At 31.6% G+C, this 57,671-nt stretch carries 54 protein-coding genes and 1 pseudogene (1 of these 55 running past the window's edge); 49 read left to right on the forward strand and 6 right to left on the reverse strand.

Annotated elements, in window-relative coordinates:
* The first annotated feature begins 78 nt into the window (after positions 1-78).
* The 29 genes and pseudogenes from B5E92_RS06690 to B5E92_RS06825 all read left to right on the forward strand — a co-directional run bounded on the left by B5E92_RS06690 (position 79) and on the right by B5E92_RS06825 (position 26,143).
* A complete protein-coding gene (locus B5E92_RS06690) occupies positions 79-1,128 on the forward strand; it encodes a glycosyltransferase family 2 protein (RefSeq protein ID WP_087300459.1) in 1,050 nt (349 codons plus the stop codon).
* On the forward strand, positions 1,125-2,042 hold the full coding sequence (locus B5E92_RS06695) for a GT-D fold domain-containing glycosyltransferase (protein ID WP_158095202.1): 918 nt from the start codon (positions 1,125-1,127) through the stop codon (positions 2,040-2,042). The genes B5E92_RS06690 and B5E92_RS06695 overlap by 4 nt, the downstream gene beginning before the upstream one ends.
* 20 nt (positions 2,043-2,062) lie before the next feature.
* Positions 2,063-3,085 (forward strand): glycosyltransferase, encoded by a 1,023-nt coding sequence (locus B5E92_RS06700; RefSeq protein ID WP_087300463.1) that lies wholly within the window; start codon positions 2,063-2,065, stop codon positions 3,083-3,085.
* Between the two features lie 11 nt (positions 3,086-3,096).
* A complete protein-coding gene (locus tag B5E92_RS06705) occupies positions 3,097-3,834 on the forward strand; it encodes a 3-deoxy-manno-octulosonate cytidylyltransferase (protein WP_087300465.1) in 738 nt (245 codons plus the stop codon).
* Positions 3,827-4,630, forward strand: coding sequence for a 3-deoxy-8-phosphooctulonate synthase (gene kdsA, locus B5E92_RS06710; RefSeq protein ID WP_394337372.1), 804 nt, complete (start codon positions 3,827-3,829; stop codon positions 4,628-4,630). The genes B5E92_RS06705 and kdsA overlap by 8 nt, the downstream gene beginning before the upstream one ends.
* Before the next feature lie 2 nt (positions 4,631-4,632).
* Positions 4,633-5,598 (forward strand): SIS domain-containing protein, encoded by a 966-nt coding sequence (locus tag B5E92_RS06715; RefSeq protein ID WP_087300469.1) that lies wholly within the window; start codon positions 4,633-4,635, stop codon positions 5,596-5,598.
* Positions 5,595-6,059, forward strand: a complete 465-nt coding sequence (locus B5E92_RS06720; RefSeq protein WP_087300471.1) for an HAD family hydrolase — start codon at positions 5,595-5,597, stop codon at positions 6,057-6,059. Before B5E92_RS06715 ends, B5E92_RS06720 begins: the two co-directional genes overlap by 4 nt.
* Before the next feature lie 64 nt (positions 6,060-6,123).
* A complete protein-coding gene (locus B5E92_RS06725) occupies positions 6,124-6,966 on the forward strand; it encodes an ABC transporter permease (protein ID WP_087300473.1) in 843 nt (280 codons plus the stop codon).
* Between the two features lie 10 nt (positions 6,967-6,976).
* Positions 6,977-8,260 (forward strand): polysaccharide ABC transporter ATP-binding protein, encoded by a 1,284-nt coding sequence (locus tag B5E92_RS06730; protein ID WP_087300475.1) that lies wholly within the window; start codon positions 6,977-6,979, stop codon positions 8,258-8,260.
* On the forward strand, positions 8,232-9,308 hold the full coding sequence (locus tag B5E92_RS06735; RefSeq protein ID WP_158095203.1) for a polysaccharide pyruvyl transferase family protein: 1,077 nt from the start codon (positions 8,232-8,234) through the stop codon (positions 9,306-9,308). Before B5E92_RS06730 ends, B5E92_RS06735 begins: the two co-directional genes overlap by 29 nt.
* Positions 9,309-9,474: 166 nt before the next feature.
* A complete protein-coding gene (locus tag B5E92_RS06740) occupies positions 9,475-10,479 on the forward strand; it encodes a hypothetical protein (protein WP_087300478.1) in 1,005 nt (334 codons plus the stop codon).
* A gap of 40 nt (positions 10,480-10,519) precedes the next feature.
* A complete protein-coding gene (locus B5E92_RS06745) occupies positions 10,520-11,383 on the forward strand; it encodes a metallophosphoesterase (protein WP_087300480.1) in 864 nt (287 codons plus the stop codon).
* A 1-nt stretch (position 11,384) separates the two neighbouring features.
* On the forward strand, positions 11,385-12,554 hold the full coding sequence (locus tag B5E92_RS06750; protein ID WP_087300482.1) for a nucleotidyltransferase family protein: 1,170 nt from the start codon (positions 11,385-11,387) through the stop codon (positions 12,552-12,554).
* A 9-nt stretch (positions 12,555-12,563) separates the two neighbouring features.
* Positions 12,564-13,427, forward strand: a complete 864-nt coding sequence (locus tag B5E92_RS06755) for a hypothetical protein (RefSeq protein ID WP_087300484.1) — start codon at positions 12,564-12,566, stop codon at positions 13,425-13,427.
* A gap of 77 nt (positions 13,428-13,504) precedes the next feature.
* A complete protein-coding gene (locus B5E92_RS06760; RefSeq protein ID WP_087300486.1) occupies positions 13,505-13,846 on the forward strand; it encodes a PqqD family protein in 342 nt (113 codons plus the stop codon).
* Positions 13,843-14,250, forward strand: a complete 408-nt coding sequence (locus B5E92_RS06765; RefSeq protein ID WP_087300488.1) for a hypothetical protein — start codon at positions 13,843-13,845, stop codon at positions 14,248-14,250. Before B5E92_RS06760 ends, B5E92_RS06765 begins: the two co-directional genes overlap by 4 nt.
* A gap of 70 nt (positions 14,251-14,320) precedes the next feature.
* The gene (locus tag B5E92_RS06770) at positions 14,321-15,442 is read left to right on the forward strand and encodes a radical SAM protein (protein WP_087300490.1); all 1,122 of its coding nucleotides are present in this window, start codon (positions 14,321-14,323) and stop codon (positions 15,440-15,442) included.
* Positions 15,435-15,887, forward strand: coding sequence for a S24/S26 family peptidase (locus tag B5E92_RS06775; protein ID WP_087300492.1), 453 nt, complete (start codon positions 15,435-15,437; stop codon positions 15,885-15,887). Before B5E92_RS06770 ends, B5E92_RS06775 begins: the two co-directional genes overlap by 8 nt.
* A gap of 2 nt (positions 15,888-15,889) precedes the next feature.
* Positions 15,890-17,644, forward strand: coding sequence for an ABC transporter ATP-binding protein (locus B5E92_RS06780; RefSeq protein ID WP_087300494.1), 1,755 nt, complete (start codon positions 15,890-15,892; stop codon positions 17,642-17,644).
* Positions 17,645-17,655: 11 nt separating this feature from the next.
* Entirely contained in the window at positions 17,656-18,390 is a 735-nt protein-coding gene (locus tag B5E92_RS06785) for a tyrosine-protein phosphatase (protein ID WP_087300496.1), read from the forward strand.
* Positions 18,387-19,199 carry a hypothetical protein gene (locus tag B5E92_RS06790; RefSeq protein WP_087300498.1) on the forward strand — a complete coding sequence of 271 codons (813 nt, stop codon included), beginning with the start codon at positions 18,387-18,389 and terminating at the stop codon, positions 19,197-19,199. The genes B5E92_RS06785 and B5E92_RS06790 overlap by 4 nt, the downstream gene beginning before the upstream one ends.
* Before the next feature lie 10 nt (positions 19,200-19,209).
* Positions 19,210-20,580, forward strand: coding sequence for a polysaccharide biosynthesis tyrosine autokinase (locus tag B5E92_RS06795; protein WP_087300500.1), 1,371 nt, complete (start codon positions 19,210-19,212; stop codon positions 20,578-20,580).
* Between the two features lie 5 nt (positions 20,581-20,585).
* A complete protein-coding gene (locus tag B5E92_RS06800) occupies positions 20,586-21,983 on the forward strand; it encodes a polysaccharide biosynthesis tyrosine autokinase (protein WP_158095204.1) in 1,398 nt (465 codons plus the stop codon).
* 29 nt (positions 21,984-22,012) lie between these two features.
* Positions 22,013-23,182 (forward strand): BTAD domain-containing putative transcriptional regulator, encoded by a 1,170-nt coding sequence (locus B5E92_RS06805; RefSeq protein WP_087300504.1) that lies wholly within the window; start codon positions 22,013-22,015, stop codon positions 23,180-23,182.
* Positions 23,183-23,266: 84 nt separating this feature from the next.
* A complete protein-coding gene (locus B5E92_RS06810; RefSeq protein WP_204245246.1) occupies positions 23,267-23,419 on the forward strand; it encodes a LysR family transcriptional regulator in 153 nt (50 codons plus the stop codon).
* Positions 23,420-23,521: 102 nt separating this feature from the next.
* On the forward strand, positions 23,522-24,169 hold the full coding sequence (locus tag B5E92_RS06815; RefSeq protein WP_087300506.1) for a LysR family transcriptional regulator substrate-binding protein: 648 nt from the start codon (positions 23,522-23,524) through the stop codon (positions 24,167-24,169).
* A 77-nt stretch (positions 24,170-24,246) separates the two neighbouring features.
* Positions 24,247-24,387 carry a hypothetical protein gene (locus B5E92_RS15805; protein ID WP_239406416.1) on the forward strand — a complete coding sequence of 47 codons (141 nt, stop codon included), beginning with the start codon at positions 24,247-24,249 and terminating at the stop codon, positions 24,385-24,387.
* Positions 24,388-24,414: 27 nt separating this feature from the next.
* Positions 24,415-25,188 (forward strand): annotated as a pseudogene (locus B5E92_RS06820) (NAD(P)H-binding protein); the annotation flags it as partial.
* Positions 25,189-25,204: 16 nt separating this feature from the next.
* Complete coding sequence (locus tag B5E92_RS06825; RefSeq protein WP_087300508.1) at positions 25,205-26,143, forward strand: NAD(P)H-binding protein; 939 nt, start codon at positions 25,205-25,207, stop codon at positions 26,141-26,143.
* 21 nt (positions 26,144-26,164) lie between these two features.
* On the opposite strand, the gene B5E92_RS06830 is transcribed toward B5E92_RS06825, so the two are convergent.
* Both B5E92_RS06830 and B5E92_RS06835 read right to left on the reverse strand, forming a co-directional pair.
* The gene (locus tag B5E92_RS06830) at positions 26,165-26,959 is read right to left on the reverse strand and encodes an HAD family hydrolase (protein WP_087300510.1); all 795 of its coding nucleotides are present in this window, start codon (positions 26,957-26,959) and stop codon (positions 26,165-26,167) included.
* A 17-nt stretch (positions 26,960-26,976) separates the two neighbouring features.
* A complete protein-coding gene (locus tag B5E92_RS06835) occupies positions 26,977-27,837 on the reverse strand; it encodes a glycosyltransferase (RefSeq protein WP_087300512.1) in 861 nt (286 codons plus the stop codon).
* A gap of 130 nt (positions 27,838-27,967) precedes the next feature.
* Between B5E92_RS06835 and B5E92_RS06840 the strand changes: the two genes are divergently transcribed.
* The 4 genes from B5E92_RS06840 to B5E92_RS06855 all read left to right on the forward strand — a co-directional run bounded on the left by B5E92_RS06840 (position 27,968) and on the right by B5E92_RS06855 (position 31,957).
* On the forward strand, positions 27,968-28,687 hold the full coding sequence (locus B5E92_RS06840; RefSeq protein ID WP_087300514.1) for an A24 family peptidase: 720 nt from the start codon (positions 27,968-27,970) through the stop codon (positions 28,685-28,687).
* A 123-nt stretch (positions 28,688-28,810) separates the two neighbouring features.
* Positions 28,811-29,998: an ATP-grasp domain-containing protein gene (locus tag B5E92_RS06845; protein ID WP_087300516.1), complete on the forward strand. Its 1,188-nt coding sequence runs from the start codon at positions 28,811-28,813 to the stop codon at positions 29,996-29,998.
* 2 nt (positions 29,999-30,000) lie between these two features.
* Positions 30,001-30,738, forward strand: coding sequence for an esterase family protein (locus B5E92_RS06850; RefSeq protein WP_087300518.1), 738 nt, complete (start codon positions 30,001-30,003; stop codon positions 30,736-30,738).
* Positions 30,739-30,751: 13 nt separating this feature from the next.
* On the forward strand, positions 30,752-31,957 hold the full coding sequence (locus B5E92_RS06855) for an acetyl-CoA carboxylase biotin carboxylase subunit family protein (protein ID WP_087300519.1): 1,206 nt from the start codon (positions 30,752-30,754) through the stop codon (positions 31,955-31,957).
* Positions 31,958-32,134: 177 nt separating this feature from the next.
* Here B5E92_RS06855 and B5E92_RS06860 read toward each other — a convergent pair whose 3' ends face one another.
* Entirely contained in the window at positions 32,135-32,524 is a 390-nt protein-coding gene (locus B5E92_RS06860; protein ID WP_087300521.1) for a DUF3592 domain-containing protein, read from the reverse strand.
* 158 nt (positions 32,525-32,682) lie between these two features.
* On the opposite strand from B5E92_RS06860, the gene B5E92_RS06865 reads away from it, so the two are divergent.
* The 4 genes from B5E92_RS06865 (at position 32,683) to glpK (ending at position 37,554) form a co-directional block, all read left to right on the forward strand.
* Positions 32,683-33,342, forward strand: coding sequence for an HAD family phosphatase (locus tag B5E92_RS06865; protein ID WP_239406417.1), 660 nt, complete (start codon positions 32,683-32,685; stop codon positions 33,340-33,342).
* 241 nt (positions 33,343-33,583) lie between these two features.
* On the forward strand, positions 33,584-35,026 hold the full coding sequence (locus B5E92_RS06870) for a glycoside hydrolase family 1 protein (protein WP_087300523.1): 1,443 nt from the start codon (positions 33,584-33,586) through the stop codon (positions 35,024-35,026).
* A gap of 39 nt (positions 35,027-35,065) precedes the next feature.
* Positions 35,066-35,938, forward strand: coding sequence for a DMT family transporter (locus B5E92_RS06875; protein WP_087300525.1), 873 nt, complete (start codon positions 35,066-35,068; stop codon positions 35,936-35,938).
* A gap of 122 nt (positions 35,939-36,060) precedes the next feature.
* A complete protein-coding gene (gene glpK, locus B5E92_RS06880; protein ID WP_087300527.1) occupies positions 36,061-37,554 on the forward strand; it encodes a glycerol kinase GlpK in 1,494 nt (497 codons plus the stop codon).
* A gap of 10 nt (positions 37,555-37,564) precedes the next feature.
* Here glpK and B5E92_RS06885 read toward each other — a convergent pair whose 3' ends face one another.
* A complete protein-coding gene (locus tag B5E92_RS06885; protein ID WP_087300529.1) occupies positions 37,565-38,902 on the reverse strand; it encodes an aspartate kinase in 1,338 nt (445 codons plus the stop codon).
* Positions 38,903-39,261: 359 nt separating this feature from the next.
* On the opposite strand from B5E92_RS06885, the gene B5E92_RS06890 reads away from it, so the two are divergent.
* The 5 genes from B5E92_RS06890 to B5E92_RS06910 all read left to right on the forward strand — a co-directional run bounded on the left by B5E92_RS06890 (position 39,262) and on the right by B5E92_RS06910 (position 46,847).
* On the forward strand, positions 39,262-40,332 hold the full coding sequence (locus tag B5E92_RS06890) for a site-specific integrase (protein ID WP_087300531.1): 1,071 nt from the start codon (positions 39,262-39,264) through the stop codon (positions 40,330-40,332).
* Positions 40,333-40,422: 90 nt separating this feature from the next.
* Entirely contained in the window at positions 40,423-41,421 is a 999-nt protein-coding gene (locus tag B5E92_RS06895; RefSeq protein WP_087300533.1) for a LacI family DNA-binding transcriptional regulator, read from the forward strand.
* Between the two features lie 144 nt (positions 41,422-41,565).
* Complete coding sequence (locus B5E92_RS06900) at positions 41,566-43,467, forward strand: sucrose-specific PTS transporter subunit IIBC (protein ID WP_087300535.1); 1,902 nt, start codon at positions 41,566-41,568, stop codon at positions 43,465-43,467.
* A 10-nt stretch (positions 43,468-43,477) separates the two neighbouring features.
* The gene (locus B5E92_RS06905) at positions 43,478-44,878 is read left to right on the forward strand and encodes a glycoside hydrolase family 32 protein (protein ID WP_087300537.1); all 1,401 of its coding nucleotides are present in this window, start codon (positions 43,478-43,480) and stop codon (positions 44,876-44,878) included.
* Positions 44,879-45,287: 409 nt separating this feature from the next.
* Positions 45,288-46,847: an AAA family ATPase gene (locus tag B5E92_RS06910; protein ID WP_087300539.1), complete on the forward strand. Its 1,560-nt coding sequence runs from the start codon at positions 45,288-45,290 to the stop codon at positions 46,845-46,847.
* 70 nt (positions 46,848-46,917) lie between these two features.
* Here the strand turns inward: B5E92_RS06910 and ald are convergent, their stop codons facing one another.
* Positions 46,918-48,024 carry an alanine dehydrogenase gene (gene ald / locus B5E92_RS06915; protein WP_087300541.1) on the reverse strand — a complete coding sequence of 369 codons (1,107 nt, stop codon included), beginning with the start codon at positions 48,022-48,024 and terminating at the stop codon, positions 46,918-46,920.
* Positions 48,025-48,216: 192 nt separating this feature from the next.
* On the opposite strand from ald, the gene B5E92_RS06920 reads away from it, so the two are divergent.
* From B5E92_RS06920 to B5E92_RS06950, 7 genes are all read left to right on the forward strand, one after another.
* On the forward strand, positions 48,217-50,019 hold the full coding sequence (locus B5E92_RS06920; protein WP_087300543.1) for an ABC transporter ATP-binding protein/permease: 1,803 nt from the start codon (positions 48,217-48,219) through the stop codon (positions 50,017-50,019).
* On the forward strand, positions 50,012-51,694 hold the full coding sequence (locus tag B5E92_RS06925; RefSeq protein ID WP_087300545.1) for an ABC transporter ATP-binding protein: 1,683 nt from the start codon (positions 50,012-50,014) through the stop codon (positions 51,692-51,694). Before B5E92_RS06920 ends, B5E92_RS06925 begins: the two co-directional genes overlap by 8 nt.
* A 99-nt stretch (positions 51,695-51,793) precedes the next feature.
* Positions 51,794-52,453, forward strand: coding sequence for a GDSL-type esterase/lipase family protein (locus tag B5E92_RS06930; RefSeq protein WP_087300547.1), 660 nt, complete (start codon positions 51,794-51,796; stop codon positions 52,451-52,453).
* Positions 52,454-52,458: 5 nt separating this feature from the next.
* Positions 52,459-53,124: a response regulator transcription factor gene (locus B5E92_RS06935; RefSeq protein ID WP_087300549.1), complete on the forward strand. Its 666-nt coding sequence runs from the start codon at positions 52,459-52,461 to the stop codon at positions 53,122-53,124.
* Positions 53,121-54,128 (forward strand): HAMP domain-containing sensor histidine kinase, encoded by a 1,008-nt coding sequence (locus B5E92_RS06940; RefSeq protein WP_087300551.1) that lies wholly within the window; start codon positions 53,121-53,123, stop codon positions 54,126-54,128. Before B5E92_RS06935 ends, B5E92_RS06940 begins: the two co-directional genes overlap by 4 nt.
* Positions 54,129-54,201: 73 nt before the next feature.
* On the forward strand, positions 54,202-54,969 hold the full coding sequence (locus B5E92_RS06945) for an ABC transporter ATP-binding protein (protein ID WP_087300553.1): 768 nt from the start codon (positions 54,202-54,204) through the stop codon (positions 54,967-54,969).
* On the forward strand, positions 54,956-56,935 hold the full coding sequence (locus tag B5E92_RS06950) for an ABC transporter permease (RefSeq protein ID WP_087300555.1): 1,980 nt from the start codon (positions 54,956-54,958) through the stop codon (positions 56,933-56,935). The genes B5E92_RS06945 and B5E92_RS06950 overlap by 14 nt, the downstream gene beginning before the upstream one ends.
* A gap of 16 nt (positions 56,936-56,951) precedes the next feature.
* Here B5E92_RS06950 and B5E92_RS06955 read toward each other — a convergent pair whose 3' ends face one another.
* On the reverse strand, positions 56,952-57,671 hold the 3' portion of the coding sequence (locus tag B5E92_RS06955; RefSeq protein ID WP_087300557.1) for a hypothetical protein. The gene runs 762 nt beyond the window's last position; the window shows 720 of its 1,482 coding nt (coding positions 763-1,482); its start codon lies off the right edge, out of view; its stop codon occupies positions 56,952-56,954.

Raw genomic sequence — 57,671 nt, forward strand, 5'->3', positions numbered from 1 at the left:
TTTTAATACTGTTTAACTAAAAATGATGAAAGTTTATTGAATGGCAATTAATGCATTGAGGAGGTGAAATTTAAAATAATGAAATTATTATCGATAATAATTCCGGCATATAACGTTGAATGTAGTATAAAAAACTGTTTAGATAAGATTATTTCTATTTTAAATGACAATTATGAAATTATAGTAATTAATGATGGGAGTAGAGATTTAACATTAGATATTTGTAATAAATATGCGAAAAAATATAAACATGTTAAAATAGTTTCTATTAATAATGTTGGTGCTGGTGCAGCGAGAAATATCGGCATTAATATTTCATCAGGAAAGTACCTCATGTTTTGTGATGCAGATGATTCGTATGATGAAGTAGAGTTAAATATGTTAGTTAATAAACTTGAAAAATATATGATGAAATGTGATTTATTATGTTTTGATTATAGAAATGTTTGGAACGGTGAAGTAGAAGCTAAAGAAAACTATTATTCTAACAAAATAATTTTTAAAGATAGTAATGATAAAATAGATTATATCTCAAGCAAAGATGCTCACATATTTTCTGGATACTCGGTTTGGAATAAAGTTTATAAAAAAAGTATAATTATTAGCAATCAAATATATTTTCCTGAGAGAGATATGTTAGGGAATAAAGATGATTGGGCAGAAGATTTAGTTTTTAATTTACAATATTATTCGTGTATAAAAAATATTTTGGTAATTAATGATCCTGTATATTTATTGACAAAACATGGAATAAAGAGTGAGCAAAATGATAACAAATGTTTAAATAGAATTGAACATATGAGTAAATTGTTGCTTTATTTTGAAAATAGCAAAGCATTTATAAATAATATTAATAAGTGTATGTGGATAATAGCAATTTGGCATATTAAAAGATATTTATATTTGGATATTAATAATACTAAGCCAAAAGTGGTATATAATATTTTGTCTTTTAATGATAGAACTGTTGAGTGGTTAAAGTCTTCTTTAAAAAATTGGAATATGATTAAAAATAGATGGTCGGAAAAAGAAGCTTTAGATTACAAATATTTAATACAATATTTAATTAATGGAAATAATTTTTTATATAAATTGAAAAATTATTATTTATGGAGAATAAGAAGATGAGTAATTTCAATATAAAAAAAATACTTATATTATTTTATGAGTTTTGTTATGAAAAAAAAAGAATATATATTTTAAGATTACGTTATAGACTTAGGATTATGTCACCTGATAGGACGATTAAATATATAAAAAAAAATAATTGCTCTATAGCTAGATTTGGCGATGGTGAATTTGATTTGATTTTTAAAAAAAGAGATTTACATTTTCAAAATCAATCAAATAATATTTCTACAGGATTAAAAAATGTATTGCAAAATAAAAATAAAAATTTATTAATTTGTATTCCTAGATGTATGAATACTACATTAGGATGTAATAATCATTCTAAAACATTTTGGATAGAGTGGGGAAAAAATAATCATCATCAAGAAATTGTTGATATGTTAAGAAACTATGTTGGAAAAAACTATTTATTTGGAGATTCACAAATTAGCCGACCATATATTGATTGGAAAAATAGTAAAAGAGCAAAAAGAACTTTCCCCAAATTGAAAAAACTATGGAGCAACAAGAACATAATTATTGTAGAAGGAGAGCAAACAAGACTTGGGGTAGGAAATGATTTGTTTGATAATGCAACATCAATAAAAAGAATATTGACTCCTGCAATTAATGCTTTTGACTATTACGATAACATATTTGAAGAAATAATAAAAAATCGATTAAATGAAGAATTGATAATAATGGCTATTGGACCAACTGCTACAGTTCTTGCATCTGATTTATCAAAACTAAATATTCAAGCGATTGACATAGGAAATATTGATATTGAATATGAGTGGTATATTAGGAGGGCAAAAAAAAGAGAGGCTATACCTGGTAAATTTACAAATGAGGCTAATGATGGTAGGGTTTATACAAGCTGTAATAACAAAAAGTATCTTTGTGAAATTATTTGCAAAATTGGTTGTTAAAATGGGAGGAGGGTGATTAGATGGAGCTTGTTTCAATTATAGTACCAGTATATAACGTTGAAAAATACTTATCTGAATGTATCGAAAGTTTAATTAATCAAACTTATAAAGAAATTGAGATTATATTAATTGATGATGGATCTACAGATTTTTCTGGAAAAATATGTGATGATTATTCAAAAAAGGATCAGAGAATAAAAGTAATACATAAGAATAATGAAGGTCTATCTCAAACTAGAAATATGGGTATTGAAATTGCAATAGGAAATTATATATGTTTTGTAGATAGTGATGATATAGTATCTCCCAGATATTGTGAGATATTATACAATCTATTAAATGATACAAATTATGATTTTAGTGTTTGTAATACATACAGATTTATAGATGGAGAAAAAATTGAATTATTAAATAATAAGAATTTGACTACAGTTATATCAAATAGAGATTATTTTTCTAATCAAATTAATAAAAAAACAGAATTTGGTGTTTGGAATAAATTATTTAAAAAACAGTCATTGAACAATATAAGGTTTAAAAAAAATAAATTGCATGAAGATGTTATATTCTCTGCAGATTTATTTATTAATTTGTCAAATGGTGTTATAATTACTGATTCACAATTGTATTATTATCGTCAAAGAGAAAATAGTATTGTTCATAGTAAATCACAAAAATCGTGTATAGATTTTATTTATGCAGGACGATATTTAATAAAGACATCAACTGATTATTGTCCGGAATTAAATAAAGAATGCCTTTTTTACGCTATAAATTATCCCTGGAGTTTTGTAGATAATATTTATTTGCAAAGATCTTTTTTTTTAAATAAGAATTTTTTAGAGGATTTACAAAAATTAATAAAAGATTATAAAAAAGAATATTCTAGTTTAGTATATATAGACAAAATAAAGAAAAATAGAATTATGTTATTTGGTAGCAGTAAGTTTTTATATTTTTTTAATGTCTATTTACGTTTGTTAAGAGTATATATATATAGAATTTTGCATATTGATCCATATAAAGATGGACATGGAGTATAGGAGGAAGAAAAATGAAAATTATAGGAATGATACCTGCTCGTGGAGGGTCAACGAGATTTAATAATAAACCATTAGCAAAAATTTGTGATAAGCCAATGGTTTACTGGGTTTGGAAACATAGTAAAGAAGTAGAATGTTTTGATGAAGTTTATGTTGCAACTGACAGTGAAGAGATAAAACAAACAGTAGAAAGTTTTGGAGGAAAGGTAATCATGACTTCTTCTGATTGTGAAACAGCAACAGAAAGATTATATGAAGTTTCAAAAAAAATAGATGCTGATTTATATGTTATGGTCAATGGTGATGAACCATTAGTTATGGCTGAAGATATAGTTAAATGTATACCGGAAAAAATTCCTGAAGATGGATTTTATGTATCAAATTTGATGACGGATTTTTCAAATCCAGTTGAAGTAGTAGATCCTACAAATTTAAAGATTGTTACTAATAAAGATGGGATCTGTTTATTTATTTCAAGAGCACCTATTCCTTTTCCAAAAGGTGAGATGAACTATGTTTATCAAAAATTTGTTGGTGTTGGAGCTTTTACTAACAAAGCATTAGAGTATTATCATAATACACCTAGAGGTCCTATTGAAAAAATAGAAGAAAATGATTCTTTTAGATTTATTGAAAACAGAAAAGATTGCTACTATATCAATGCTCACTGTAAAACACTATCTGTAGATACTCCAAAAGATAGAGTACAGGTAGAAAGATATATGAGAGAAAATAATTTAGATAAATAAATTAAGGGGGGAGATTGATATGTTTACGTTATATGCAGGACCATGTGTCATTGAATCAGAAGAATTAGTATTGAATGTAGCAAAAGAAATTTCAGATATTTGTAAAAGACTAGAAATACCATATGTATTTAAAGCTTCTTTTGATAAAGCTAACAGAACATCTATTAACAGTTTTAGAGGACCAGGATTAGAGGAAGGATTAAGAATTCTAAAAAAAGTAAAGGATGAATATGGATTGCCAATCATTACTGATATTCATGAATCATGGCAGGCAGAACCAGTAGCAAAAGTTGCTGATGTATTACAAATACCGGCTTTTTTATGTCGACAAACAGATTTGTTAGTAGCAGCTGCTAAAACAGGAAAAAAAATCAATGTAAAAAAAGCACAGTTTCTTGCTCCATGGGATATGAAAAATGTTGTAAACAAGCTTAAAGAAGCTGGATGTAACGACATTATGCTATGTGAACGAGGAAGCTGTTTTGGGTATAATAATCTGGTTGTTGATATGACTGGAATCATTGAAATGAAAAAATTAGGAGTACCAGTTGTTTTTGATGCTACTCATAGTGTTCAAAAACCAGGTGGGAAAGGTAATGCAACTGGAGGAAATAGGGAATATGTTGAATATTTAGCTAAAGCTGCTATTACATGTGGTGCAGATCATTTATTTATGGAGGTACATCCTGATCCAGATAATGCAAAATCTGATGGACCAAATATGGTAAAACTGGATGATTTAGAAGATATATTAAAAAGAATTATTAAAGTTTATGATGCTGTAAATGAGGAATAATTATGGATCTGATTAATGAAGCAAAAAATGTATTCGATATTGAAATAAATGCTTTACAGGCTACAAAGCAAGCTATTAATAAAGATTTTGAAAAAATATTAGAATTAATATTGTCTTGTAAAGGAAAAGTTATATTGACTGGAATGGGTAAACCTGGGCATATTGCTACTAAAATGGCAGCAACATTTGCTAGTCTAGGAACTCCTTCTTTTTTTATGCATCCAAGTGAAGCACAGCATGGTGATTTAGGGATGATTGAGAAAAAAGATATTGTTATGTTGATGAGCTATAGTGGTGAAAGTGAAGAAGTCACTAAACTAATTCCTGTTTTAAAAGAAATTGGTCCAATTACTATTGCAATAACTGGAAATGAACATTCCACTTTAGCTAAAAGTTGTGATTATAAATATGTTTTTCCACATTTTGAAGAAGCATGTTATATGCATTTAGCACCGACTTCTAGTACTACAGCATTATTGGTATTAGGAGATGCTCTTGCTGTAGTGGCATCAAAATGTAAAAACTATACCAAAGAAGATTTTGGGTTACATCATCCAGCTGGATCTTTAGGAAAAAAATTATTAGTTAAAGTAAAAGATCTAATGCATGAAGAAAATGATAATTCCATAGTAATTGAAGGGGAAACACTTCAAAAAGCAATCGTTGAAATGAGCAAAAAAGGACTTAGTATGGTTTCTGTTGTAGATAAAGAAAATAACCTTAAAGGAATTATTACAGATGGCGATCTTAGAAGAATGCTAGAAAAAGGAATAGATGTATATAAAGTAATAGTAGATGATGTAATGACAAAAAATCCAGTTAGTATTGATTATCGAGAGTTAGCAGTTAATGCAATGCAAAAGATGAATGAAAAAAATATTACTTCCTTACCAGTGTTAGATGATGATAATAAAGCTATTGGTGCTATATTGCTTCAGGATATTATTAAGGCAGGAATAGTTAGATGAGTAAGATAAAGATGTTAGTAATGGATGTTGATGGTACTTTAACTGATGGACATATTTATATAGGAAATGACGGAGAAATAATGAAATCATTTGATGTAAAAGATGGCTATGCAATAGCGCATATATTACCGGAAAATAATATTATTCCTGTAATAATAACTGGTAGAAAATCAAAGATCATTGAAAATAGAGCTAAGGAATTGAAGATTACTGAACTTCATCAAGGAATCATAGATAAGCTATCTAAATTAAAAGAAATAATTGCTAAATATGGATTAAAACCAGAACAAATTGCATATATAGGTGATGATTTAAATGATTTAGAATGTATTAATTATTGTGGTTTTAAAGGATGTCCTAATGATGCAGTAGAAGAGGTTAAAAAATCTGTTTTATATATTTGTAAACAAAACGGTGGTAATGGTGCTGTTAGAGAATTTATAGAAAAAATGATAATTTAAATGATTTTATATAAATGTAAATTTTATTGTTTCATAGTATTAATATGCAGTAGGAGGAAATTAAATGAATGAGCACTGGACAACGGTTATTAAACCTAAAACTAGGCTTTTAGATTTAAATCTAAAAGAATTATGGAAATATAAAGATTTAATAGTGATGTTTGTTAAAAGAGATTTTAAAACAATGTATAAACAAACGATACTTGGACCATTATGGATTGTTATTAACCCTATGATGACAACATTAATGTTTACGATTGTATTTGGTGGTATTGCTAATATTTCTACTGATGGAATGCCACAATTTGTTTTTTATATGGCTGGTAATACTTTATGGTCATATTTTTCTACCTGTTTAACTAAGACTGCAAATACATTTATAGATAACTCAGCAGTTTTTGGTAAGGTTTATTTTCCTAGGTTAGTAACACCTATTTCAACGGTTTTATCTGGGTTAATAAACTTTTTTGTACAGTTTTGTATGTTTATGATTTTTGTTTTATACTATACACTTACTGGAAATGCTGTACATCCTAATACATATATATTGTTAACACCGTTTTTATTGTTAATAATAGCTATGCTTTCTTTAGGATTTGGAATTATTATTTCTTCTTTAACAACTAAGTATCGTGACTTAGCAGTATTAGTAACATTTGGTGTTCAATTATGGATGTATATAACTCCAATCGTATATCCTATTTCACAGTTATCTGCAAAAGGGCAAAGTATTATGTTATTGAATCCAGTAGCTCCAATTGTAGAAACTTTTAGATATGCATTTTTAGGTAGTGGAACTATACCATGGTTTTATTTGGGAATTGGTGTTATTACAACACTAATTGTTTTATTTGTTGGAATAATTCTATTTAATAAAGTTCAAAAAACATTTATGGATACTATTTAAGGAGATATTTATGGAAAGAGAGACTGTTATAAGAATAGAAAATGTCAAAAAACAATATCGTTTGGGAGCCATAGGTGGAGGAACATTAAGAGGAGATCTACAAAGCTGGTGGGCGAGAAAAAGAGGGAGAGAAGATCCAAATTTAAAAATTGGTCAAGAAGTATATTCATCCAATGAAAAGTTTTATGCATTGAATGGTATAAGTTTTGAGGTATATAAAGGAGAGCGGTTAGGAATAATTGGTGGAAATGGTGCTGGTAAGTCTACAACACTAAAATTACTATCAAGAGTAACAGCTCCAACAGAAGGAAACATATATATTAAAGGAAGAATATCCAGCATGCTTGAAGTAGGAACTGGATTTCATCCAGAGTTAACTGGAAGAGAAAATATATATTTAAATGGTGCAATACTGGGAATGAGTAAAGCAGAGGTAGATAGTAAAATAGAAGATATTATTGATTTTTCAGAATGTCGGCAATTTATAGATACTCCAGTGAAAAGATATTCATCAGGAATGTATGTAAAATTAGCATTTTCAGTTGCAGCACATTTAGATTCAGAAATATTAGTAATGGACGAAGTATTGGCAGTTGGAGATATGAAATTTCAACAAAAATGTTTAAAAAAGATGAGCGAAGTGGCCGAAAATGAAGGACGAACAGTATTATACGTTAGTCATAATATGAATACAATTAGGCAGTTGTGTGATAGATGTGTTGTTTTGGAACATGGTAAAGTAATATTTAATGGTGAAGTAGAAGCTGCAATAGCAAAATATATGGGAATGGATATTGGAAGAAGTAATAATAATATTATAATTCAGCCGTCTATGAGAGATTCAAATTATTCAAAACCAAATATATGTATTGAAAAAATAGAATTTGAAAATGAATCTGGTGTTTATAAAACAGGAGAGGTAATAAAATTTAATATTGATATAAATAATAGTTCTGCAGAAAAAGATAATGTTTATTTAAGAATTATGGTTAATACATCTGATGGAAATACAATAATGATGTCTTCTACGGAAAAAGCAATTAGCTTAGAACTGGGTATGAATAATAAGCAAACTTTTTGCTTTGATTCATCAAATATAGTACCAGGAAATTATTCATTATCGTTTGTTCTATACAGGGTTGGAGAGTATGGTGCAGATAAGAACGTAGATGTTTTACGAGATGTTTATAATTTTAGTGTTACAGAAAGTATCGGATTTAACCATAATATGCCATGGAATACTCAATGGTGGGGACATATATCTAATGGATATATTAAACAGGTTGAAAGGTAATATAGGCATGAATATAAAAAATATTATAAGGACAATATTATTTAAAAGTAATGCAATAAAAAGGTTTAGATTATGGCAAGTAGATGTTTTTCCATATATTAAAATGAAGTGGTTAAATCCAAAAGCTGTTTTTTTAGTTAATACTCCTATTCATGGTAATCTTGGAGATCATGCAATTGCAAAATCAGAAATAGATTTTTTGAATAGGTTAAATATTAAATATATCGAGTTAACAGGAATGGATTTAGATATTCTAGATTCTTATAACAGCATAGACCTTATGAATAATAGAACAATTCTAATTCAAGGTGGGGGAAATTTAGGAACGCTTTGGCCTGTAGAAGAAAAACGAGTCAGAAAAATAATTGCCAATAACAAAAGGTCTAAAATTATATTATTTCCTAATACAATATATTATGCTGCTAATGAAGAAGAAGACTTAAAAAAATCAATTGAAATATACAATTCTCATCCAAATCTGATAATTTGTGCAAGAGAAAAAACATCTTATGATTTTATGAAAAAAATATACAAAAATGTTATTTTAATACCAGATATGGTAATTTTTTTAAAAGAAAATAATATCCAATTTAATAGAGATGGTTGTCTAGTTTGTTTAAGAAATGATAAAGAAAAAACAATGACATCTGATACAGAAAGGGAATTGATTGATATACTAAGAAAAATATTTTTTGATAATATAAATATTACTGATACAGTAGTCGAACGTCAAATATCTATAGAATTACGTAATGATGAATTAGAAAAAAAATTGAATGAGTTTCGCAAATCTGAAATTGTAATCACAGATAGGCTTCACGGTATGATTTTTTCTGCTATAACTGGTACACCATGCATAGTATTTAATAGCTTAAGTCCCAAATTAAAAGGCTGTTATGAATGGATAAAGTCATTAGAATATATTAAATTTTGTAACAATTTTAATGAGATTCCTGAATTGGTAACAAATTTAGTTGGGAAAAAATATTTATATAAGATACCTGAAATAGACGAATATTATGAAATACTTAAGAAATTGATGTTATAAGATGATTACTATTTTATAACATTGAGAGTAAGTATAATATAAATAAATTTAATATTAAATCTGAGTAGTTACAAATTTGAAATATATCACAATATTTTTAATGTTGATATAGTATATGAAAATAATATAGTTTATAAATTATTTCATAGAAAGAGAGAAAATATAAGTGAAAAAGATAATAAGAAAAACAATTACATTTTTACCTAGTCCTGTTTTATTTTTTTTAGAATGGGTTATAAAAAAACAAAATATAAGAGAATATATATGTTCAATTAGATTAAAAAAATTTTATAGAAAAACTAACTTTTCTAAAATAAATATACAAAATTATAAACTATGTATAATTAATCAAGGAACTTGGGATTACCCATTATTTCAGGTATGTTTTATAAGAAATATGTTACAAAATATTACATATTGTTTAGCAAATGGGTATAGACCTATTATAGAAGTATATAATTCGGAAAAAATTAATTTGTGGACACAATTTTTAAAACAACCATATGAAGGTTGTAAAGAAATAAAAAATGAAGAAATAAAAAAAGCGTCTATTTGTAATGTCAAGGAAGCGCCATTTTATTTTCCAATTTTTCCAACAAAAAAAGATATAGCTTATTTTAATAAATTAATTAAGACATTTATTGTATTAAATGAAGAGACAAAAAATTATTTTTTTCAAGAAGAAAAAGAGATATTGGGTAAAAACAAAAGAATTGTTGGGGTTTTATGTAGAGGGACTGATTATACTGATAACCAACCCCAAGGACATCCTATCCAGCCAGAAGTAACAGAAGTTGTAGCCATGGTAAAGGAAAAAATGGATGAATATAATTGTAGTTATGTTTATTTAGCTACAGATGAAGAAAAAATTAAAAGTATATTTGAAAAAGAGTTTCCTGGAATTGTACTTACAAATAAAAGAAAATATTATGATGAATTTTATAATATTAAATCAAAAACAGGAGGCGATGCTACTAGAATTTCTTGGATTCATTTTAATAGAGAAAATGATTCATATTATAAGAGCTTAGAATATATTTCTTCTATAAATCTTTTATCAAAATGCAATCTATTAATAGCAGGTAATTGTGGCGGGAGTAGAGCAGCCTTGTATTTGAATAATAATAAATATGAGTTTTTTCACTTATTTAATAAAGGATTATATGAATAATTTTTTTAATGTAAGATTAATTATAGGTTTATAAATTAATATGAGAAAAACAATTATTAAAATGATTATGATAGTTATACTCTGCCTATGCATGATCACAAGTTATTTCATTTATGTCTCATATTATAAGGTAGAAGTCACTGATTATGAAATATCAAGTGCAAAGATAAATAACGATGTAACCATTGTCACGATAGCTGATGTACATGATCAGTATTGTAAAATAAAGGACCAAATAGTAGACAGAATTGAACAGTTGAATCCTGATATTATCTTGTGTGTCGGGGATATCATTGATAGCGAATCTTCAGATGATGAAAGTATTATTGAATTTTTAGAATCGTTAACTGAAATAACAGAAGTTTATTTTAGTCTGGGCAACCATGAACTCGAATATGCTGATAGTAAAAAATTAATAGAAAACATAAAAAATATTGGAGTTACAGTACTGGATAAGGTATATCAGGATATTGAAGTGAATGGAAACACGATAAGGATAGGCGGTATGTATGATTATGCGTTTAGTCAGGAAACTGGTGATATCGATCAAAAAACGATGGAAAGTGATGTTTATAATTTTTTAACTGAAATGAAGCAGACATCATCGTTTCAGTTAATGATGGCTCATCGTCCGGATAGTTTTATTTTTGGTAAGGCTTATAAATGGGATTTTGATTTAGTTGTTAGCGGTCATTATCATGGTGGACAAGTAATCTTGCCATATGTGGGTGGTTTATATGCTCCAGAATTAGGATGGTTTCCGGAAGTGGATTATGGTCATTATAAATTAGAAAATATGGATATGATTGTTACAAGGGGAATTAGCAGTAGCGATGAAATGTTTCCAAGATTTAATAATCCACCGGAAATAGTTTCGATTACATTAAAGGCAAAAGAGGGGTAATATGAATAGTGAAATGATTACATTATTAAAAGATGCACGTTTAAATCAGATATCTAAACCAATAAGACTTGATTATTCAAAACTGTATGAGCTGTCTAATCAACATCAAATTAGTGCTTTGATTTTTAATCAAATTTATAGTTTTGACGACTTTCCAGTGGAAATAAAACAGAGATGGAAAAGCGATGCTTTAAAAATTAATGCTTTCCAGACTAGAAAAACGATGAAGATTCTTCATCTATGTAAACAGTTTTCAAAGCAAAATCTTAAGGTACTGATAGTCAAGGGGCTTATCTGCCGGTCATTATATCCACAACCCGATAATCGTCAGTCAAATGATGAAGATTTATATGTTCAAAAAGAAGAGTTTGAAATAGTAACAGAAATCTTACTTAAGAATAACTTTACGATTGTTTCAAAAAGCGATGACGTAACTACATTTATTGATCCAATTTCAGGATTATCAATAGAGCTGCACACAGCTCTTTTTTCATTGGAATCAAAAGCCTATGGAAACTATCAAAAATATTTTGAACATGCTTTTGATAAATGTATAGTTCATAAAATTGGGGGAGTAGATGTATATTCACTAGAATATACCCAACATCTGCTGTTTCTGATCCTGCATTTTGTAAAACACTTTTTTCATGGCGGAGTAGGGATCAGACAGGTGGTCGATATCGTGATGTATAGCGAAGCATACGGAGACAAGGTCAACTGGGACAGACTGTATGATATATTAAAGGATCTGAATATCTATGTTCTGATAACCAGCTTGTTTGTCATGGCTCATGATCTGCTGGAATTTGATTATACAAAGATCAGAGTGCCTGAAGGCATCGATAAAAGCGACTATCAGGATCTGTTCGAAGATATCATGGATGCCGGAATCTTCGGGCAGTCGTCATCGGAAAGAATCCATTCAGCGACGATAACCTTGAATACGATCTCTGATGGAAAGACATCGGTCTTAAAAAGCATATTCCCGTCGCTTAAGGAAATGCAGGGGAAATATAAATATCTGAATAAGTATCCGGTTTTACTGCCTTTTGCATATTTTTCAAGGATAGTGAACTATAAAAAGAACAATTCATCAAAAAACAGCCAGAGAACTATCGAAGTAGGGAAACAGAGGATAGAGCTGTTAAAAAAATACAGAGTAATAAAATAGGAGTCAGTTATGTACAGGATAGGACACTTCATATTTGAGATAACGGGTATCAGCGAAGAGCTGATGCCTTTTAATCTGTCAGAATTCAGGACAGAAGAAACACCGGATTATCATTATCATATCGACATCGTCGATGATATAGCCTTTGATGACAAAGACTATATCGTCAATAAACAGACGATAAGGATAGCCAAGAACGGTAAACTGGAAACACGCTATCTGGCTTTGCCGACAGATAACAGATTTTATGCAGAATGCAGAGAAACAGATGAAACACATACGGTGATAAGATTTCATCGGGACTATACCAGATATTTAAATATTGATACGGTCTTCAATTCATTATTATCACTTGAAAGAAGGATGAACAGCTATAAAAGCTATATTTTACACAGTTCCTATATCGTGTATCAGGAACAGGCGATACTGTTCAGTGCCCCAAGCGGGACGGGGAAAAGCACGCAGGCAGATCTGTGGAAGAAGTACCGTGATATAGAAATAATCAACGGTGACCGGACACTGCTGACAAAAGAAGGAGAGCGGTTCTATGCCAATGGATGGCCGGTATGCGGTTCATCGAAGATCTGTCATAATCGCAGATATCCAATAAAAGCGATAGTGATGCTTGAACAGGGACCGGTAAATGAGATAAAAGAGCTGAGCGGAATCGAAAAGACCAGACGTCTGCTAAGGGAGATAACGATCAATTATCACAATCAGGAATATCTTGACAATGCACTGGATTTTATCGGACAGCTGATAAAAGAACTGCCGGTAACTGCTCTCAGCTGTACGATAAGCCAGGAAGCAGTAGACATCCTTGATGACTATCTAAAGGAGGTGGTGCCTATAAGTAATGGAAGCGAAGCTTAAATACAGCTTCAAAACGGGAGGTATTTATCGGGATATAACTATCTCCCTGAAAGACATAAAGAAAGGGAGAGAAAACAATGGATGATGAATTAAGATTTGTTGCCAGAGATGGATTCGTCGTAAGGGAAATACTTGGCGAATACATGTTAGTTCCAATGGATACCGGGAATGTTCATTTATCAGATGGGAGCATGCTGCCGGAATTTAACGGTATCATCGAGTTAAATGAACTAGCCCTGTTTCTTTATAATACTCTGTCAGAACCTAAGACATTCAGCGAGCTGGTAGAAGCGGTAGAAAGCGAATACGACACAGCAGGACAGGATGTTGCAGGTGATGTTAATGAATTTTTGGACAGAGGGATAAAGGATCAGATCATTTTTATTATATCAAGGAGAAAGGAAGAGGAAGACAGATGAAAAGTTATAAAAAACCGGTTCTTAATGTAGAACGTTTCACAGCTAATGAATTTGTAGCTGCATGTGGTGACAGCGGAGTAACTTATTTGTTTACATGTGACGCAGGTGGTGGAAAATCAGGTACTGTGTATCTTGAAACAAATGGAAGTGATGGTCTTCAAACTGGATGGGGAGGAGATCAAAGCTTAGGTGGCTATCATGCCTGCGGTACAGAACATGAAGCAGATTCAGATGATGCTTTTTTAAATGGATACTATGTAACTAAAGAATATGTTGGAGTTTGGCCTTTTGGTCATTATGAAACTACTACTACAGACGTCATAGTATGGCGAGGACCATACAATGATAATGTTCACTGTACTACAAATCTGGATCAGGATTCTTGGGTTACTGGTAAGTCTTAATAGTGGAATGTTCGAATAAAGGTCTGGAGGAGAACAGCCTCCAGCCTTTTTCAAGATAAGGAGGATGCTTATGGAACATGATATCGAATATGAAAATACGGTCGAACGAAGACTGTTTGCCATGGCATATGAAAGACTGGTACCGGTATACGGGGTACTGGAACTGACACCGCTATGCAATATGAACTGTGATATGTGCTATGTCCGTTTGAGCAGAAGTGAAATGGAAGCTCAGGGAAGGATGAAGACCCTGGATGAATGGCTTATGCTGGCTAAGGAAATGAAGGAAGCAGGAGTACTGTTTATCTTACTGACCGGAGGAGAACCGCTGCTTTATCCCTGGTTCAAAGAACTGTATATCAGTTTATTAGAGATGGGAATGGTCCTGACGGTCAATACCAACGGTACTCTGATAGATGAAGAGTGGACTGGTTTTTTTAGCCATCACAAACCACGGCGGATCAATATCACATTATACGGTGACAGCGAAAGCGGCTATGAAAGACTGTGCCATTATGGACAGGGCTTCGATAAAGCAGTCAAAGCAATCGAGGGACTAAGGAAAGCAGGAGTCCATGTCAAGATCAACGGCAGTATGACCAGAGCCAATGTATCATGCAGTGACGGGATCCTGGATATCGGAGAAAGACTTGATGTACCGGTAAGGATCGATACATACATGTGTCCAGGGGTCCGTGAAAGAAGCAGACCGTTTGCATTTCAGACCAGGATGGATCCGGACATGGCTGCAAAGACAAGGATCCATGTACTGCGCCGCGAGATGGGCGATGAAATATTCAAGGCATCATGTCATCATGAATTTGAAAAGATAAGAAATACTCCTGAAGGTGAGGATAAACCTTACGGTATGAGATGCAAGGCCGGGAGATGTTCATTTACGATCAGCTGGCAGGGACTGATGAGACCATGTGTGGTCATGAGCGAACCGAGCGAAGATGTATTTAAGACCGGCTTTAAAAAGGCCTGGGAGAATATAACCGAAAAGACAAAACAGATCATGGGAAGCTCTGAGTGCAGTCAGTGCAGTCTGCGTAAATACTGTAATACCTGTCCGGCATATGCCCTGCTTGAAGAAGGAAGATATGATGCAGTGCCCCGGTATCTGTGTCAATATACTGAACATTCATTGGAGTATATGAAAAAGGAGCTGGAAAAGATCGGCGATGAATAACAGCAGGATGGGGACCAGAGAGTATGTAACGATACTGAAAGGTTTAGTAGATGAAGGAAGAGAAGTCAATATGCATGTGCTGGGAAGCTCGATGGCACCGTTTGTAGTCCATGAACGTGATGTGATCTATTTTAAAAAAACGGAAAGAAAACTGCATAAGGGCGATATTGCTTTTTTTCAAAGGAAGAACGGACAGTATGTGGTCCACCGTATTTATAAGGTAAAGGGAAATCAGTACTATTTTGTCGGTGACAATCAGACAGTTATAGAAGGGCCTATAGATGAAGGCCAGATATTTGCAGCGGTAACTAAAGTAAAAAGGAAAGGGAAGATGATCGGACCAGGAGATTTCTGGTGGGAGTTCTTTGCCCGGGTATGGATAAGGATCATACCTGTCCGGAGATTTTTAGCAAGATTATATGGAATTTTTAATAAAGGAAGATAGATATGGAATCAATAAAAATGCTGATAGAGAAATTTAAGGACGGCAGTATCAAGGAGATGTGGGAAGAGATCAAATGGATGTTTTCCTACGGAAAGAACTATAAAAAGGAAATAGTATTCTATACGATCTTAGGTGTATTTTCTACCGTGATGTCGCTGATCAGTTCTGTTGCCAGCAAGGAGCTGATCAATATCGTAACAGGGATCCAGACCAACCGGGCTCTTGAGATGGCAGTACTGATGGTATCGATGTCGCTTTTCAGTCTGCTTTTCAACCAGGCAATGTCAAGGATCACACTGAAGATCAATATCCGGATCCAGAACGAGATCCAGGCCGATATCTTCGATAAGATAATCGAGGTCAACTGGCTTGATCTGTCAAGATATCATGGCGGTGACCTGCTTAACCGTTTCAGCAGCGATGTAGGAACGGTAGCTAACAGTGCCATCGGATGGGTACCGAATCTGATCATCAATTTTTTCAGTTTCATAGCGACACTGTGTCTGATCCTGTACTATGATCCAACGATGCTGTTTTTGACACTTGCCAATATGCCGATCATGCTGCTGTCATCAAAAGTAATGATGTCGAGACTGAGAAAATACGATATGAAGGTCAAGGAAATGAACAGCGAGATGATGGCATTTGAAACAGAGACCTTCAGCAATATCGATTCCATCAAATCATTCAGTCTGGTGCATCTGTTCAGTGACCGTTTAAAAGGATTCCAGAAAAGATTCAAGGATGTAAGCCTGGAATACAACTGGTTCAGCATCAAATACAATACCATCATATCTCTGTTAGGAATGGTAGTCAGCTTCAGCTTTTACGGCTGGGCAGTATACCGGCTATGGAGCGGAGCGATCAATTATGGAGAGATGACGCTGTTTTTACAGCAGTCAGGACGTCTTTCATCGACGTTCAGTGCGCTGGTATCGATCATCCCGTCAACGATCAGTGCTACGATATCAGCCAAACGTCTGATGGAGATCATCTTCCTGCCAAAGGAACCGCTTGATATCAAAACGAGCGAATATCTAGACAGGATCCAGGATAAAGGATTTTCCTTAGAACTGGAGGATGTCTATTTTTCATATATACAGAATAAAAATGTATTAGTTTCATCTGATCTAAAGGCCAATCCGGGAGAAATAGTAGCTTTGGTAGGACCGAGCGGAGAAGGGAAGACAACGATGATCCGTCTGTTTTTAGGACTGATAACACCGAATCAGGGGAATGCCTATCTGATCGATTATCAGGGGAAGAAATACCATCTTGATGCATCGACGAGATCGCTGTTTGCCTATGTACCGCAGGGAAATACCATCTTTTCAGGAACGATAGCTGAAAACCTGAGAATGGTCAAGGAAGATGCCAGCGATGAAGAAATCATAAAAGCTTTGAAATCAGCATGTGCCTATGAATTTGTATCCCGGCTAGAAGGAGGCATCAATGCCAAAATAGGAGCCCGGGGACAGGGCCTATCGGAAGGGCAGTGCCAGAGAATTGCCATTGCCAGAGCCTTACTGCGTGAGGCACCGATACTGTTATTAGATGAAGCAACGAGTGCCTTGGATGTTTCAACTGAAAGAAAAGTATTAAATAATATCATGATCAATCATCCAAATAAGACATGTATAGTAACGACCCATCGTCCAAGTGTCTTAAATATGTGTCAGAGGGTCTATCGGGTCATGGATACTAAACTAACGGTATTAAGTGAAGAAGAATCTGCCAAGATGGCAATGGATTTTTAGGAGGAGAAATAATGATCGATATACACAGTCATATCTTACCGATGGTCGATGACGGGTGTCAAAGCATCGATCAGGCTTTGCAGATGCTTGATCAGGCTTACCGTGACGGGACTGATGAAATCGTTCTGACACCTCATCTGGCCTATCCTTATCATTTTGAAAATCCTTCTGTCAAGATCAAAGGTCTGTTCAGTGATTTTCAAAGGATCGTCAAAGATGCCGGGATTCCTGTTAAGCTGTATCCTGGCTGTGAGTTCCTGTTCGATTCGGTCGAAAGCTTTTATGAACACTTAGACGAGATCACGACATGCAATGATACCAGATATTTATTAATGGAATTTTTCTTTGATGCCGACGGTAAAAAAATGATCGAAGCAGTCAGGTGTGCTGTTGAAAATGATCTGATACCGGTCATTGCTCATCCGGAGCGCTATGAAAGCATCCAGGTATCCGATCATCTGGCTAAGGATCTGGTGTCTTCAGGAGCACTGCTGCAGATGAACAAGGGCAGTGTCTTTGGAAAATACGGTATGATGGCCAGAGATACGGTCATGGATCTGCTGGAAGCACATTTAATATCCTTTGCCGGAAGCGACGGTCATCATCCAATCCATCGCAGTGCCCGGATGTACCGTGACTATCAGTTTGTAAAGGAGCTTTACGGCAGAGATTACAGTGAAGCGATCTTCAATGACAATGCTGCTAAGATGTTAAGGAACGTTGATATAAGGGGGATGAAAGAGTGAAGAAAAACTGTAAATATTTTATTTTAGGAATCCTTTTAATTATCGGTTACGTAGGATTTATATTTATCCAGGGACGTGATGACAAGGTCGGACATGATCCGCAGATCACGGTACCTCAGACACCGCTGACCGTAAGTGTGACCAGCGAAGAATCGACGCTGCTGCAGGATGTAAGTGCCAGCGACGAGGAAGACGGCGATCTTACCTCACAGGTGTTTATCGAAAGCATCTCTGCTTTTCAGGAAAACCAGACCAGAACGATCACCTATGCTGTTTTTGACAGCGATGACAATCTGATCAGAGCGACCAGACAGCTAAGCTACAGCGATTATCAGGCACCGCAGATCACACTGACTAAAGCACTTGCCTTCCAGTATCTTGAATCAAATGATTCATTAAAGGATTATGTCAGTGCCAGCAGTGTCGTTGACGGTGATCTTACATCGCAGATAGCGATTGAAAACGTTGAATATACAAATGACAGTGAACTGTGGGCAACTTTTTCAGTAACCGACAGCTGCGGTACTGCTTCATCGCTGCGGCTAAAAGGAACCTATCTAAACAGTCAGAGCAATATCGAAATAGAGCTGACAGAGTATCTGATCAGGGTACCGGTCGGGACAGCGATCCGTCCGATGCAGTATGTATCGAATGTAACGTTTGCGGGAGTGAGCGACAGTTCATTAGAAGAAGAGATCGAAGTAACGAACAACTATGATCCATCCGCACCTGGTACATATGAATTTATCTATCGAATTTCACAGGGAGCAGACACCGGTTATACCAAACTGGTAGTAATTGCTCAGTAGGGGGTAAGACATGAATAATCAGAAACAGAATAATGATCTGTTACAGAAGATCGAATGTACAGCAGCCTCGCTTATAAAGAAATCAGGGATACTGTTTATCTGGATCCTGATCTGTGCGATCGGTGTCGATGTCTTTAAGACGCTGACATATGCACCTGAGTATATGTCAACGATGCAGGCTGCCCTGGTATTAGAGGAAAATACCTACAGCCAGCTGGAACAGGCCCAGTCATATATTACGACATTAGACTATATTTTCAACGGTCAGGTCGTTAAGGACTATATAAAGGAAAAGATGAACGTCGATGATGTCGAATACACATGCAATGTATCCAGTCAGAATCAGACCAATATCGTTAATATCTCGGTAACGGCACCGACCAAAAGAGAAGCCTATTATTCTCTGGAATATCTTACCGAATGGTATGTAAACAATGCTGCTCAGTATCATCTGTCTTATGAACTTGATGTGCTGCAGCGTTCACAGCTGAATGAAAGTCCGGTCGTAGCCAATGGCCATTTCAGGAACCTTAGACTAGGCGTGATCATCAGCTTTGTCTTTATCCTGATCTATGCTTTCATCATCTATCTAAGACCAACGGTCAAGACAGCAAACGATATAGAAAAACAGGCCGACTGCCGTCTGTTTGCAAGGATACCAAAGGAACATAAAAAACACGGCCGTCACCGCAAGGATGCAATTTTAATAACATCATTAAAAACAAGCTTTGCCTATAAGGAAGCGGTCAAGAAATTAAGGAGCCGGATCGAAAGCTCAGCCGAGAAACACGGCTACCGTACCTTCATGATCACCAGTTCGGTTGAAAACGAAGGCAAATCATCGATCGCAGCCAATCTGGCTTTATCATTGAGCCAGAACCGGCATAAAGTACTGATCATCGACGGGGATATAAGAAAGCCGTCACTGCATAAGATATTTCAGATCAGGACCGACCGCAGCATCAATCAGTATTTAGAAGGAAAACAGAGCTGGGAAAGCCAGATCGATTATCTGGAAAAACAGAACCTGTCTGTCTTATGCGCTAAACAGGACCTGGAAAACAGTGAAAAACTGATCCAGGACAGACTTAAAGGATTGATCGAAGAAGCTAAAAAGGAATTTGATCTTGTGATCATCGATACATCGCCGGCATACGGGATCAATGAACCGCTGATCATCAATGAATGGGTCGATGCTTCACTTCTGGTCGTAAAACAGAACGAAGCAACGCTTACCCTTATCAATGAAACGATCACCAGAATCGTTCAGGCTAAAAACAATCTGATCGGCTGCATCTATAATTCAAGTGTTGCCGATCTGAGCAGAAATCGAAAAATCTACGGTTACCGCTATGGATACAACCGTTACAGCAGGAGGTAATGACCATGCAGGATAACAATGCTGAAAAGATCGATCTGACAAAGTATGTTGACTACTTTTTCAGGACAGTATTAAAACTGAAGAAACTGTTTATCCTGATCATCGTGATCATGATCGCGATAATGGAGATCAGGACAGTCTTCTTCTTTGAAACGACATACAGTTCGGAAGCTGTATTTGTCGTACATACTCAGGACCAGGACAATATATTTGCCACAAATGATGAAAACGATGATATGTTTACAACTTTCAACGGTCTGATGACCGGACCGATGATGCAGCAGATCATCCAGGAAGGATTAGGTGTCAGTCTGCAGGATATATCGATATCGCTTGCCAAGATACCGGATACCAATCTGGTGCAGCTGCATGTAACAGCAAAGGACGGAGAAACGGCATTCCATGTAGCCAGCTGTATCTTAAACAACTATCATCAGGTAACCGATCTGGTAATGAGCGATGTAGAGATCTCGTTACTGGATACACCGGCAGTAGCTAAAGCACCGGATGCCTATCCTGATTATCTTCGTAACGGGATCATGGGACTGGCAATCGGAATCATTATCTGTTTGGTTATCAGTTTTGCCGTGATCATTTTCAGACATACGATCATCGACAGTGAAGATGTAAAAAATGTCCTACATTTAAACAATATCACTAAGATACCGTATCTGAATGTCAGAAGAAAAAGAAAATCAAAACAGCTGGAACTGCTGCTGTCCAATCCAAGGATCCAGTATTCGTTCCGGCAGTCGTTTCATGATCTGAGACTGCGGTTTGAACAGGAAAACAAAAAGAACCAGAGCAGGGTATTCATGGTCGGCAGCGTCCTGCCAAATGAAGGCAAATCAATGGTGGCATCCAATATCGCCATTTCACTAGCCGACAAGGGACATAAGACCGTTCTGGTCGATCTTGACCTTAGAAATCCAAGTGTCTTAAGGATACTGGAGGAAGATGAATTAAGCGGAAATATCGGCGGCTATTTAAAAGGGGAATACGTACTGGAAGAGGTCATCAATCAGTATCAGGATTATCCGCTTGATGTGATCTATGGTGTGGATTCCTATGAAAATGCTCCGGAACTGCTGTCAAGACCATCTCTGGAAAAACTGATCAGAGCATTGAAAGAGCACTATGAATATGTGATCCTGGATGTACCGCCGCTTTATATATTAGAAGATGCACTGATCATCAGCCGCTACTGTGATACCGGACTGATCGTTATCAAGCAGGATCATGCAAGCGAAGCGGATATCCTGGATTCACTGGAAGAATTAAATGAACATCTTCCATATATCATGGGGACAGTGATCAATCAGGCCAGAGCGTCAGTATTTGGCAGCGAGCATCACCGCTACGGATACGGCTATGGTTACGGCTATGGTTACGGTCATAAATAAATATCAAGACAAACGGAGGAAAACGATATATGTATAAAAGTTTTAATGTTAAAACTTTAGGCATACTGGAGATAAACTATTCAAAGAACGTCTTTCCGGAGCAGGGGAAAAGAAGCCGCCAGGTAGAGCTGCTGATCATCTATCTGATCTTAAACCGTGATAAAAACATCACGTCAAGACAGCTGATCTCCTATCTGTGGGGGGATAAGGAAGATCAGGTAACGATCGGAGCATTGAGGAACCTGGTATACCGTGCCCGCAAGGATCTGAAGAAACTGTATGCCAAGGAGCCGTGCATCCTGTCAAAAGGGCACAGCTATTTCTGGAATCCGGCAGTCAAATGCCAGGTGGATTATGAAGAGATAATGGAACTGAGCGAAAGGATAATGAAAGGAAACGACACCGACAGTCAGTATCGGGACTGCTGTTGGCTGGCAGATAAATTTGAAAATCCGTTTTTACCGGAGCTTCAGGATAATGAATGGATCGGACAGTTAAACAGGAAACTGATAAAGAACTGCTTTGATGCACTTTTCCAGACCATCGATAAGCTGGAAAACGAAGGGCGGTTTCAGGAGATCGTGGAACTGACCGGACATCCGCATCTTGCCGGAATCGAAAACGAATTACTGTTCATCAAAAAGATGAATGCCTATTATCATCTTAAGGAAACAGACAGAGCATTAAAGTACTATCAGGAACTGATGAACAGTTACTATCTGTTTTACGGGATCGAGACAGCACCGCAGATAAAGGAGCTATATCAGAAATGTCTTGATGAAAGACCGCAGGTACAGCTTGATACGATCAGCATCGAAGACTTTTTAGAAAGCAGCGATACATTGAAAGGCGCATTTTACTGCGACTTTTATGTATTCAAAAGGATCTATCGGTTAAATATTGCAGACACCAGAAGCAGCGATCATAAAAGGGCACTGGTGATGCTTACGCTAAGCGGTCAGAGCAGTGAAGAAAATGCGATGAGCGAAGAATCGCAGCGGTTGAAAGATATCATGATGAAGAATCTTAGAAAAAGCGATATCTTTTCACAGTACAGCACGACACAGTATTTTCTGATCATTGAGGCACCAAAGACAGGCGGGATCGAAACAGCGATAGAGCGGATCATCAGATATTTTGACAGGGAAAAGACCCATCCTGAAATCAGTATCAGTAAAAAAATTAAAGAAATCGATTAAAGGCTTACTATCTGGTAAGTCTTTTTTTATATCAGTTTTTTGATATTTATCAATATTCTATGTTATAGTTTTATTGGTGATATTATGTTTAAACAATATATTTATTATTTCATTTCAGTCGTTGAACAAGGGAATTTTTCAGCAGCAGCCAAAAAGCATTATTTATCGCAATCAGCTATTTCTCAACAGATTACAAAATTAGAACATGATGAATTAGGTTTTAAATTATTTGATTGACAAAACTATGTTCCCACTTTAACAAAAGAAGGAGAACAATATTATAAGTTATGTAAACAATTAGATGACTATTATCAAAAAGAATATAAAAAGATAACTGAAATGACCTTAAAGAAAGAAAATAAAATAATTATAGGAATTACAAGTTCTTTTGAAAAAAGTTTTATTCCAATCGTTATTAATAGATTTAAAAAACAATACCAAGTATCTTTTGATGTCAAAGTAGTAACATTACAAGATTGTATTAAACAATTAAAAGAGGGCACTATTGATGTTGGTTTTGGATCAGTAAATGATTTTAGATATGTATCTAATTTAAATTACTATAATATTCTTTCTTCACATGTATGTGTTGTAACCTCATTAAATCATCGTTTAAGCCAAAATAAACTAGTTTCAATTAATGATATCAAAGATGAACCAATTGTAGTATTATCTAAAAAAGTCGGTAATCATTTTTACGAAGATTTCATGAATGCTTTTGAACTAGATGGTATTCATCCTAATATCGTTAAAGAAGTAGATAATCAAAATGATTTCATTTTAGCAATCCAATTAGAAGAAGGAATTGGATTTTCAGCGTTTGAAGTCATTAGTGAAAACGATAATGTTAAAGCTATCCCATTAGAAAATAGTCATCATCATGCTGATTATGCGGTTGGTTATTATCGAAATAATCCTAAAGAATTAGTACCATTATTTGTTAATGAAGTAAATAATTATTATAAAGACTATAAGCAAAACTTATAGTCTTTATAATTTTTTGAGGACTTTTCTATTAAAATGAAAGTGCTATCATAGAGTTAACAAAATAGGAGGGAATAATAATGGGAAAATTTATTGTAACAGGTGTTGATGGAAATTTTGGAAATTATGTTGCTACACATATTGAAAAATTAACATCAAAAGAAAATTTGATTTTTACTTGTCCTTTTGAAGATGGTTTAAAACAATGGCAAGAAAAATGATATGATTGTCGGGTAGCTAATTTTAATCATCGTGAAGGATTAGAAGAAGCTTTTGCAGGTGGCGATGCAATTTTAATTATTTCTTCACCATTTGTAGGAGTAAAAAGACGTAATGCTCATAAAAATGCTGTCGATGCTGCAATTAAAGCAGGGGTTAAAAAAATCATATATACTTCATTAGTAAATGCTCAAGATGAAGAAAATCCAAGTATTGAAAAAATTGATCATGCTTATACTGAAAACTATATCGCTAATTTAGATGTTGATTTTGTTTTCTTACGTAATTCACAATATGCTGAAGCTATGATTACTAGTTATTTTGCTGCTCAAGATACTGGTAATATGATGACTAGCTGTCAAGGTGAAGGACATATGTCTTATATTTCTCGAAGAGACTGTGCTAAAGCTGCTATGTATGCCTTAGTAAGAGAAGATTTACATTATGCAACTTTAAATATCAATGGTCCTGAATCACTTACATTACAAGAATTTGTTGAAGCTGGCAATCAAGCTACAAAATTAAATATCGGAATTAATAATGTAACTGAAGAAGAAACATATGCAGCATTTGATGCTACTGGGGTACCTAGAAATACTGATGGACATTTTGAAGAAGATTCTGTTGCTCCTTATTCATCAGATGGAATGGTTACTTTTGCAAGAGCAATCAGATTAGAAAAAATGAATACTCATACTAATGTTTTTGAATGGTTAACAGGTGATAAACCAAGAACTGTTTCATACATGTTTGAACATGCTGATGATTATCAAGTAGGACAACGTAATAGTACAGATTCATAAAAAAGAAGGTAATAAAATGAGTAAGATTGTTGTTAATGGAGTCGATGGAAATTTTGGTGGGTTAGTGGCTAAATATGTTTTAGATTTAGTAGATAAAAAAGATTTAGTTTTTACAGCCCCAAAAATTGAAAAATTAAAAGAATATCAAGAAATGGGAATTGCAGTTGCCAAAGCTAATTTCAATGATATTGCAGGTTTAGTTGATGTTTTTAAAGATGCTGATAAAGTATTATTAATCTCAATGCCATTTGTTGGTGAAAAACGTAGAATAGCTCATAAAAATGTTGTTGATGCCTGTATGCAGGCTAATGTAAAACAGATTATTTATACATCAGTTTTATCAGCTGCTCATCCTTTTAATCCTAGTATTGAAAATGTTGACCATTCTTATACAGAAGCAATTATTCAAAATTCACCATTAGATTATATCATTTTACGTAATTCATTATTTGTAGAAGCTTTTACTAGTGATTATATGCGTGCTGTAGCTGCTGGTGAAAAAACTATTTCTAAAAATATGGGTGATGGTAGAGTATGGTTTATTTCTCTTAAAGATTGTGCTTATGCTGCTGCCTGTGCTTTAAACAATCATCTATTACATCGGGAAATTTTAAATATTAATGGTTTAGAACCAATATCTTATAGTGATTTTCTAGCGATAGGAAATGAAGTTACTAATAATAATATTACATATACTAAATTAACAGATGATGAGTTATATGCTTACTTTGATTCAATCGGAGTTCCTCGTGATACTGATGGTGATTTTTCTAAAAGTCCAATTCAAGCTACATCTGAAGGAATGGTTACTTTTGGAACTACTGTAACGCAAGGTTATTTAGATGTACCAGTTAGTGATTTTAGTTCATTAACAGGTCGTTTACCACTTTCAATTAAATATATCTTTGAACATGTTGAAGACTATCTTTTAGGTGATCGTCATCCAACTGAATAAATCCAGGAAATCCTGGATTTTTTATCTTTTGATTATATTTTGAATAACTTTAATAACACCATTATTATTACATGATTCACATTTAAAATGAGCAGCATTTTTAGCTTCAATCAAAGCATTTTCAGGTGCATAACTATTATTTGCATACTGTAACATTTCAATATCATTTTCCCCATCACCAAAAACATATAAATCATTTTGATCAATATGATATTTACTAACTAAATATTTAAGCTGATTTAGTTTATTAGTTCCTTTTGGTAAAATCTCAATCCAATATTGACTAACACGAACGACTTCATAATTATAAAGCCGTTTTTTTAATAGTTTAAAAAAGAAGTTGAAAAAGATAGTACCACCTAGTTCAATTTTTTCTACTTGATTGTAAACAGCTTTATTATTTTGTTTAGGAATTGGCTTATGTTTAATTAAATAACGCAATATATAAAATATTTTATCATAAAGACTTGATAATGTAATTCGTTCATTTTGACAAACAACAGTAACTCTAAAAAATAGGCGATAGGCTATCTTTATGATCTTTTTTACTTCCTTTAAATCAAATGAATTTAAATAAATATATTCACGGTCTTTAAAATCATAAAAAGCTAAACCATTAATTAATATCAAAGCACCAGTTTGATACTTTTCCATTTCCAATTCATCAACTATCCATTTAACACTTTCAAAATTTCTTCCTGTAGCTAAAACTAACCGATTCTTACTTTGAAATTCTTTTAATACAGCAATTGTTTCTTTATTAAGACTACCATCAGCTAATAAAGTACCATCTAAATCACTAACAACTGTTTTCATAAACTCTCCATTTGTCTTTAAGAATATTTTTTACGAATATAATCGCGATCTTTTTGAATATCACTACGATATTGCTGGTAGTTGTTATCAAATTGATTGTGATAGTGAAAAATAGCGGTAGTAGGATTAATAACACTAACGATATTACCGGCAGCTCGGACAAAAAAATCATTATGATCAAGAATACGAATATTATCATCCCAGCCAATTTCTTTTAACTTATCACTTCTAGCTAAAAAGATATTTGCAGTCTTACCGACAACAAAATGAGTTTCATCAATTTTAGTTAAATGTGGAATTTTTAATGGTTTTAAAGCTTCTTGCATTAACTGTTTATAATATAAGTGAGAACTTTTTTTAGGGTCTTCACATTTAGGTGTTGATAAAACCCCAAATCCAACTAAATCTACTTCTTGGTGCTGCTTTAAAAATCTAAGTTCATCTGCAATATTGCTTCGTAATGTCAATAATTCATCATCATCCATGCGCATTACATATGGTGTTGTTACTTCGTTTAATGCTGCGTTTAAGCCTTTGCTTAAACCACTATTAAATGGTAAATGAATTATTTTTAAGTTTTGACCTTTTATTTTTAATGGTTTAAAACTATCATCACTAATTATTACTCTAGCGTTAGGATAGTATTTTTGAATATTTTGATATAGTTTTTTAGCCATTGCCTGTCTTTCAAATGATTTATAGATAAATGTGACATTTTCAACAACTAAGTCAATATCTTCTTGATTAGGTTTACGTAGTCCTTTTAAATACCAGGAGATTGTTAAAACAAGATACTCTAAATTAATAAATAATTTATATAAAATATAAAATAATGGTTCTAAACGACCATGAGATATTTTTTTAAGTATATCTTTCATAATAGTAATCCTTTCTTAAAATTCATCACTATTTTAACATATATAAATATTCTTTTTTATACTTTATAAAAGTAATTATTAATTTTCCAGGATATATATTTATATAAATATTTAAAGTAGGAGGAAAATTATGTTTTGGATATCTTTGTTTTTTATTGGTGCTTGTTTTGGTAGTTTTTTTAATGTTGTTATTTATCGATTACCATTAAATGAATCAATAATGAAAGGAAGGAGTTATTGTCCTAATTGTTATCATCAGTTATTATGGTATGATTTATTACCGATTATTAGTTATCTTTGTTTAAAAGGAAGATGTCGTTATTGTTTAAAGAAGATTAGGATTAGTCATTTAGTTATTGAAGTTATTGGTGGTATTTTATTCGTTTATTGTTTTTATCAATATGTTTTTTATAAAATGATCATTGTTTATTTTATATCAATGTTATTACTTGTAATTGCTTTAATTGATCTAAAAACATTTAATATTTATGATATCACGATTTTTATCTTATTTATATTAACGATCATTTATCGTTTATTAACAAGCTTTGATATTTTAGATATGATTGCTGGTAGTTTAGTAATAAGCAGTTTGATGATGGGGATCAATATATTTATTAAAGATGGTTTTGGTATTGGTGATATTGAATTAATGTTTGTTTCTGGTATTTTACTTGGATTTAATAATATTATTATAGCTTTTATGATTGCGATTATTACTGGGGGTATTTATTCATTATTTTTATTGTTATTAAAGAAAACGACCATGCACAGCTATATTCCTTTTGCTCCTTTTTTAACCGGTGCTATTTTTTTTATGTTGCAATATGATAATATTTTTATTTTTTGAATGATTTATTGTTTAAATAATAAATTTTTATATCAAAATTTCGGCTTTATCGATTTTATTTTGCTATATAAATTAGATATATGTTATAATCATGTTAAGATAAATAAAAAAAGGAGGGGACTTATGAACTTTTTGTTTATTTCACCGATGTTTCCAAAAAATTATTGGAATTTTTGTGATCGAATGAAAAATCATGGGGTCAATGTTTTAGCAATCGGGGATATGCCAGAAGAACATATCAGCGAAGAATTAAAAAATTCAGTTACTGAATATTGTTATGTAAATAACATGGAAAATTATGATCATGTTTATCGTTGTGTTGCTTATCTTGCAAGCAAATATGGAAAAATTGATTGGATTGAATCTAATAATGAATATTGGTTAGAGTTAGATGCTCGTCTAAGAACAGATTTTAATATTAATACCGGAATGAAAGAAGATGTTACTAAAATCTTCAAAACAAAATCTGGTATGAAAGCTTACTATGAAAAAGCAGGAGTTAAAACAGCTCGTTATCATTTAGTTGATACTTTAGAAAATGGGAAGAAGTTTGTTGAAGAAGTAGGTTTTCCAGTTATCGTTAAGCCAGATAATGGTGTTGGGGCAGCAGCTACATATAAAATTAGTAATTATGAAGAATTAGAACAATTTTATCAAATTGATCATATTACTCAATATATTATGGAAGAGTTTGTTAATGGCTTGATCATTTCATATGATGGTTTAGCTAATAAAGATCATGAAGTGATTTTTGAAACTAGCCATGTTTTCCCAAATTCAATTATGGATGTAGTTAATAATAATACTGGTATGCATTATTATTCATTGCGTCAGATTCCAGAACAATTACAAAAATTAGGTCGCAGTGTTGTTAAAGAATTTCCATTGAATGCACGATTCTTTCACTGTGAATTCTTCCAATTATTAGAAGACCGGCCAGGACTTGGTAATAAAGGTGATTTTGTCGGATTAGAAGTTAATATGCGGCCACCTGGAGGATATACGCCAGATATGATGGACTGGGCTAATGATATTGATATTTATAATATCTATGCCGATATGGTTGTTTATAACCATAGTGATTATTATACTAATCGTCCATATCATTGTGTATACTGTGGTCGAAGAGATGGTAAAGAATATTATTACAACAATGATGCTTTAATGGCAATGTATGGTTCACATATTTTAATGAATGAAAGAATGCCTGATATTTTATCAGGAGCAATGGGTAATTATACTTATACAGCTCGCTTTGAAACATTAGAAGAAGTCCATGACTTTGTTGATAAAGTATTGAAGGAGGTTTAGAAATGAAAGTTGAATATTATAAAGAACATAGTGATTGTCTAAATCGAGATATGGAATATAAGGTTTATGGACATGCGGGGATTCCTTTATTAGTATTTCCAGCTCAAGATGGACGTTTCTTTGACTTTGAAAATTTTGGGATGATTAATGTTATTGCCGATAAAATTGATGCCGGATTAGTTCAGGTTTTCTGTTTAGATAGTATTGATAGTGAATGCTGGTCTGATGAAGGTGGCGACAATAATCATCGTACTTATATGATGGAACAATGGTATTATTATGTTATGGATGAGTTGGTACCACGGATTTTTGAAATTAATGGTACTGGTCAAAAAATTTATACAACAGGTTGTTCAATGGGAGCTAGCCATGCTTGTAACTTTATGTTTAGACGGCCTGATGTTTTTAAAGGGTGTATTTGTTTAAGTGGTTATTATGATAGTGATTTATTCTTTGGGGATTATCATGATGAAAGATTGTACAACAATAGCCCAATTCAATATTTACAAGGGATGTCTTATGATCATCCATACGTAGAAATGTATCGTCATTGTGATATTATTTTATGTTGTGGTCAAGGTGCTTGGGAAGATGAAATGATTTATTCAACTCGTCGGATGCAAGAGTTATTGGAATATAAAGATATTCCTGCCTGGATCGATTTTTGGGGATATGATGTTAACCATGATTGGGACTGGTGGCAAGTTCAGTTACCATATTTCTTAAATCATATTTTATAGGGGGATGAAAATTATGAATGTTGTATTTATTTCACCGCATTTTCCATTATATTTTCACAATTTTTGTTCACGATTAAAAATTCGTGGTGTCAATGTTTTAGGAATTGGGGATGCTAATTATAGTGAAATTAGTAATGAAACTAAAGATAGTTTAAGCGAATATTATCGCGTAAATAGCTTAGAAAATTATGATGAGGTTTATAAAGCAGTTGCCTATTATATTAGTAAATATGGTAGAATCGATTTTGTTGAAAGCCAGAATGAATATTGGTTAGAAACAGATGCGCGAATTAGAACAGATTTTAATATTAATAGCGGTACTAAATATGAAGATTTGGCAGTAATGAAATATAAATCAAAAATGAAAGATATCTACAAAAGCATTGGTTTAAATGCCGCTCGTTATTGTTTGGTAGATACTTTTGAAAATGCTTTAGCTTTTGTTGAAAAAGTAGGCTATCCAATTGTTGTCAAACCAGATAATGGTGTTGGTGCTTCTTCAACATATAAACTAAAAGATCAAAGTGAATTAGAGTATTTCTTTGCAACTAAAGATAATCGAGTTTATATTATGGAAGAGTATGTTAATGGCCATGTTGAAACCTATGATGGTATTACTGATAGCAATAAAAATATTTTAATTGCTAATAGTACGATCATGTTAAATTCAATCATGGATAATGTTAATGAAAATTGTGATACTGCTTTTTGTAATCGTTTTGTAGCTGGTAGTGATATTGAAGAAGTGGGTAGAAAAGTAGTCCAGGCTTTTGATACTCGTAGTCGTTTTTTCCATTTTGAATTCTTTAGGTTAGATGCTGATAAAGAAGGACTTGGAAAAAAAGGTGATTTAGTTGGCTTGGAAGTAAATATGCGCGCTCCTGGTGCTTATATGCCAGATATGATTAATTTTAGTTATGAAACAGATGTTTATACAATTTGGGCAGATATGCTTATCTATGATAAATGTTTCATGGATGTAAAACAAAAATATTTAGTAGCTTATATTGGTCGTCGTGATGGTATTGATTATATGTTAAGCAATGATCAAATTAATCAAAAATATGGTGATTTAGTGATGCTTGATGTTGATGTTCCTGAAGCATTGAGCGCAGCGATGGGAAATCATGTTTTCATGGTGCGAGCAGAAAATCAAGAACATTTAGACTTTTTAATCGATGAATTATTACGACGCAGTGATGGTAGAAATTGGCGCTAAAAATAAATAAAGATAAAATATACGTCAAAATAATTCCTTTTTTATTCAAGATGTGTTATCATATAGATGGTTCTTAAATGAACCACTTTATCCCAAAAATGTGCTCTATGCACAATGAAGGAAGAAGCAATTCTTCCCTCCCCACAATAGTTAGGGTCTCCCAGCCCTAACTTTTTTTTATAATATTGATAAAAGAATAATTCCGATGATAAAAACAATGATTCCAACAACAATAAATAATGTTCCAATAGCGCAATTAATATAAATACCACTCATATTAATAAAAGATTGTTCTGGTTTTTTAGGGTTGTATTTTACAATATATTCTTTACCACTAATAAAAATAGCAAAAGTAGACCAGCCGGTAGTACCAAGATATCTCTTTCCATCAACATAGTATTCATAAGTTGCTTTAATTGCTTTATTGTCGCTTGTTAAAGATTTTTGTGATTTTAATAAAGTGCCGGTTGTTTTAGCGCGACAGGAAAAAATTTTATAGTATTTTGGAATACTGTATATAAGTCCAACAGTAATAAATGATATTGCAACGATCCAAACAGCAATCATTATTTTTCACTCCCTTAATTAAATTATAAAAATATTATAGCTTACTAAATATAAAAATTAAATATCGTTGATACTTATAATAACAGGCAATAAATTGTAATATTAAAGATAATATAGTAAAATATTAGCGCATAAATATTTTTATGGGGGGAAATATAATGAGTTTAAAATTAGTAATATTTGATATGGATGGTTTAATGTATGATACTGAACCAATTGGGATGAAATGTATGTTAGAGACAGCTTTACAATATGGCTATGAAATTGACAAAGAGTTTGCATTAAATTCAATTGGGATGAATATTAACGATCATCGTAAAAAGGTTTTAGAAAAATTTGGACCAGATTATCCTTATGATCAAATCAGTTTACAATCACGTAAAATGCGAATGGATTATCTTTTGAACAATGGCATTAAAGTTAAACCAGGATTAAGAGAATTGATTGCATATTTAAAACAAAAAAATATTTTAATTGCCATTGCTTCTAGTTCTAAAAGAGAAACTATCGATACTTATAATAAATTAGCTAATATCGATGGTAGTTTATTTGATTATATTATTTCCGGTGACAAAGTCGAACATAGTAAACCTAGTCCTGATATTTATTTAAAAGTACTAGAACATTTACATATAAATAATGAAGATGCATTAGTATTAGAAGATTCTCGCAATGGAATTTTGGCAGCATCTAATGCTAAAATTAAAGTAATTTGTGTCCCTGATTTAGTTAAACATGGTGATGATATTAATAAGCTTCTTTATAAAACAGTACCTTCATTAAATGAGGTTATTGATGAAGTTGAAAAGTTACTATAATTTAAATGATTAGTTTTTTGCTGATTTATAAAATACTAAGGTAGTTTAGTAAAGTAAAATAGAATATGTCTGCAAATATTAAAAGCCACATTCAATGTGGTTTTTAATATATCGATGTAAAGTTATCTGGCAAAATATTTTAGATTATTAGCAAGATTATATTTTCAAACAATGAAATTTTTGTGTAAATAACGATAATTTAAGATAAAATAGAAACAATAAATAAACAAGGAGGTATTATATGAGTTTTCCGAAAGGATTTTATTGGGGTGGCGCTACTGCTGCTAATCAATTAGAAGGTGGCTGGCAAGAAGGCGGAAAAGGTGTTTCTTGTCCTGATATTTGTACTGGTGGTACTGCTACTAGAAGTAAAAGAATTACACCTGAATTAGAAGAAGGGACTTTTTATCCTTCACATGATGCAATTGATCATTATCATCGTTTTAAAGAAGATATTGCTCTATTTGCAGAAATGGGATTTAAAATGTATCGTTTTTCTATTGCATGGACAAGAATTTTCCCAAATGGTGATGAAACAGAACCAAATGAAGAAGGTTTAAAATTCTATGAAGAATTAATTGACGAATGTTTGAAATATAATATTGAACCAATGGTTACTATTTCACATTATGAAGTACCATTTAATTTAACTAAGAAATGGAATTCTTGGGTAGATCGTCGAATGATTGATTGTTATTTGAATTTCTGTAAAGCAATTTTTACTCGTTATAAAGGAAAAGTAAAATACTGGCTAACATTTAATGAAATTAATTCAGCAACAACTGCTATGGGAGCATTTTTAGGTCAAGGAATTTTAAATGAAATCAAACCAATGGATTTCATGAATCAAGTTGATATTCCAAACAACCGTTTCCAAGGATTACATCATCAATTTTTAGCAAGTGCTTTAGCGGTAAAAATGGCTCATGAAATTGATCCTGAAAATAAGATTGGATGTATGCAAATCATGGCAACAAGCTATGGATTAACATGTAATCCAGCTGATCAAGTTGAAAACCAGCAAAAGAATCATTTAATGAACTGGTTCTGTAGTGATGTTCAATGCCGTGGTAAATATCCTAATTATATCAAGAGATATTTTAGAGAAAATAATATTGAAATTAAAATGGAACCTGGTGATGAAGAAATCTTAGCTAGTGGACCAGTAGACTTCTATACATGCTCTTACTATATGTCAAATTGTCAAACTGCTGATCCAGAAAAACAAATAGCTGGTAAAGGAAATATTTTAGGTGGGGTACCAAATCCATATCTAAAAGCTAGTGACTGGGGATGGCAAATTGATCCTGAAGGATTACGTTATTCATTAAATGAAATCTGGGATCGTTATCAAAAACCAATTTTCGTTGTTGAAAATGGATTAGGTGCTTTTGATAAAATCGATGATGATGGTAAAGTAAGAGATGATTACCGTGTTGATTATTTAAGAAAACATATTCAACAAATGCATGAAGCACTGTTAGATGGCGTTGATTTACGTGGTTATACTCCTTGGGGATGTATTGATCTTGTTTCAGCATCAACTGGTGAAATGGCAAAACGTTACGGATTTATTTTCGTAGAAAGATACGATGATGGAACTGGTGATTTTTCAAGAAGAAGAAAAGAATCTTTCTATTGGTATAAAAAAGTTATTGAAACTAATGGTGAAGATTTGGGATAATAGATGTGTTAAAAACACATCTATTTTTTTGGAGGGAAAATGAAAGCAAAAGGTTATTTTTTGACAATTTTATCAGCAATGATTTTTGGTTTTACACCAATACTTGCTAAAATGACATATTCGATGGGAAGCAATGGCATTACGATGGCTTTTTATCGACATTTATTTGTTATACCGATATTATTTATTATTATTAAATTGCAAAAATTAAACTATCGTATTACAATTGAACAGCTCAAAAAGATTTGTTTAGTTGGGATCGTTGGAACAGCATTAACAGTTGCCATGTTATATACTTCATATAGTTATATTCAAGTAGGTAGTGCTACTGTTTTGCATTTTTTATATCCAATGTTTGTATCTTTGATTTGTTGTTTTTATTATCATGAAAAACTGACAAAAGTAGTTAAATATTGTTTAGTGGTTGCTAGTATTGGAATCTTATTTTTTATTGAAGTAGGCAGCTCATCACTTTTTGGAATTTTTTTGGCTTTGTTTTCTGGAATAACATTTGCCTATTATATGGTTGGAATTGAAAAGCTAGGATTACAGAGTCTTAATCCTTATGTTTTGAATTTTTATTTTGCAATTGTAATTGCTATTGCTTTGTTAATAATAGGAGTTATTACTGGACAATTAGTTTTAATTTTGCCAGGATTAGCTTATGGTTATTCATTTATAATTGCAATTTTAACATCAATTATTGGGATTATTTGTTTACAACAAGGGGTTAAATATTTAGGTGCAACTACAGCATCAATATTAAGTATGTTTGAACCAGTAACGAGTGTTATTTTTGGTATTATTATTTTAAGTGAACAATTATCGATGTTTAAATTAATTGGTTGTATTTTGATTCTTGGGGCGATAACAATGTTAATTGTCTTTAATTCTAAAAAAAGTCCAGCTTAAATATTGATGGGATAAAGTTACTATTTTGTCTTTGAGTATTTAAAAGAGATACTTATTTTACTTAGTTTATGTTAAAATTTAGTAAAGAACTAACATTTTAATATTATTGAGGAGGACAAAAAGTGGCTAAATATGTAATGGCTTTAGATCAAGGAACAACAAGTTCACGTTGTATAATATTTGATCATCAAGGTAATATAAAAGCAATTGCCAGAAAAGAATTTGAACAGATTTTTCCTAAACCAGGCTGGGTTGAACATAATCCAATGGAAATCTGGTCATCACAGTTAGCAGTAGCTAGTGAAGCTATGGCTAAAAAAGGTATTAAAGCAGAAGATATTGCCGGAATTGGAATAACTAATCAGCGGGAAACAACGATTATTTGGGACAAAGAAACTGGTGAACCGATTTATAATGCAATTGTCTGGCAGTGTCGGCGCAGTGCTAAGATGATTGAACAATTGGTAGCTGATGGATTAGAAGAATATGTTATTAAAACTACCGGATTAATTCCAGATCCTTATTTTTCAGCTTCGAAAATTGCCTGGATTTTAGAAAATGTTCCTGGTGCAGCCAAACTAGCTGAAAAGGGACGACTTTTATTTGGAACAGTGGATACTTGGCTGATTTATAACTTAACTGGCGGTAAAGTACATGTAACTGACTATACTAATGCTTCAAGAACAATGCTATTTAATATTTATGATCTTTGCTGGGATCAAAAATTGCTGGATTATTTTAAAATACCACGCAGTATGTTACCAGAAGTAAAGCCATCTAGCTGTATTTATGGTTATACTAAAGCTGGTATTTTAGGTGGTCATATTCCAGTTGCTGGTGCTGCTGGTGATCAACAGGCTGCATTATTTGGACAATGCTGCTTTGAACCTGGGGAAGCTAAGAATACTTATGGTACCGGTTGTTTTTTATTGATGAATACTGGTAAGAAAATCTATCATTCCCAAAATGGTTTACTAACAACAATTGCTGCCAGTGATAAAGATGAAGTAAATTATGCTTTAGAAGGTAGTGTTTTTGTTGCCGGGGCGGTTATGCAATGGCTTCGTGATGGATTGAGAATGCTGGAAGATACCCCTAAGTCAATTGAATATGCAACTAAGGTTGATGATACAAATGGTGTATACATTGTTCCTGCTTTTACTGGTCTTGGGGCCCCTCATTGGGATCCTTATGCTAAAGGAACAATTGTTGGTTTAACTAGAGGATGTTGTAAAGAACATTTTGTTCGAGCAGCCCTAGAGTCAATTGCTTATCAGACAAATGATGTTTTAAAAGCAATGCAAGAAGATACAGGTATTCAATTAAAAGCTTTGAAAGTTGATGGCGGTGCCAGTCAAAATGATTTTTTAATGCAATTTCAAAGTGATATTTCCAATTGTATTGTCAATCGACCTCAGGTAGTGGAAACAACGGCTTTAGGGGCGGCATATTTAGCTGGTTTAGCAACTAATTTTTGGACTAGTAAGCAGGATATTATTGATAATTGGAAATTAGAACGTAATTTTACGCCATTAATGGAAGAAACTAAACGGCAGGAACTTTTATCAGGCTGGGATAAAGCAATCCGTTTTACGTTAATGTGGAAAGATGTATAAAAAAATCAGGTTAGTTAAAACCTGATTTTTTTTCTTCATCGATAAAAGTATGATATATAGCTCTAATGGCATTTTTAAAATGCACATTTTTAACTCCGACAATAATATTTAATTCTGAAGATCCTTGGTCAATCATTTTAATATTAATATTTTCTTTAGCTAAAGCAGTAAAAACTTTAGCGGCAGTTCCACGACCATCTTTCATACCACGACCAACAATAGCAATCAACGCTAAATCAGACTCTAATTCAATTGAATCAGGTTGGACAGCGCGATGAATACCAGCTAAGATTTGTTGTTCATGGTCAATGAAACTATTAGCTTCAACAATAATATTCATTGTATCGATTCCTGAGGGTGTATGTTCAAATGATAATTGGTTATCTTCAAGAACTTGAAGAACGCGGCGACCAAAACCAATTTCACTATTCATCATATCTTTTTCAATACTGATCGTTGCAAACCCTTGTCTACCGGCAATACCAGTAATTACATGATCTGGTTTATGACAAGTTGTTTCAACAATTAATGTTCCTTCATCTTCTGGGCGATTAGTATTTTTAATTTGAATTGGAATCCCTTCATTACGAATTGGGAAAATTGAATTTTCATGTAAAACACTAGCACCCATATAAGATAATTCTCGTAATTCTTTATAGGTAATTGTTGCAATAGTATCAGGATTTTTAACGATACGTGGATCGGCAACTAAAAATCCAGAGACATCAGTCCAGTTTTCATATAAATCAACATGACCATTACGAGCAACGATTGAACCAGTAATATCACTACCACCACGTGAAAATGTTTTAATTGTATTGCTTTCATCATTTAATGAACCATAAAAACCAGGAATAACACAGTTTTTAACGGTACTTAATCGTTTAGATAAAATTGGATCAGTTTTTTCAGGATCATAATTACCATTTTCATCAATGAAGATAACTTCACTAGCATCAATGAATTCAAAACCTAAATAATTAGCTAAAACAATACCATTTAAATATTCACCACGGCTGGCAGCATAATCAATCCCGATTTTATCAGTAAAAGCTTTTTCTATAACTTCAAACTCTTTATCAAGTGAACAATCTAATTTTAATTCATCAATAATATCTTGATAACGTTTCTTTATTAAATCAAATGTCTTTTTAAATGTATCTTGATCTTTAGCATTGTATGCTTGATATAAAAGATCAGTAACTTTTGTATCTTCTTTAAATCTTTTCCCTGGTGCAGAAGGCACGACAAAGCGTCGCGATTTATCACTATTAATAATATTGGCTACTTTTTTAAATTGTGTAGCATCAGCAAGTGAAGAACCGCCAAATTTTACTACTTTATTCATAAAGTTCCCCCTTAGATAAAATGTCTATTAAAAAATACCATTTTTTTATGATTACATCAAGAATAATCGCTAAAATTATCAATATTTTTAAAGCACTTTTTTAAAAAAAGAAAGATAATTAAAGTGAATTAAAATAAATAATTAAAAATAAGTTTTGATTATAGACTAACCAATAAAAAAATCACATAATTCAATTCAATATCAATCACATAATCAATCACAACATTATCATAAATTGATGTATAATTAGATAGCTGATAATGATATTATAAAGATTAAATAAACATTAAATATTTGATATTAATAATCTTTTGTTTCTGGGAATTTTCAATTGAAATTAAGAATTAAGGAGGTAGATTATGGCGGAAAAAAAGAAAAATTATGAAATAAAAATTATTTTAGGATATGATAGTCAAGGAAAAGCAATCTATACATCAGTATTTACTGATACTTACCCGGAAGTAAAAATTTTAAGATGTAGTAATGATAAATTAGTTGAAGAAGTTTTATTTAAAGATGTTTGTAATGGCTGGTTAAGTTATATAAAAAATAGTGTTAAACCGCAAAGTTTTAATAAATATCAAATGACTGCTAGACTATACATTTTACCAGCTTTAGGTCAAAGAGATATTAAATTATTAAACACAATTGAAATCAATCGTTTTTTAAAACAGCTGGCAACTAGTGGACGTCAAGATGGTAAAGGTTTATCACAAAGTAGTTTAAAAACTGTTTTGTTTGTAATAAAAGAGACTTTTCAATATGCTTATAATCTAGGAATGTGTAATGAAGTGTTATCAAATGTAGTTTTTCCTAAAAAGAAAAAAGCAAATGATAAATTATATGTATTAGAGAAAAAAGATTGCCAGAAAATTATTGATTTTGTTAAAGATGATCCTGAACCGCTAAATATTGGAATTGCTTTGAGTCTTTGTTGTGGTTTAAGGATCGGGGAATTATGTGCGTTAAGAAAAAGTGATATTGATTTAGATAAGCGAATCATAAACATCCAATATACATTACAACGCATACAGGTTGCTAAAGCCAGTAGTAAAACTAAAATTGTCATTAGTTCACCAAAATCAAAAACATCCAAAAGAATTATTCCAGTACCAGAAATAATGATGCCGATTTTAAAAAGCTGTAACTTTCATGAAAATGATTTTATTTTAAGTAATAATGAATATTGGGTTGAACCAAGACGATTATCTAGATATTTTAAAAAAATATTGAATCAATTAGAAATAAAAGATACTAATTTTCATACTTTAAGACATACCTTTGCTTCTTTGTGTATTGCTTCAGGAATGGATGATCGCACATTAAGTGAAATATTAGGTCATTCTAGTGTAAATATTACTTTGGATCGTTATGTTCATCCTAATTTAAAAATAAAACATGAAATGATCAATAAAGTTGATTTTATTTGATAGACAACTATTTGACCATAATCTTAAAATAGGGTAAAATTAAATCAACAGGCGGGAAAACCCGTCATTTTTTTAATCGAGGTAATAAGTGTGAAAGAAAAAAAATATACAATGAGTGATATCGCTAAAATGGCTGGAGTTGGTAAAAGTACCGTATCCCGTTATTTTAATGGTGGTTATGTAAAAGAAGAAACAAGACAGAAATTAAAAAAGATAATCGATGAATGTCATTATGAGCCAAGTACTATTGCCCAGTCTTTAAAAGCTAAATATTCAAAAGTAATTGGGATCGTTGCCCCATGTCTTGATTCAATTACAACCTCAAGGGTTTTGATGATGGCAGATCAATATTTAAAAGATCATGGCTATACAACTTTGATTATTAATACTAATCATGATGAGATGCGTGAATTAACCTCGATAGAACAATTATGGCGCATGAATGTTGATGGGATAATTTTAATTGCAACAACAGTAACTTTAGCTCATCAAAGTATTGCAGCTAAGCTGGATATTCCGTTATTATTTGTGGCTCAACGTTATGGTGCTGGTATTTCAATTATTAATGATGACTATAATGCTGGTTATGATGTTGGTAAATATGGAGCTAAAATGGGACATCGCTCAGTTTGTTATGTTGGGGTAAATGGTAAAGATGAAGCGGTAGGAATTTATCGTAAAGATGGTGTTATTAACGGATTAAAGGATTATGGTGTAGAAACGGTTGATATTTTAGAAACTGATTTTTCAATTGAAAAAGCTTATAAAAAAGCCTTAGATTATTTAAAGAAAAAACGGCCAACTTTAATGATTGGAGCTACTGATAATATTGCTTTAGGCTGTTTAAAAGCCATTAATGAATTAGGGTATAATATGCCTGAAGATATTTCATTAATTGGTTTTGGCGGCTATGAAACTTCGCTTTTTATTACGCCAAGTTTAGTGACAATTCGTTTTGATAATGAAGAAACAGGGATTCGTGCTGGTAAAACTATTATTGATTTAATTGAAGGAAATCGTGTTGATAATCTACAATTAATCAATTATCATTTGATTTCAGGTAATAGTGTTAAAAATTTAAATAAGTAAAAAATATGGTGGTATTTTGGGTAATACCATCTTTTTTTAAATAATTATGGTATCGGTACCATTTTTTTATTGAAAACTATTGACACCGCTATAATTGAAGTATATATTATAGACATGGAACCGATACCATAAGGAGGAAAGAGAATGGATTACAACAAGATAGCAAAAGACATTATTGAAAATGTCGGTGGCGCTAGTAATATTACAGGGGCAATGCACTGCGCTACAAGATTACGTTTAAATCTAGTTGATGAAAGTAAAATCAACGAAGAAGCATTAACTGATATTGAAGTAGTTAAAGGTACGTTTTTAGCTAAGGGGCAATATCAAATTATTTTAGGTCCAGGATTAGTTAATCTGGTTTGTGATGAAGTAACTAATATCTTAGGAATTAAAACCGAAACAGTCCCAGAACCAAAAGAAGAAAAAGAGGGCAATATTTTACAACGATTAGTACAATTATTAAGTGATATCTTTGTACCAATTATTCCAGCTATCGTAGCTGGCGGGTTATTGATGGGAATCAATAATATCTTAACCGCTAAAGGGTTATTTTTTGCTGGTAAAAGTTTAATTGAAGCTTATCCACAATGGTCAGATTTAGCATCTATTATCAATATTTTTTCAAATGCGGCATTTACTTTTTTACCAGTCTTAATAGGTTTTAGTGCTACCAAGAAGTTTGGCGGTAACCCATATTTAGGAGCTGCTATGGGAATGATCATGGTTCATCCTGATTTATTAAATGCTTATGATTATGGTAAAGCCGGAGTTGAAATACCTGTTTGGAATTTATTTGGCTTAACAGTTGAAGCGGTGGGGTATCAAGGAACAGTATTACCGGTTTTAGGAGTTTCTTGGATTTTAGCAAACATTGAAAAACGTTTGCATAAAGTTACACCAATCTGGTTGGATAATTTAACAACACCGCTACTATCTACTTTGATTACTGGTTTTATTACATTTATTGTTGTTGGACCTATTTTAAGAGAAGCCGGGGTTTTATTATCAGATGGAATTTCTTGGATGTATAATACACTAGGAATGTTAGGGGGAGCTATTTTCGGTTTCTTCTATGCACCAATTTGTTTAACCGGTATGCATCATAGCTTTATTGCAGTAGAAACTCAATTACTTGCAGCAGTAGAAACAACAGGGGGATCATTTATTTTCCCAACAGCATCAATGTCTAACGTTGCTCAAGGGGCAGCAGTTATTGCTATTTTATTAATAACAAAAGATAAAAAATTAAAAAGTATTTGTTCAGCATCTGGAATTTCAGCATTACTTGGAATTACAGAACCAGCAATGTTTGGGGTAACATTGAAACTTAAATATCCATTTATTGCAGCAATGATTGGTTCAGCAGCCGGAAGTGCTTATTTAGCAGCAACTAAAACTCTTGCCATTGCTTTAGGAGCTGCCGGTTTACCAGGATTTATTTCAATTGATCCAAATTCTTGGTTGAATTTTGGAATCGGAATGATTATTAGTATTGCGGTAGCATTTGCATTAACTATTGTTTTATATAAACGTAATGAAAAAAAACAAGCAGCAAAAACTGATGAATTACCACAAGATACAACTACTGATAGTAAGGTTAAAACTGAAGTTATTAGTGCACCATTAGCAGGAAAAGTAGCACCAGTTAGTGAAGCACCAGATGAAATATTTGCTCAAAAAATGATGGGTGATGGGGTTGTAATTTTCCCAACTAATAATTATTTAACAGCACCTGTTACCGGAACAATTACGATGATTTTCCCAACTAAGCATGCTTTAGGAATTAAAAGTGATGATGGTGTGGAATTATTAATTCATATTGGTCTAGATACGGTAAAATTAGAAGGAAAACCATTTAATTTATTAGTTAGTGAAGGGCAAAGAGTAAATCAAGGTGATAAATTAATGGAAATTGATTTTAAGATGATTGAAGAAGCAGGCTGTCCAACAGCTACACCAGTTGTATTAACTAGTCAAAATAGTTTTGAAATAGTTAGTCAAGGCGATGTGGAATTAAACCAGCCAATTATAAAATTAAATTAGGAGAAATAATATGACTTGTTTAACGAATAAACAAATTAAAGATATGGAAAAACAAGCAGTTAAAGATGAATATTGTCTTGAATATCATTTAATGCCAGCAACTGGCTGGCTAAATGATCCTAATGGATTATGTCAATTTAAAGGTACTTATCATCTTTACTTTCAATATTCACCTGAAAATTGTTTAGGTGGTCAAAAATACTGGGGGCATTATAGTACTAAAGATTTTGTTACCTTTAAAAATGAACCAGTTGCTTTATATCCTGATAGTCAGTTTGAACAAGGCGGTGTCTATTCTGGGTCAGCTATTGTTAAAGATGATACTATTTATTATTACTATACTGGTAATGTAAAACATCCTGGCAATCATGATTATATTCATACAGGACGTGAGCATAATACAATGATGGTAACTAGCAAAGATGGTATCGAGTTAACAAATAAAACTTGTTTAATGAAAAACAGTGATTATCCAGAAGATTTGACTTTACATGTAAGAGATCCTCAGGTTATTAAAAATGGTGATCATTATAATATGATTTTAGGAGCTAGAACAAATGATGATGTTGGTTGTTGTTTATTATATAGATCAACTGATTTAAAACATTTTGAACTAGTTAATCGAATTACAACTAAAAAGCCTTTTGGTTATATGTGGGAATGTCCTAATCTTGTTGATTTAAATGGACAAATGATCTTATTTTGTTGCCCGCAAGGGGTAGAAACAGAAGGTTATAAATATGAAAATATTTATCAAAATGGTTATTTTCTAGTAAATGGTGATATTGAAAATGAATATTCATTAAGTGAATTTGTAGAATTTGATCATGGTTTTGACTATTATGCCCCACAGTTATTTAAAGATGAAAGTAATCGAGCAATTATTATTGGCTGGATGGGATTACCGGATGCTCCTTATACAAATCCAACGGTAAAAAATAACTGGCAGCATGCTTTGACATTACCAAGACAATTAACATTTAAAGATGGTAAAGTTTATCAATACCCAATTGATGAAACAAAAGCGTTAAGAAAATGTAAGAATGATGTAAAAATTAATAATAATCAAAAAATCACTTGCAATAGTAATGTTTATGAGCTATATTTACCGATAAATAATCACGATTTTAAAATAAAGTTAAGACAAGATGCAGTGATTGAATATCATGATAATCTTTTAACCTTATCATTAAAAGACAGTGGTTATGGTCGAAATAAACGACATATTGTAATTGATAAAATTGAAAACGTAACAATCTTTAGTGATGTATCATCACTAGAAATATTCATCAATGATGGTGAATATGCTCTTACAACTCGTATATATGATCATAGTAAGCTAATTGAAATATCTATTGACACCAGTATTACAGCAACTTACTATGAGTTAAATAGTTATCAGATAATTTAAAAAGTTATCGTAGGCCATTGTCCATATATAAAATGGCAAAAAAACATCTTGTAGACTAGCAAGATGTTTTTTTATCAGTATATTAAATCGGTTTAAAAATTATATATTTTGTTTAAATTAATAAAAATATTATTTATGTATAGGAGAAATTCAAATGCCAAGAAAAAATCAAAAAATTATACCATCAAATATAATTTTTCTATGGGAAAAGAGGACCTGAAGGAAATTATGGAAGAAAGCTTTTTAATATATTTTAAGCGTAAAGAACATAATTGTATATTAAAAAATAAAAGTAGAATAAAATGATAATAATGAAATTGAGTTTATGGTGTTTTTTATAGAAGCGCTATAAAATAAAGATGATTAATCAATATGGAAATGTTATAATGAAAAAGAAAGGGTGATAAGTATGGGAATCTATTTAAATCCAACAAATCAAAATTTTTATGAAGCAGTCAATAAAGAGATATATGTTGACAAATCATTGCTTATTCAACATATTGAATATTTGAGAAATAAAGTCAATAAATATATTTGTGTATCAAGACCCAGACGCTTTGGAAAGAGTACCGATGCCAATATGCTTGTCGCCTATTATTCAATGGGTTGTGATTCTCGTAATATCTTTGATTCATTAAAAATTAGTCAGACCGACATTTATTTAGAACATCTTAACAAACATCATGTCATTCATATCAATATGCAGGACTTCTTGAGTAAGACACATGATATAGAAAAGATGATTTTACTTCTTGCTAAGTTGATACTTAGAGAACTTAAGAAAGTCTTTCCAAAAGTGGATTATATAGATACTTCTGATCTTATTCAAATTATGGAAGATGTTTATGTAGAAACGAATACTAGATTTATCTTCGTTATAGATGAATGGGATTGTATATTTAGAGAATATGCTCAAGACAAAGAATCGCAGAAGATATATCTTGATTTCTTAAGAAACTTGTTGAAAGATAAGCCTTATATAGAACTGGCTTATATGACGGGTATATTGCCCATCAAGAAATATGGAACACATAGTGCCTTGAATATGTTTGAAGAAATCTCAATGATTGATCCGGGATTATTATCTGAATTTATGGGATTTACTGAAACTGAAGTTCAAAATCTTTGTATTCAATACAACATTAGTTTTGATGAGATGAAACAATGGTATGATGGGTATCACATGACAAATGATATTTCAACTTTTTCTCCTCGCTCTGTTGTTTCTTCAATTGTGAGAAAACAATTTGGAAATTATTGGACATCAACAGAAACCTATGAAGCCTTGCAGGTTTATATAGATATGAACTTTGATGGTTTGAAGGATAATATCGTTCAACTCTTAGCAGAAGAAAATATACCCGTTCAAACAACATCATTCCAGAATGACATGACAACATTCAAATCAAAGGATGATGTATTGACACTTCTTATACATTTGGGATATTTAGGATATAACGGTTCTTTACATACATGTTATATTCCTAACAAAGAAGTTGTTGATTCATTTGTTAATTCTATTAGAAGTTCGAATTGGCATGAAACTACGAGGGCATTATTAAATAGTCGTGAACTCTTACAAGCAACATGGAACAAAGATGAAGAAGCAGTAGCTAGATATATAGAAGAGGCACATTTAGATACAGCGATACTTACCTACAATAACGAAAATGCCTTGTCATATACAATTGCAATAGCATATATAACAGCGCGAAATCATTATACGATAATAAGAGAGATGCCAAGTGGTAAAGGTTTTGCTGACATGGTATTTATTCCAATAGATAATAAACCAGCGATGATAATAGAATTGAAATGGGATCAGAAAGTAAAGACAGCAATAGATCAAATTAAAGAAAAAAACTATCCTCAGGGATTAAAGAAGTATCAGGATAATCTGCTTTTAGTAGCAATAAGCTATGATAAAGAAACTAAAAAACATCATTGTAAAATAGAACAGTTAACTTAGGTTCATGAAAATGAACCTTTTAATAAATATGTATAGAAAAAAATCACGGAAATCGTGATTTTTTGATTGATTAAAGTAATTTTTCTGCAGCAACATATTCACCATTTAAGGCACTAGCCACTGCTTTACAAGTATATTTTCCTTGATAAGTATTTAAACCTTTCATAAATCCAGGATCTTCTTTTAAAGCATCTAATCCTTGATTTGCTAGTTTTAAAATATAAGGTAAAGTTGCATTAGATAAAGCCATAGTAGAAGTTCTTGGTACAGCACCTGGCATATTAGCTACTGAATAATGAACAACCCCGTGTTTAGTAAAAGTTGGATTATCATGAGTTGTTACGTGATCACAAGTTTCAATGCAGCCACCTTGATCAATAGCAACATCAACAATAACACTACCTTCCTTCATTGTTTTAACCATTTCTTCAGTTACAATTTTTGGTGCTTTAGCTCCTGGTAATAAAACAGCCCCAACAATTAAATCAGCATTTTTTACAGCTTCTTTTAAATTATATTCATTATTATAAACTGTATGAATAGCTCCATTACTAATATCATCAATATAAGCCATAGTATTTACGTTAATATCAAAAACCTGAACATTAGCACCTAAACCAAGTGCCATTTTAGCGGCGTTAATACCAACTTTACCACCACCAATAATTACAACGTTGGCAGGTAATACTCCAGAAACACCACCCAATAAAATACCACGACCACCATTAGTTTTTTGAAGTAAATTAGCGCCAATTTGAACAGCCATTCTACCAGCTACTTCACTCATTGGTGTTAATAATGGTAAAGAATGATTAGCTTCTACTGTTTCATAAGCAATAGCTGTTGTTTTACTTTCAATTAATGCATTAGCAAAAGGTTCGTTATTAGCGATATGCAAATATGTGAAAACCATTTGATCTTCGCGTAAATATTTGTATTCACTTTCTAAATATTCTTTTACTTTTACAATTAAATCAGCTTTTGCAAATACTTCTTCACTTGAAGAAATTATAGCACCAGCTTCTTGATATTCTTGATCACTAAAACCACTGCCATTACCAGCATTAGTTTCAACATATACTTGATGTCCAGCTTTACAAAGGGCATAAACCCCAGCAGGAGTCATTGAAACGCGATTTTCGTTATTTTTTATTTCTTTTGGAATTCCTATAATCATGATTTATTACCTTCTTTCCATTATAAATTGACTATTATTATTGTAACACTATTTTTTGTTATGGACAAAATATTTTATTTAGAATATTATTGATTAGGTTTAATTTGTTGCTTTTAATTTTTGAATATAGGATAATATGTCTATCATGTTATTAAAAAGTTAATAATAGTAAGATTATTAGGGAGGAAAAGAATGTTATTGATCAATAAGACACTGATTAAGATGTCTAAAGGTGTTCGGATTTGGATTTTTATAATTGCATTGTTGAAGATGCTTACATTAATAGGAACGGTATTATTTGCTCAAACGATATCAGCGTTTTTGGGTGATTTATATCAACCATCATTATCAAAAGAAGAATTGATAGGTGCTATTGTTAGTGCAGTATTTGCTTCACTATTGATTTTGGTTGCTGATTTGTTGACTGGTGAAGCTGAATATCGCTGTGGTGCTAAAGCGCGAATTTCTTTACGTAAAGCTATTTTCGATAAGATTTTAGAACTTGATGTTGGAAAGGTTGAAAAAATTGGCGCTAGTAATGCAATTAGCAGTGTCGGTGATGGAGTTGAATTGATGCAGGTTTATTATACGCGGTATTTACCAAGTTTACTGTATAGTTTAATGGCACCGATATATTTGTTTTTTAATCTTAAAGATACATCATTTCCAGTTGCATTATTATTATTAGTTATTTCTTTTGCTTTACCATTATTGAATAACTATTTTCGTAGTATGATCGATCAGTTAAAAAAGGAATATTGGACTAGTTTTCAAGATTTAACTAGTTATTATTTAGAAAGTTTAAAAAGTTTAGTGACTTTAAAATTGTTTAATCAAGATCAAAATCGTCATGATCATTTAAAAGAAAAAGCTAATGTTTTTAATCAAAATACAATGTCGATCATGAAAATGAATTTTTCATCATTTTTATTATCAGATGGTTTGATTTATGGTGGCATTGTTGTTGCTGTATGTATTGCTTGTTTTCAAATGAACAATAATCAGCTTGATTTTTCTCAAGGAATATTAGTATTAATGCTTTCATATAGCTTTTTTAGCTCAATTCGTCAGTTGATGAATGTTACTCATGATGCCTTATCAGGAATTGCCGCTACCATTAAAGTAGAGGAAATCTTAGCTATGGATACTACTAGAAAACAAGAAAGTATTGAAACAACTAATGATAAGATCATTGAAAAATATTCTAAGGAAACTTTAGATTATTTACATAATTTTGATGGTATCATTGCACATGATATAAGTTTTAATTATCAAGAAAAAAGAACGGTATTAAATCATTTAGCAGTTGCTTTTCCTAAAGGTAAGACCACAGCAATAGTTGGTCGAAGTGGTTGTGGTAAAAGTACTTTAGCTAGTATGTTAATGCGTTTTATTGATCCTGATACTGGTTATTTGTTTTTTGAAGGAAAAAGCTATTACCAGCAAAGTCCTGAGGAATTAAGAAAAAATATTATCATGGTACCACAGCGAGTTAGTATTTTTGGTGGCAGTTTAGAAGAAAATCTGCGGATTGCTAAACCTGATGCTTCGATTACTGAAATTTTAAATGTTTTAAAACAGGTTCGTTTATATGACTGGTTAAAAAGTTTACCTGAAGGTTTATCAACTGATTTAGGTGATAGTGGATCAAAACTTTCTGGTGGACAAAGACAGAAAATCGGTTTAGCTAGAGCTTTATTAAGCAACGCACCATATATTATTTTTGATGAAGCTACATCAAGTGTTGATCGTGATAGCGAAGATGAAATTTGGCAATGTATTAAAGAATTAAAACAGAGTCGTACATTGATTATTATTTCACATCGTCTTTCAACAATTCAACGTGCTAATAATATTATTGTATTAAATAAAGGCCAATTAGTAGAACAAGGCAGTCATGAAGAATTACTTGATAAACAAGGTGAATATTATCAGCTGGTTAAGGAACAAGAAATCTTGGAAAATCAGGGAAAGCAGAGGTTAAGTTATGAATAAAAAACCATCTTTATTTACACTGACAAAAAGATTATTAAAAATTGCAACTGAGCAAAAAAAGTATTTTGTAATATCAACGATTGTAAGTATAGTTGGTAATGCTATGCAGCTGGGTTTGATGGGATTTGGTGCTTGTTTTATTTTAAGTATTGCTGGTAAACTTAAATTCTTAAATAGTACTGTATGTTGTGTTTTAATGATAATAAGTGCTGTTTTAATTGTAATTTGTCGTTATTTAGAAGGCTATTTTTCTCATGCGGGAGCATATAAATTATTAGCTAAGATGCGAATTGATATGTTTGCAATGTTACGTAAGTTAGCTCCTGGTGGTTTGATTGATCGAAGCAGTGGGGATATTATGTCGCTTGCAATATCAGATATTGAAAGTATTGAGTTCTTTTTTGCTCATACTATTGGCCCATTATTTACGGTTATTTTATTACCAGTAATAACATTAATTATCGCTGGAATGATTGATTCTTTATTTGTATTAGCGTTATTACCAATCTATTTAATTATTAGTATTGTTTTACCATTAATAGCTATTAAGTTGGGGCGTAATATTGGACTAGGATATCGAGAAAAATTAGGTAAGTTAAAAGCGTTTTTACTAGATAGTGTTTATGGCTTATCTGAAATTCAAATCTTTGATTATGGAAAAGCTCGTAGTGAGGAACTTACTAAAATTAATCAGGATATTAATCGTTCAACTCATTTATTAGCTTATCATCGTCAATTTGTAATTTCTTTGCCAACGTTTTTTATCTATTTAGCAAGAATAGTAGTTATCGCTGTTGCTTCTTATCTAGCTTTGGTTAAAAGTGTTGATTCATCTGCAGTAATCATTTTATCATTTTTAGTATCAGCGTCTTTTTCATCAACGCAGTCTTTAACTACTGTTGTATCTAGTTTAGTAGAAACTTATGCTGCTAGTCAAAGATACTTTGATTTACAAGATAAAGAGCCATTAGTCAAAGAAAGCAAAGATCCTAAAAAATTGACTGATATTAAAAAAATAGAATTTAAAGATGTTACTTTTAGTTATCCAGATGCTAATAAACCAGTAGTTGAAAACATGAATTTAGTAATTGATGCTGATGATAAAATTGGTTTAATTGGTGAAAGTGGTATTGGAAAATCAACATTAATTCGTTTATTATTAAGATTTTATGATGTTACTAGTGGACAAATCTTAATTAATGGTATTGATATTAAAGAATATTCTTTAACTGATTTAAGAACAAAAATCAGTGTTTTACAACAAGATACTTTTATCTTTAATGATACTATCAAAGCTAATATTGCTTTTGGAAAACCGGATGCAAGTGATGAAGAAATTATCAACGCTGCCAAGATGGCAGGAATTCATGACTTGATTAGTTCATTGCCAGATCAATATGATACTTTGATGGGTGAAATGCAAAATCGTCTATCTGGTGGTGAAAAACAGCGAATTGGAATAGCTCGAGTATTATTGGTTAATCCTGATATTTTAGTGATGGATGAGCCAACTAGTAGTTTAGATATTATTAATGAAAAATCATTGTTACAAACATTGGATCGACAGTTTAAAGATAAGACATGGTTAATTGTTTCCCATCGTCCTTCATCTTTATCTAATTGTAAAAGAATTATTAAATTAGTAGATCATAAAATTAGTGAAGTAGCAGTTTAACTTATTGGGTTATAGCAAATTACTTTAATTTGCTATAGCCCTTTATCATTATTTTATCTTTTTTATCATTGTGTTAAAATAATATTCGAGGTGATAAAGATGAAAGAAGGTATGAAGTTTTTAACAAACCATTATCAATTAAGAGAGGTTACTTTAACTAGAATGTTACAGCTAGTTAATCAAAATAAAACAGCAAAATTAAATGGAACTGTATTTTTTGGTGATTCAATAACTGAACTTTGTGATTTACAAAAATATTATCCCGAAATTGAAAATAAATATAATACAGGAATTGCGGGTATTACATCAAAAATGCTTTTAAATTTTATTGATGAAGGAGTAGTTAAATATCAGCCTAAACAAGTAGTGATCATGATAGGAACTAATGATTTAGGGGATACTGTAATGGAAAGTCCTCGTGATATTGCTTTAAATGTCAAAGAAATGGTAGAAATCATTCATTATAACTGTTTGGATGCTAAAATTTATTTAGTAGCTCCAATTCCTTGTATTGAAAAAGCTCATGGTTATAAAGCGATAAAAAAAGGAATTAGAAGTAATGATGTATTAAAAATGATTTTTAAAGAATATAAAAATGTTATTCCTTATGGATATGTAACTTTTATAAATCCATATTCTGCATTATGCAATAAAAAAGGGGAACCAATTGCAGAATACTATGAAGATGGCTTACATATAAATGAAAAAGGCTATCAGGCCTATACTAAAGTAATTAAAGAAGTATTATTGAATGGGTAATGATTATGGCTAAGATTTTGATTGTTGAAGATGAAATAAAATTAAGACAAGAATTAGAAGTCTTTTTAAATAATAACGGCTATCAAACTGAAGTAGTCAGTGACTTTAGCGATACCTTAGATCAAATGCTCCATTTTAATGGGGACCTTATTTTATTAGATATTAATTTACCTAATAGCAGTGGTCAATTTTTATGTAAAGAATATCGTAAAAGCGCTAGTACGCCAATAATAATTGTAACTAGCCGTAATAATGAAATGGATGAATTAATGTGTATTAATTATGGTGCTGATGATTTTGTTACTAAGCCTTATAATCCTTTAATTTTACTTGCACGAATTGAAGCAGTATTAAAACGAGTTCATCCCCAAAAAGAAATGTTAATAAATTATCGCAATATTCAACTAGATGTTTTTAAAAGCTGTATTATCAAAGATAAACAGATAATTGATTTATCAAAAAATGAACTCAAAATATTTTATTATTTATTAAGTCATCAAGGTGTAATTATTTCACGTGATGAATTAATGTCTTATTTATGGGATAGCGATATGTTTGTTGATGATAATACATTAACAGTTAATATTAATCGTTTAAGAAAGAAGTTAGAAGATATTGGATTAAAAGACGTGATTATAACTAAACGGAAACAGGGGTATCTAATTCTATGAGATTTAGTGATTATTTAAAAGATCAACTTATAAGCATTATTGTTATGATGGCGATAGTTTTTTTAAGTGGGATAATTTTATGGGTATTTAATTTAAATACGTTTTTAATATTTTATATTCCCTCACTATTTTTACTCGGTTATGTAATCGTGTTTATTTATAACTATTGGCGTCGTCGTAATTATTATAATAATTTTATTGAGCTTCTTGATAGTCTGGATCAAAAATATTTAATTACTGAATTATTAAAACAGCCTAATTTTTTAGATGGTAAAGTAATGGTATCATCAATTTATGAAATTGATAAATCAATGAAAGAACATATTAATGAAATTCGTTTTCAACAAGTTGAATTAAAAGAATATATCGAAATGTGGTGTCATGAAGTTAAAACGCCACTTGCAACAGCGATGATGGTTGTAGAAAATAATGGAAGTGATGTTAATAATAGTATTAAAGAGGAACTGGTTAAGATTGAAAATTATTTAGAGCAGGTTTTATTTTATGCTCGCAGTGAAAATGTTGAAAAAGATTATTTGATTAAAGAAGTAGATTTAAATGAAATCGTTAATACTGTTATTAAACGAAATAAAAAAGATTTAATTAGTCGAAAAATTAAGATTGAACTAGATAATTTATCTATTAAAGTACATAGTGATAAAAAATGGCTTGAATTTATTTTGCATCAGATTATCAACAACGCTATTAAATATGTTGATAAAGATCCAGTGATAAAGATAACTGCTAACCAGTATCAAGATCACATTGAATTATTGATTTTAGATAATGGGATTGGGATTGATGAAAATGAAATTGAGCGTGTTTTTGATAAAGGTTTTACCGGTACCAATGGAAGAAATCATCATAAAAGTACTGGAATTGGGCTGTATTTGTGTAAGAAACTATGTAAAAGATTGAATCATGAAATTAAAATTGCATCAAAAGATGGTCAAACAATTGTAACAATTATTTTTCCATGTAATTCTTATCTAACCTTACAATAATGTAAGGTTATGTTATTTTATTCGATGGTTAAAAATAACGGAAATCTTATAATAATAAGTGAGGTGAAGATAGATGGAAAAGATATTAAGAATTGAAAATATTGAAAAGTATTATGGTAATAAAACAAATATTACTAAGGCTGTTGACAATATTAGTTTTAATGTTGATGATGGTGAATTTGTAGTTATAATGGGGGCTAGTGGAAGTGGTAAAAGTACTTTATTAAACTGCATTTCAACGATTGATCGAGTTACTAGTGGACATATTTATTTAAAAGGACAAGATATTACTAAGTTAAAAGGACGTCAGTTGACTAAATTTAGAAGAGATTCTTTAGGATTTATTTTTCAGGATTTTAATTTATTGGATACGCTGACAGCTTTTGAAAATATTGCGCTAGCTTTAACAATCAAAAAGACTAATTATAAATTGATAGATGATAAAGTAAGTAAGATTGCTAGTGCACTTGGAATCAAAGAAATTTTAAACAAATATCCCTATGAATTATCAGGAGGACAAAAACAGCGTGTTGCCTGTGCCAGAGCTATTGTTACTAATCCAGATTTAATTTTAGCAGATGAGCCAACTGGTGCTTTAGATAGTAAATCAGCAAGATTATTATTAGAAAGTTTAAATACTTTAAATCAAAAGCTGAATGCCACAATTTTAATGGTTACTCATGATTGCTTCACTGCTAGTTATGGTGACCGGGTCATCTTTATTAAAGATGGTAAGATTTTTAGTGAGATTGTAAAAGGAAATCATTCTCGAAAAGAATTTTTTAATATGATCATGGATGTTCAAACAGTATTAGGTGGTGAGCTAAATGAACTTATTTAATATTGCTTTTCGTAACATTAAAAAAAGTATTAGAGATTATTCAATTTACTTTATTACTTTAGTAATAGCAATTGCTATTTTCTACTTATTTAATTCAATTGATAGTCAAACAGCAATGCTAAAGCTAAATGAATCTACTAAAGAGATTGTTCAGACTTTAATAAATCTTTTAAGCTATGTTTCAGTTTTTGTGGCGATAGTATTAGGATTTTTAATTGTTTATGCTAATAATTTTATTATCAAACGACGCAAAAAAGAAATCGGTGTTTATCTAACTTTAGGAATGTCTAATTTTCGCGTTTCGATGATTTTAGTTTTAGAAACAATGATGGTTGGAATTATTTCTTTAGTTGTAGGAACAATTTTAGGGATCGGCTTATCACAGTTAGTATCAGTCTTTACCGCTAAGTTATTTGAAGCAGATATGACTAGCTTTGCGTTTGTTTTTTCAGCTGATGCTTTAGTTAAAACGATCATTAATTTTGGTGTTATTTATTTTATTGTAATGATCTTTAATGTTATTAGCTTAAATCGTTTTAAATTAATAGATTTATTATATGCTAAAAGTAAAAATGAAAAAATTAAGATTAAAAACAGCTGGTTAATTTTCTTTTTGTTTATTATATCACTTGTTTTAATTGGTTATGCTTATAGCTTATTATATGATAATGCCCTATTAAACGGTGGTCAGGATTTTATCGTGATGCTTATTAGCGGTGCTTTGGGAACATTTTTATTCTTTTTATCAGTTTCAGGATTTTTATTAAAAGTTGTTTCTTTAAGTAAAAGATTATATTATCGCGGTTTGAATATTTTTATTTTAAAACAGGTGAATAATAAAATTAATACTCATGTAGTATCAACTACTGTAATTTCTTTGATGTTATTACTGACAATTGGTATTTTATCATCATCATTATCGTTAGCTAATGCTATGAATGCCTCATTTAGAAATAATACACCTTATGATTATAGTGCTATTGGTTTTGAAAATAACGAAGTGTTAAATTTAAGACAAGAAGCAGCTTACAAAGATATTACTAGTGAAGATTATCTCTTTAATTATGTGTATTTTGATGATCTTTCAATGGGTGATTTTATTTATGAAGGCAATGAATTATATGATGAAATGGATTTGTTATTTCAAACGAAAATGCCAGCGATCAAAGAAAGTGATTATAATAAATTAATGGAAATGGCTAATAATGAAAAACAAAAAGTTGATTTGGCTGATAATCGTTATATTTTAGTAGCTACCATGCCAATGTCTTTAGATTATTATAATGAATTTTTAAGTAATGATGGTATTATTGAAATCGGAACAACTTCTTTAACATGTCAGGAAAATCATGCGATTGAAACTTCGATAACTAATAGTAATGGTAATGAAGGATTTATTGTTATTAGTGATGATTTCGCAAATAAATATGGCCAAGTCGATCCTAATAGTAATCTAGTAGGAAATTATTCTGGTAATAAAGAAGCTAGTGAAGATAAATTTATGGAACTATTACAAAAATACAACGACCCTGAAACCCGGATTATTGCTGATACTAAAATTGAGTTAAGTGCAACTGGTGTTGGAACAAGTGCGATGTTTACGTTTTTAGGTTTATATTTAGGAATTGTTTTTGCTATTGCTAGTGGAACCGTTTTAGCAATCGAACAATTATCAGAAGCTTCTGATAATAAAGAACGTTATCGAATCATTAATCAATTAGGTGCTAGCAAGAAAATGGCTAATCGTAGTTTATTAGTACAAATAGGAATTATGTTTATTTTCCCGCTTACAGTTGCTTTGGTTCATAGTTTTGTAGCTTTAAATGAGATTAATTATCTAATTAGTTCAATTGTTAATATTAATATTGCTGATAATATTATCATTACTACATTGTTTATTGTGATAGCTTATGGTGGTTACTATTTAGCTACTTACTTAGCTAGTAATCGTATTATTAATGAATAAAACCCCGTATGGGGTTTTAATTTATAATTGTTTTATTTAATGTAAAAATAATGTCTTTATCTTGATATTCTTTGATTTGATTAGTGGGTCTTAAATTAGGATGATCTTCTAAAATACCATCAAAAACAATTTTATTTAAATAGGGTAAAATTGCTAAATTACATACTTTTGGTAATACTTTATCAGGATATATTTCTTTTAGATGACTAACAAGACCATAAATAGCATAGACATCACTGTTATTACTAACGATTGAATAGTCATCATTATTTTTTAAAATCAAAAATTCATCAATAAAACCTTCTTTAAAGTTTTCAATGATTTTTTTAGCTTCATTATTTAAATGATCAGGATCTTCATTTAAATAACGATCAATTATTTCTGGATTATTAAATAATAATGTTCGAACATAACTAAAATCAATCGGATCAACTTCATCAAGTTCATGAAATGAAATAGTTGTAATGTTAAATTGTTGATTAGTATACTCTAATAAATTTAAATACAATTGATAAAAAGTCGTACTTTCTTCTTTAGTAAAACTAGAAGCTTGATGGATTAAATGATAATATTCATTAGGACTTAAACCATATAAACCAGCACTGTGAATATATGGTAATGCTTTAGGTATTAAGGTAATTAAATAATTAAGGTTTTCATTTGTATCTTGTTGTAATTGTTTGATGGTTTTAATCAGTTTGTTTTCATCTTCACAGGTTTGGCAGGTTTGAATAAT

The sequence above is a fragment of the Erysipelatoclostridium sp. An15 genome (assembly GCF_002160675.1).
In the GTDB taxonomy this organism is placed as follows: domain Bacteria; phylum Bacillota_I; class Bacilli_A; order Erysipelotrichales; family Coprobacillaceae; genus Thomasclavelia; species Thomasclavelia merdavium.

Excerpts from the sequence above, each read along its gene's own strand:
- B5E92_RS06845 (WP_087300516.1), top strand. The coding sequence starts at position 28,811 with ATGAACTTTTTGTTTATTTCACCGATGTTTCCAAAAAATTATTGGAAT.
- B5E92_RS06755 (WP_087300484.1), top strand. The coding sequence starts at position 12,564 with ATGTACAGGATAGGACACTTCATATTTGAGATAACGGGTATCAGCGAA.
- B5E92_RS06775 (WP_087300492.1), top strand. The coding sequence starts at position 15,435 with ATGAATAACAGCAGGATGGGGACCAGAGAGTATGTAACGATACTGAAA.
- B5E92_RS06865 (WP_239406417.1), top strand. The coding sequence starts at position 32,683 with ATGAGTTTAAAATTAGTAATATTTGATATGGATGGTTTAATGTATGAT.
- B5E92_RS06840 (WP_087300514.1), top strand. The coding sequence starts at position 27,968 with ATGTTTTGGATATCTTTGTTTTTTATTGGTGCTTGTTTTGGTAGTTTT.
- B5E92_RS06705 (WP_087300465.1), top strand. The coding sequence starts at position 3,097 with ATGAAAATTATAGGAATGATACCTGCTCGTGGAGGGTCAACGAGATTT.
- B5E92_RS06885 (WP_087300529.1), bottom strand. The coding sequence starts at position 38,902 with ATGAATAAAGTAGTAAAATTTGGCGGTTCTTCACTTGCTGATGCTACA.
- B5E92_RS06810 (WP_204245246.1), top strand. The coding sequence starts at position 23,267 with ATGTTTAAACAATATATTTATTATTTCATTTCAGTCGTTGAACAAGGG.
- B5E92_RS06700 (WP_087300463.1), top strand. The coding sequence starts at position 2,063 with ATGGAGCTTGTTTCAATTATAGTACCAGTATATAACGTTGAAAAATAC.
- B5E92_RS06855 (WP_087300519.1), top strand. The coding sequence starts at position 30,752 with ATGAATGTTGTATTTATTTCACCGCATTTTCCATTATATTTTCACAAT.
- B5E92_RS06905 (WP_087300537.1), top strand. The coding sequence starts at position 43,478 with ATGACTTGTTTAACGAATAAACAAATTAAAGATATGGAAAAACAAGCA.
- B5E92_RS06945 (WP_087300553.1), top strand. The coding sequence starts at position 54,202 with ATGGAAAAGATATTAAGAATTGAAAATATTGAAAAGTATTATGGTAAT.
- B5E92_RS06950 (WP_087300555.1), top strand. The coding sequence starts at position 54,956 with ATGAACTTATTTAATATTGCTTTTCGTAACATTAAAAAAAGTATTAGA.
- B5E92_RS06940 (WP_087300551.1), top strand. The coding sequence starts at position 53,121 with ATGAGATTTAGTGATTATTTAAAAGATCAACTTATAAGCATTATTGTT.
- B5E92_RS06935 (WP_087300549.1), top strand. The coding sequence starts at position 52,459 with ATGGCTAAGATTTTGATTGTTGAAGATGAAATAAAATTAAGACAAGAA.
- B5E92_RS06870 (WP_087300523.1), top strand. The coding sequence starts at position 33,584 with ATGAGTTTTCCGAAAGGATTTTATTGGGGTGGCGCTACTGCTGCTAAT.
- B5E92_RS06730 (WP_087300475.1), top strand. The coding sequence starts at position 6,977 with ATGGAAAGAGAGACTGTTATAAGAATAGAAAATGTCAAAAAACAATAT.
- B5E92_RS06715 (WP_087300469.1), top strand. The coding sequence starts at position 4,633 with ATGGATCTGATTAATGAAGCAAAAAATGTATTCGATATTGAAATAAAT.
- B5E92_RS06890 (WP_087300531.1), top strand. The coding sequence starts at position 39,262 with ATGGCGGAAAAAAAGAAAAATTATGAAATAAAAATTATTTTAGGATAT.
- B5E92_RS06745 (WP_087300480.1), top strand. The coding sequence starts at position 10,520 with ATGAGAAAAACAATTATTAAAATGATTATGATAGTTATACTCTGCCTA.
- B5E92_RS06690 (WP_087300459.1), top strand. The coding sequence starts at position 79 with ATGAAATTATTATCGATAATAATTCCGGCATATAACGTTGAATGTAGT.
- B5E92_RS06860 (WP_087300521.1), bottom strand. The coding sequence starts at position 32,524 with ATGATTGCTGTTTGGATCGTTGCAATATCATTTATTACTGTTGGACTT.
- B5E92_RS06910 (WP_087300539.1), top strand. The coding sequence starts at position 45,288 with ATGGGAATCTATTTAAATCCAACAAATCAAAATTTTTATGAAGCAGTC.
- B5E92_RS06835 (WP_087300512.1), bottom strand. The coding sequence starts at position 27,837 with ATGAAAGATATACTTAAAAAAATATCTCATGGTCGTTTAGAACCATTA.
- B5E92_RS06720 (WP_087300471.1), top strand. The coding sequence starts at position 5,595 with ATGAGTAAGATAAAGATGTTAGTAATGGATGTTGATGGTACTTTAACT.
- B5E92_RS06780 (WP_087300494.1), top strand. The coding sequence starts at position 15,890 with ATGGAATCAATAAAAATGCTGATAGAGAAATTTAAGGACGGCAGTATC.
- B5E92_RS06850 (WP_087300518.1), top strand. The coding sequence starts at position 30,001 with ATGAAAGTTGAATATTATAAAGAACATAGTGATTGTCTAAATCGAGAT.
- ald (WP_087300541.1), bottom strand. The coding sequence starts at position 48,024 with ATGATTATAGGAATTCCAAAAGAAATAAAAAATAACGAAAATCGCGTT.
- B5E92_RS06825 (WP_087300508.1), top strand. The coding sequence starts at position 25,205 with ATGAGTAAGATTGTTGTTAATGGAGTCGATGGAAATTTTGGTGGGTTA.
- B5E92_RS06695 (WP_158095202.1), top strand. The coding sequence starts at position 1,125 with ATGAGTAATTTCAATATAAAAAAAATACTTATATTATTTTATGAGTTT.
- B5E92_RS06770 (WP_087300490.1), top strand. The coding sequence starts at position 14,321 with ATGGAACATGATATCGAATATGAAAATACGGTCGAACGAAGACTGTTT.
- B5E92_RS06900 (WP_087300535.1), top strand. The coding sequence starts at position 41,566 with ATGGATTACAACAAGATAGCAAAAGACATTATTGAAAATGTCGGTGGC.
- B5E92_RS06805 (WP_087300504.1), top strand. The coding sequence starts at position 22,013 with ATGTATAAAAGTTTTAATGTTAAAACTTTAGGCATACTGGAGATAAAC.
- B5E92_RS06800 (WP_158095204.1), top strand. The coding sequence starts at position 20,586 with ATGCAGGATAACAATGCTGAAAAGATCGATCTGACAAAGTATGTTGAC.
- B5E92_RS06765 (WP_087300488.1), top strand. The coding sequence starts at position 13,843 with ATGAAAAGTTATAAAAAACCGGTTCTTAATGTAGAACGTTTCACAGCT.
- B5E92_RS06725 (WP_087300473.1), top strand. The coding sequence starts at position 6,124 with ATGAATGAGCACTGGACAACGGTTATTAAACCTAAAACTAGGCTTTTA.
- B5E92_RS06785 (WP_087300496.1), top strand. The coding sequence starts at position 17,656 with ATGATCGATATACACAGTCATATCTTACCGATGGTCGATGACGGGTGT.
- B5E92_RS06815 (WP_087300506.1), top strand. The coding sequence starts at position 23,522 with ATGACCTTAAAGAAAGAAAATAAAATAATTATAGGAATTACAAGTTCT.
- B5E92_RS06760 (WP_087300486.1), top strand. The coding sequence starts at position 13,505 with ATGGATGATGAATTAAGATTTGTTGCCAGAGATGGATTCGTCGTAAGG.
- B5E92_RS06925 (WP_087300545.1), top strand. The coding sequence starts at position 50,012 with ATGAATAAAAAACCATCTTTATTTACACTGACAAAAAGATTATTAAAA.
- B5E92_RS06875 (WP_087300525.1), top strand. The coding sequence starts at position 35,066 with ATGAAAGCAAAAGGTTATTTTTTGACAATTTTATCAGCAATGATTTTT.
- B5E92_RS06920 (WP_087300543.1), top strand. The coding sequence starts at position 48,217 with ATGTTATTGATCAATAAGACACTGATTAAGATGTCTAAAGGTGTTCGG.
- B5E92_RS06750 (WP_087300482.1), top strand. The coding sequence starts at position 11,385 with ATGAATAGTGAAATGATTACATTATTAAAAGATGCACGTTTAAATCAG.
- B5E92_RS15805 (WP_239406416.1), top strand. The coding sequence starts at position 24,247 with ATGGGAAAATTTATTGTAACAGGTGTTGATGGAAATTTTGGAAATTAT.
- B5E92_RS06830 (WP_087300510.1), bottom strand. The coding sequence starts at position 26,959 with ATGAAAACAGTTGTTAGTGATTTAGATGGTACTTTATTAGCTGATGGT.
- B5E92_RS06795 (WP_087300500.1), top strand. The coding sequence starts at position 19,210 with ATGAATAATCAGAAACAGAATAATGATCTGTTACAGAAGATCGAATGT.
- B5E92_RS06735 (WP_158095203.1), top strand. The coding sequence starts at position 8,232 with ATGGATATATTAAACAGGTTGAAAGGTAATATAGGCATGAATATAAAA.
- B5E92_RS06930 (WP_087300547.1), top strand. The coding sequence starts at position 51,794 with ATGAAAGAAGGTATGAAGTTTTTAACAAACCATTATCAATTAAGAGAG.